The organism is Pseudoalteromonas mucoides (genome assembly GCF_049257175.1).
GTDB lineage: Bacteria > Pseudomonadota > Gammaproteobacteria > Enterobacterales > Alteromonadaceae > Pseudoalteromonas.
On record NZ_JBMMUC010000010.1, the window covers coordinates 1 to 57,671 of the forward strand.

Annotated in this window: 51 protein-coding genes and 1 pseudogene (1 of these 52 running past the window's edge); 34 read left to right on the forward strand and 18 right to left on the reverse strand. The window is 39.9% G+C overall.

The annotated features are described in order from the left end of the window. Positions 1 to 382: 382 nt before the first annotated feature. The 3 genes from AAEU30_RS12040 to AAEU30_RS12050 all read left to right on the forward strand — a co-directional run bounded on the left by AAEU30_RS12040 (position 383) and on the right by AAEU30_RS12050 (position 2,663). Positions 383 to 1,102, forward strand: coding sequence for a HipA family kinase (locus tag AAEU30_RS12040; RefSeq protein ID WP_421960705.1), 720 nt, complete (start codon positions 383 to 385; stop codon positions 1,100 to 1,102). Beyond that, complete coding sequence (locus tag AAEU30_RS12045; protein ID WP_421960706.1) at positions 1,099 to 1,989, forward strand: DUF3037 domain-containing protein; 891 nt, start codon at positions 1,099 to 1,101, stop codon at positions 1,987 to 1,989. Before AAEU30_RS12040 ends, AAEU30_RS12045 begins: the two co-directional genes overlap by 4 nt. A gap of 461 nt (positions 1,990 to 2,450) precedes the next feature. Beyond that, the gene (locus tag AAEU30_RS12050) at positions 2,451 to 2,663 is read left to right on the forward strand and encodes a hypothetical protein (protein ID WP_421960707.1); all 213 of its coding nucleotides are present in this window, start codon (positions 2,451 to 2,453) and stop codon (positions 2,661 to 2,663) included. 308 nt (positions 2,664 to 2,971) lie between these two features. Here AAEU30_RS12050 and AAEU30_RS12055 read toward each other — a convergent pair whose 3' ends face one another. Next, positions 2,972 to 3,988, reverse strand: coding sequence for a lytic murein transglycosylase (locus AAEU30_RS12055; protein ID WP_421960830.1), 1,017 nt, complete (start codon positions 3,986 to 3,988; stop codon positions 2,972 to 2,974). Between the two features lie 4 nt (positions 3,989 to 3,992). Beyond that, entirely contained in the window at positions 3,993 to 4,274 is a 282-nt protein-coding gene (locus AAEU30_RS12060; protein ID WP_421960708.1) for a YcgL domain-containing protein, read from the reverse strand. Between the two features lie 171 nt (positions 4,275 to 4,445). On the opposite strand from AAEU30_RS12060, the gene minC reads away from it, so the two are divergent. Genes minC through minE form a run of 3 tightly spaced genes read left to right on the forward strand, consistent with a single transcriptional unit; the run spans position 4,446 to position 6,230 of the window. Next, positions 4,446 to 5,150, forward strand: coding sequence for a septum site-determining protein MinC (gene minC, locus AAEU30_RS12065; protein ID WP_421960709.1), 705 nt, complete (start codon positions 4,446 to 4,448; stop codon positions 5,148 to 5,150). A 5-nt stretch (positions 5,151 to 5,155) separates the two neighbouring features. After that, on the forward strand, positions 5,156 to 5,965 hold the full coding sequence (minD, locus tag AAEU30_RS12070) for a septum site-determining protein MinD (protein ID WP_087531476.1): 810 nt from the start codon (positions 5,156 to 5,158) through the stop codon (positions 5,963 to 5,965). Between the two features lies 1 nt (position 5,966). Further along, on the forward strand, positions 5,967 to 6,230 hold the full coding sequence (minE, locus tag AAEU30_RS12075; protein ID WP_087531477.1) for a cell division topological specificity factor MinE: 264 nt from the start codon (positions 5,967 to 5,969) through the stop codon (positions 6,228 to 6,230). Positions 6,231 to 6,327: 97 nt separating this feature from the next. Here the strand turns inward: minE and AAEU30_RS12080 are convergent. Further along, positions 6,328 to 6,996: pseudogene (locus tag AAEU30_RS12080) on the reverse strand (DUF1826 domain-containing protein). Beyond that, entirely contained in the window at positions 6,993 to 8,195 is a 1,203-nt protein-coding gene (gene zigA, locus AAEU30_RS12085) for a zinc metallochaperone GTPase ZigA (protein WP_421960710.1), read from the reverse strand. Before zigA ends, AAEU30_RS12080 begins: the two are co-directional and overlap by 4 nt. A gap of 216 nt (positions 8,196 to 8,411) precedes the next feature. Here zigA and AAEU30_RS12090 point away from each other — a divergent pair, with 216 nt between their 5' ends. Further along, complete coding sequence (locus AAEU30_RS12090; RefSeq protein ID WP_421960711.1) at positions 8,412 to 9,071, forward strand: NADPH-dependent FMN reductase; 660 nt, start codon at positions 8,412 to 8,414, stop codon at positions 9,069 to 9,071. Positions 9,072 to 9,145: 74 nt separating this feature from the next. On the opposite strand, the gene AAEU30_RS12095 is transcribed toward AAEU30_RS12090, so the two are convergent. The 3 genes from AAEU30_RS12095 to AAEU30_RS12105 form a co-directional block, all read right to left on the reverse strand. After that, positions 9,146 to 10,144 carry a glycosylasparaginase gene (locus AAEU30_RS12095; protein WP_421960712.1) on the reverse strand — a complete coding sequence of 333 codons (999 nt, stop codon included), beginning with the start codon at positions 10,142 to 10,144 and terminating at the stop codon, positions 9,146 to 9,148. A 64-nt stretch (positions 10,145 to 10,208) separates the two neighbouring features. Next, positions 10,209 to 13,058: a discoidin domain-containing protein gene (locus AAEU30_RS12100; RefSeq protein ID WP_421960713.1), complete on the reverse strand. Its 2,850-nt coding sequence runs from the start codon at positions 13,056 to 13,058 to the stop codon at positions 10,209 to 10,211. Positions 13,059 to 13,180: 122 nt separating this feature from the next. Beyond that, entirely contained in the window at positions 13,181 to 16,168 is a 2,988-nt protein-coding gene (locus AAEU30_RS12105; protein WP_421960714.1) for a TonB-dependent receptor, read from the reverse strand. A gap of 387 nt (positions 16,169 to 16,555) precedes the next feature. On the opposite strand from AAEU30_RS12105, the gene AAEU30_RS12110 reads away from it, so the two are divergent. Next, a complete protein-coding gene (locus AAEU30_RS12110; RefSeq protein ID WP_421960715.1) occupies positions 16,556 to 17,299 on the forward strand; it encodes a copper homeostasis protein CutC in 744 nt (247 codons plus the stop codon). Then, the gene (locus AAEU30_RS12115; RefSeq protein ID WP_421960716.1) at positions 17,292 to 18,167 is read left to right on the forward strand and encodes a glucosamine kinase nucleotide-binding domain-containing protein; all 876 of its coding nucleotides are present in this window, start codon (positions 17,292 to 17,294) and stop codon (positions 18,165 to 18,167) included. The genes AAEU30_RS12110 and AAEU30_RS12115 overlap by 8 nt, the downstream gene beginning before the upstream one ends. Here the strand turns inward: AAEU30_RS12115 and AAEU30_RS12120 are convergent. Continuing rightward, a complete protein-coding gene (locus AAEU30_RS12120; RefSeq protein WP_421960717.1) occupies positions 18,164 to 18,889 on the reverse strand; it encodes an AraC family transcriptional regulator in 726 nt (241 codons plus the stop codon). The two genes, AAEU30_RS12115 and AAEU30_RS12120, sit on opposite strands and share 4 nt — an antisense overlap. 161 nt (positions 18,890 to 19,050) lie before the next feature. Here AAEU30_RS12120 and AAEU30_RS12125 point away from each other — a divergent pair, with 161 nt between their 5' ends. Genes AAEU30_RS12125 through AAEU30_RS12155 form a run of 7 tightly spaced genes read left to right on the forward strand, consistent with a single transcriptional unit; the run spans position 19,051 to position 26,596 of the window. Further along, on the forward strand, positions 19,051 to 20,211 hold the full coding sequence (locus AAEU30_RS12125; RefSeq protein WP_421960718.1) for a Gfo/Idh/MocA family protein: 1,161 nt from the start codon (positions 19,051 to 19,053) through the stop codon (positions 20,209 to 20,211). A gap of 6 nt (positions 20,212 to 20,217) precedes the next feature. After that, positions 20,218 to 21,273 (forward strand): sugar phosphate isomerase/epimerase family protein, encoded by a 1,056-nt coding sequence (locus AAEU30_RS12130; protein WP_421960719.1) that lies wholly within the window; start codon positions 20,218 to 20,220, stop codon positions 21,271 to 21,273. A 15-nt stretch (positions 21,274 to 21,288) separates the two neighbouring features. Further along, complete coding sequence (locus tag AAEU30_RS12135) at positions 21,289 to 22,491, forward strand: MFS transporter (protein ID WP_421960720.1); 1,203 nt, start codon at positions 21,289 to 21,291, stop codon at positions 22,489 to 22,491. Positions 22,492 to 22,543: 52 nt separating this feature from the next. Continuing rightward, complete coding sequence (locus AAEU30_RS12140; protein WP_421960721.1) at positions 22,544 to 23,236, forward strand: 3-keto-disaccharide hydrolase; 693 nt, start codon at positions 22,544 to 22,546, stop codon at positions 23,234 to 23,236. 2 nt (positions 23,237 to 23,238) lie between these two features. After that, positions 23,239 to 24,918, forward strand: a complete 1,680-nt coding sequence (locus AAEU30_RS12145; RefSeq protein WP_421960722.1) for a GMC family oxidoreductase — start codon at positions 23,239 to 23,241, stop codon at positions 24,916 to 24,918. 1 nt (position 24,919) lies between these two features. Further along, positions 24,920 to 25,669 carry a gluconate 2-dehydrogenase subunit 3 family protein gene (locus AAEU30_RS12150; RefSeq protein ID WP_421960723.1) on the forward strand — a complete coding sequence of 250 codons (750 nt, stop codon included), beginning with the start codon at positions 24,920 to 24,922 and terminating at the stop codon, positions 25,667 to 25,669. Between the two features lie 60 nt (positions 25,670 to 25,729). Further along, entirely contained in the window at positions 25,730 to 26,596 is an 867-nt protein-coding gene (locus AAEU30_RS12155; protein ID WP_421960724.1) for a sugar phosphate isomerase/epimerase family protein, read from the forward strand. Between the two features lie 60 nt (positions 26,597 to 26,656). Here the strand turns inward: AAEU30_RS12155 and rnd are convergent, their stop codons facing one another. The 3 genes from rnd to AAEU30_RS12170 form a co-directional block, all read right to left on the reverse strand. After that, positions 26,657 to 27,787: a ribonuclease D gene (rnd, locus tag AAEU30_RS12160; RefSeq protein ID WP_421960725.1), complete on the reverse strand. Its 1,131-nt coding sequence runs from the start codon at positions 27,785 to 27,787 to the stop codon at positions 26,657 to 26,659. 50 nt (positions 27,788 to 27,837) lie between these two features. Next, positions 27,838 to 29,490, reverse strand: a complete 1,653-nt coding sequence (gene fadD, locus AAEU30_RS12165) for a long-chain-fatty-acid--CoA ligase FadD (protein ID WP_421960726.1) — start codon at positions 29,488 to 29,490, stop codon at positions 27,838 to 27,840. 120 nt (positions 29,491 to 29,610) lie between these two features. Continuing rightward, positions 29,611 to 30,462 carry an alpha/beta hydrolase gene (locus tag AAEU30_RS12170; protein WP_421960727.1) on the reverse strand — a complete coding sequence of 284 codons (852 nt, stop codon included), beginning with the start codon at positions 30,460 to 30,462 and terminating at the stop codon, positions 29,611 to 29,613. A 100-nt stretch (positions 30,463 to 30,562) separates the two neighbouring features. Between AAEU30_RS12170 and AAEU30_RS12175 the strand changes: the two genes are divergently transcribed. Continuing rightward, on the forward strand, positions 30,563 to 31,849 hold the full coding sequence (locus AAEU30_RS12175; RefSeq protein WP_421960728.1) for an alkaline phosphatase: 1,287 nt from the start codon (positions 30,563 to 30,565) through the stop codon (positions 31,847 to 31,849). A 188-nt stretch (positions 31,850 to 32,037) separates the two neighbouring features. On the opposite strand, the gene AAEU30_RS12180 is transcribed toward AAEU30_RS12175, so the two are convergent. The 3 genes from AAEU30_RS12180 to yoaA all read right to left on the reverse strand — a co-directional run bounded on the left by AAEU30_RS12180 (position 32,038) and on the right by yoaA (position 35,081). After that, positions 32,038 to 32,370: a hypothetical protein gene (locus AAEU30_RS12180; protein ID WP_421960729.1), complete on the reverse strand. Its 333-nt coding sequence runs from the start codon at positions 32,368 to 32,370 to the stop codon at positions 32,038 to 32,040. Between the two features lie 72 nt (positions 32,371 to 32,442). Continuing rightward, entirely contained in the window at positions 32,443 to 33,153 is a 711-nt protein-coding gene (gene tsaB / locus AAEU30_RS12185; protein WP_421960730.1) for a tRNA (adenosine(37)-N6)-threonylcarbamoyltransferase complex dimerization subunit type 1 TsaB, read from the reverse strand. 11 nt (positions 33,154 to 33,164) lie between these two features. Then, a complete protein-coding gene (gene yoaA / locus AAEU30_RS12190; protein WP_421960731.1) occupies positions 33,165 to 35,081 on the reverse strand; it encodes a DNA repair helicase YoaA in 1,917 nt (638 codons plus the stop codon). 302 nt (positions 35,082 to 35,383) lie between these two features. On the opposite strand from yoaA, the gene AAEU30_RS12195 reads away from it, so the two are divergent. After that, positions 35,384 to 36,664 carry a cation:proton antiporter gene (locus AAEU30_RS12195; protein WP_421960732.1) on the forward strand — a complete coding sequence of 427 codons (1,281 nt, stop codon included), beginning with the start codon at positions 35,384 to 35,386 and terminating at the stop codon, positions 36,662 to 36,664. Positions 36,665 to 36,753: 89 nt separating this feature from the next. On the opposite strand, the gene AAEU30_RS12200 is transcribed toward AAEU30_RS12195, so the two are convergent. Continuing rightward, positions 36,754 to 36,987 carry a hypothetical protein gene (locus tag AAEU30_RS12200; protein WP_421960733.1) on the reverse strand — a complete coding sequence of 78 codons (234 nt, stop codon included), beginning with the start codon at positions 36,985 to 36,987 and terminating at the stop codon, positions 36,754 to 36,756. A gap of 357 nt (positions 36,988 to 37,344) precedes the next feature. Between AAEU30_RS12200 and hisG the strand changes: the two genes are divergently transcribed. From hisG to AAEU30_RS12255, 11 genes are all read left to right on the forward strand, one after another. Beyond that, positions 37,345 to 38,244 carry an ATP phosphoribosyltransferase gene (hisG, locus tag AAEU30_RS12205; protein ID WP_421960734.1) on the forward strand — a complete coding sequence of 300 codons (900 nt, stop codon included), beginning with the start codon at positions 37,345 to 37,347 and terminating at the stop codon, positions 38,242 to 38,244. Between the two features lie 4 nt (positions 38,245 to 38,248). Further along, complete coding sequence (hisD, locus tag AAEU30_RS12210) at positions 38,249 to 39,550, forward strand: histidinol dehydrogenase (protein ID WP_421960735.1); 1,302 nt, start codon at positions 38,249 to 38,251, stop codon at positions 39,548 to 39,550. Beyond that, positions 39,540 to 40,625: a histidinol-phosphate transaminase gene (gene hisC, locus AAEU30_RS12215; protein WP_421960736.1), complete on the forward strand. Its 1,086-nt coding sequence runs from the start codon at positions 39,540 to 39,542 to the stop codon at positions 40,623 to 40,625. Before hisD ends, hisC begins: the two co-directional genes overlap by 11 nt. Then, the gene (gene hisB / locus AAEU30_RS12220; RefSeq protein WP_421960737.1) at positions 40,622 to 41,683 is read left to right on the forward strand and encodes a bifunctional histidinol-phosphatase/imidazoleglycerol-phosphate dehydratase HisB; all 1,062 of its coding nucleotides are present in this window, start codon (positions 40,622 to 40,624) and stop codon (positions 41,681 to 41,683) included. Before hisC ends, hisB begins: the two co-directional genes overlap by 4 nt. Further along, a complete protein-coding gene (gene hisH, locus AAEU30_RS12225) occupies positions 41,680 to 42,270 on the forward strand; it encodes an imidazole glycerol phosphate synthase subunit HisH (protein WP_421960738.1) in 591 nt (196 codons plus the stop codon). Before hisB ends, hisH begins: the two co-directional genes overlap by 4 nt. 34 nt (positions 42,271 to 42,304) lie before the next feature. Then, positions 42,305 to 43,039: a 1-(5-phosphoribosyl)-5-[(5-phosphoribosylamino)methylideneamino] imidazole-4-carboxamide isomerase gene (locus tag AAEU30_RS12230; RefSeq protein ID WP_421960739.1), complete on the forward strand. Its 735-nt coding sequence runs from the start codon at positions 42,305 to 42,307 to the stop codon at positions 43,037 to 43,039. Next, the gene (gene hisF / locus AAEU30_RS12235) at positions 43,021 to 43,800 is read left to right on the forward strand and encodes an imidazole glycerol phosphate synthase subunit HisF (RefSeq protein ID WP_309038064.1); all 780 of its coding nucleotides are present in this window, start codon (positions 43,021 to 43,023) and stop codon (positions 43,798 to 43,800) included. The genes AAEU30_RS12230 and hisF overlap by 19 nt, the downstream gene beginning before the upstream one ends. Next, positions 43,791 to 44,405: a bifunctional phosphoribosyl-AMP cyclohydrolase/phosphoribosyl-ATP diphosphatase HisIE gene (gene hisIE / locus AAEU30_RS12240; RefSeq protein ID WP_421960740.1), complete on the forward strand. Its 615-nt coding sequence runs from the start codon at positions 43,791 to 43,793 to the stop codon at positions 44,403 to 44,405. The genes hisF and hisIE overlap by 10 nt, the downstream gene beginning before the upstream one ends. A 296-nt stretch (positions 44,406 to 44,701) precedes the next feature. Then, positions 44,702 to 45,439: a DUF4097 family beta strand repeat-containing protein gene (locus tag AAEU30_RS12245; RefSeq protein ID WP_421960741.1), complete on the forward strand. Its 738-nt coding sequence runs from the start codon at positions 44,702 to 44,704 to the stop codon at positions 45,437 to 45,439. A gap of 130 nt (positions 45,440 to 45,569) precedes the next feature. Then, positions 45,570 to 46,082, forward strand: coding sequence for a hypothetical protein (locus AAEU30_RS12250; protein ID WP_421960742.1), 513 nt, complete (start codon positions 45,570 to 45,572; stop codon positions 46,080 to 46,082). Positions 46,083 to 46,132: 50 nt separating this feature from the next. Beyond that, positions 46,133 to 46,330: a DUF1289 domain-containing protein gene (locus AAEU30_RS12255; RefSeq protein ID WP_087531510.1), complete on the forward strand. Its 198-nt coding sequence runs from the start codon at positions 46,133 to 46,135 to the stop codon at positions 46,328 to 46,330. A gap of 45 nt (positions 46,331 to 46,375) precedes the next feature. Here the strand turns inward: AAEU30_RS12255 and AAEU30_RS12260 are convergent, their stop codons facing one another. Continuing rightward, positions 46,376 to 47,647 carry an O-acetylhomoserine aminocarboxypropyltransferase/cysteine synthase family protein gene (locus AAEU30_RS12260; protein WP_421960743.1) on the reverse strand — a complete coding sequence of 424 codons (1,272 nt, stop codon included), beginning with the start codon at positions 47,645 to 47,647 and terminating at the stop codon, positions 46,376 to 46,378. 313 nt (positions 47,648 to 47,960) lie between these two features. Between AAEU30_RS12260 and AAEU30_RS12265 the strand changes: the two genes are divergently transcribed. The 3 genes from AAEU30_RS12265 (at position 47,961) to AAEU30_RS12275 (ending at position 50,920) form a co-directional block, all read left to right on the forward strand. Beyond that, positions 47,961 to 48,782: a LuxR C-terminal-related transcriptional regulator gene (locus AAEU30_RS12265; protein ID WP_421960744.1), complete on the forward strand. Its 822-nt coding sequence runs from the start codon at positions 47,961 to 47,963 to the stop codon at positions 48,780 to 48,782. Positions 48,783 to 48,860: 78 nt separating this feature from the next. Then, a complete protein-coding gene (tyrS, locus tag AAEU30_RS12270; protein ID WP_421960745.1) occupies positions 48,861 to 50,120 on the forward strand; it encodes a tyrosine--tRNA ligase in 1,260 nt (419 codons plus the stop codon). A gap of 224 nt (positions 50,121 to 50,344) precedes the next feature. Beyond that, positions 50,345 to 50,920 carry a transposase gene (locus AAEU30_RS12275; RefSeq protein WP_421960746.1) on the forward strand — a complete coding sequence of 192 codons (576 nt, stop codon included), beginning with the start codon at positions 50,345 to 50,347 and terminating at the stop codon, positions 50,918 to 50,920. A 99-nt stretch (positions 50,921 to 51,019) separates the two neighbouring features. On the opposite strand, the gene AAEU30_RS12280 is transcribed toward AAEU30_RS12275, so the two are convergent. After that, positions 51,020 to 53,179 (reverse strand): S46 family peptidase, encoded by a 2,160-nt coding sequence (locus AAEU30_RS12280; RefSeq protein WP_421960747.1) that lies wholly within the window; start codon positions 53,177 to 53,179, stop codon positions 51,020 to 51,022. Between the two features lie 213 nt (positions 53,180 to 53,392). Here AAEU30_RS12280 and AAEU30_RS12285 point away from each other — a divergent pair, with 213 nt between their 5' ends. Continuing rightward, positions 53,393 to 54,190: a glycosyltransferase family 25 protein gene (locus tag AAEU30_RS12285; protein WP_421960748.1), complete on the forward strand. Its 798-nt coding sequence runs from the start codon at positions 53,393 to 53,395 to the stop codon at positions 54,188 to 54,190. Positions 54,191 to 54,211: 21 nt separating this feature from the next. On the opposite strand, the gene AAEU30_RS12290 is transcribed toward AAEU30_RS12285, so the two are convergent. Then, on the reverse strand, positions 54,212 to 55,996 hold the full coding sequence (locus AAEU30_RS12290; protein ID WP_421960749.1) for a M61 family metallopeptidase: 1,785 nt from the start codon (positions 55,994 to 55,996) through the stop codon (positions 54,212 to 54,214). 193 nt (positions 55,997 to 56,189) lie between these two features. On the opposite strand from AAEU30_RS12290, the gene AAEU30_RS12295 reads away from it, so the two are divergent. Continuing rightward, positions 56,190 to 57,671: the 5' portion of a diguanylate cyclase gene (locus tag AAEU30_RS12295; RefSeq protein ID WP_421960750.1), read on the forward strand. Its footprint extends 69 nt past the window's final position; 1,482 of the gene's 1,551 nt are visible here — the first part of the coding sequence; its start codon is at positions 56,190 to 56,192; the stop codon falls past the right edge of the window.

Below are 57,671 nucleotides of genomic sequence, written 5' to 3' on the forward strand. Positions count from 1 at the left end.
AAACATTCTTTGCTAAATCAATAGCCAATATATTAGTATCTTTCATGTATGGACTCCTTTGGTTAATCTTTTGTCGGATTAAGACCGTACCTCCTCAGGGAGAGGGAGTCCATACATCTAGGTCAAAGTTTAAAACCAAGGAAGAAAAAATCAACCAAGTTAGCTTTGTTTAAGCCCGCTAAGTTCCTTAAGCTTGGTGTAGCTCATATCTGTTCTACTATTTTTTACTCATAAATTTAGAGTTCAATTAATAGGCTTCGATAAGCGGCCGTTGATAAAACCTTCATTTGCATGCAATATATAAGACACCACTTCGCTTAATCAGGTATATTATTATTTCCAGTGACATTAATCCTGTAAAGTTTAGCAAGGAAACCAAGTTTTGATTTGTATCGTAGAAATACTCTACCAAATGCAACAAGGTGCAACAGGTCCATACCTTTGTTCGGCTGATAATGATAAGAACTATGTTCTTAAACGTCAGCGTGCTGGATTTGAAGGTTGTATAAAGGAGTGGCTTTTTGGCAAATTAGGACACAGCATTGGTTTACCAATACCTAATTGCGAGCTAGTTTATGTTGATAGCTCTTTGCTTGAATATAATGATAACTATCAATTTGAAATTGGTGAAGGAATGGCATTCGGTTCAGAACATATTCCAGACTTGCAAGAAGTGAATTATCAACAGCTTCAAACTTTCTCTGAACAACAACTACAAGATCTTTATGTCTTTGATTATTGGATACGTAATGCTGATAGAAATTTAACTGAGTTATCAGGCAATCCTAATTTATTCTACAGACATTCGACCTTGGAAGTGATCGTATTAGATCATAATTTAGCGTGCGATAAAGAATTTCAAACTAAAGATCATCAGAGCTTGCATGTTAGTAGTCAGTTTTGGCCAACTCAAATTGACTATGTATTACAGCAAGATTATGAAGACAGAATAAGAAAGGCAATGAGTGATTGGGACGATTTAGTGGCTGCAATACCCGATGATTGGAAGGATGGAGTAACTAATTTTGATGGCCTTATAACCGAAATAAAGCTAGTATTGAACGAATATCAAAACCAACAATTTTGGGAGGGGCTTAAATGAATAACTACAAAAATTTAACATTTACAAGTAATGTTCAGTGTATGTACGCTGTTGTTCGCTTTATGCCCTTCGCCGAGACAAGAGAATTTGCAAATGTTGGTGTGGTGGTTATAGCTCCTAAACTAGGCTTGTACGAGTTCAAGTTAGCACCAAAGTCATTTAAAAGGGTAAGCCACTTTTTTGATGATTTAGATGGCGTTGTTTATAAACATGCTATTGAGGGCTTTCAGGAAGAACTAACAAGGATCAGAAATCACCTTGTGCATAACCATGTTCAAGGTAAAAATCTAGTTGATTACTTTAAAGAAGTAACTAGAACTAGAGAGTCTGTCATGCATTTTGGTGAAATGGGAACTCTGCTTACTAATAATATCCATGAAGCATTAGACAAGTTGTTTAACCGCTTTATTGGCCGTAATTTCACTGAAGGTAAAGAATATAAAGAACAGTTAATGGTTCGTACTCTAAAGAAACAATTAACTTCTAAGCTCCCTTCTGGTGTTCGTTATACAAAACGAAATCTTAAAGCGGGAATTTTTGATATATCTGTTCCACTAGTATCTGAAATTGATGATAGTTATCGGATTATCAGACCTCTGGCTTTCGAGCAAAAAAACGTTTTACTTGCTATGGAACATGGAGAAACTTGGATTAGTCGATTAAAGAAACTGATTGAGTTTGATGTTGTTCAAGCTGAAAAGGCATTGGTTGCATTTGAAAAGCCAGTTCATCGAAGACATGAGTTTTTAAAAGTGTATGAAGACGTAAGAGAAGAGATCAGGAACCTTGGTGCGCAAACAAAAGACTTTGGTGATACAGAAAGCATAATTCAGTTTGCTTCTGCTGACCTCTCACCTGATAGTGTTGAAAACGGGTTCAAACATTAATTAACTTTCAGGTTATTTTAATTAAAAGCTTAGGTATATTCCTAAGCTTTGTTATTTAAATCTAACTAAGCAAATATGATAACTGAATCTTTCAGCTCAATGCCTACTGCATACTCGCTCACACTAATTTGAAACCTTCCCACAAAACTTACAGTCGCCCTAAGAACAAACAAAGAACAAAGGGGTCAAATCTAGTCTTCAGACATCAAAATTTTAACTCTGTTCTTATGACGCAAAGCAGTCTATTTACTACCCTGTTACTTATAAATTTAATGTCTTCTCTTAAGCGCAGTGTCTCTTAATCTCTTTGTGAATAAATCACTTTAAGGGCTTTAAACACAATGCAGAATAAAAAAGTGAAGAACTAAAAGGCTTGTTAATACTAAGCCGAGGTAAAGACAGATAGTGTATTTATTCGTTGGGTTTCGTTACACTCAACCTAGCAAATAATGGGAGGAAGAATGATCAATGGCAATATTAAAACTTTTATGGGAAAGCTTGGTTTAATATTATTAGTATTAGTAACTGCATTTTATCTTACAGTTATTGTTATATCTAAAAGCCAATTTCCATTAGCTTTATTTTGGTTGTTAATCTTTTTAGGTATTATTTGTTTAGTAATGCTTGGCAAGTTTTATTTTTATAATTCAAAGCAAATAAATCACCGTGAATAAATTAAAGCCAAAAAGAGCTATGAAGGGCTTCTTTATACTGAGCCAAGAAGCAGACTGGTAGGGTATTTTTTCGTTGGGTTTCGTTGCACTCTACACAACCTACGTAGCCAACTTAAACAACAAACTGAACACTGAAAGCTTTACAGTCTTCTCTTAAGCGCAGCGTCTCATAGCCTCTTTGTGAATAATTCTCTTAAAGCTCTTTTACACTAATGTTTAACAAACAAGAGCGCGAGATATACTCGCGCTTTGTACATGCACCCTAGTGCCAGTACCTAGTTTCCTAGATCCTAGCATCTAATTATTTATTAAATCGCTGGATACCCAATACGGTCTGATAAGTAGCCTACGCTGGTGGCGAAGTAGTATGAACGATTCCAATGCATAAGTGCTTTGTAGTTGTCATACGCAAGATACATACGCCCGCCCATGTCGTCAGGCATAACTAAAGCGGCAGTTACATCAACATTAGGTAAATCGGTGCCGTCCATTTTGCGCACGCCTAATGCTTGCCAATCAGCTAATGAACGCTCTGACTTAGACCAGTACTCCAGCCATTGTTTGCGTGTTTTAGTTCCGCGCTGTAAAACGTAATTTGAATCAAATCCTTGCGGTAATTGCACTTGGCGACCCCAAGTTAAATCATCATTCCAACCAGCTTGTTTTAAATAATTTGCAATTGAGGCGAAAGCATCTGCTTGAGTGGTCCAAATGTCTTTACGGCCGTCGTTGTCATAATCAACAGCATAAGCATTAAATGAGGTAGGCATAAACTGAGTTTGCCCCATAGCGCCTGCCCATGAACCTTTAAATTTATCTAAGGTAATGTGCCCTGCTTTTAAAATGTCGAGTGCGGCCCAAAGTTGGTTTTTGTACATAGTTTCACGACGACCGTCAAAGGCAAGAGTCACCACTGATGAAATTACGTTATGGCCACCTTGAATTTTGCCAAAGTTACTTTCAAGTCCCCATAGGGCAACAATAAAGCGTGCTTGTACACCAAACTCTTTAGCAACTTGCTCTAATACGTCTTTATTTTCAGCGTATAATTTACGTGCGCGGTCTATTTTCCATTGTGGAACGCGCTTTGGTAAATAGGTTTCTAGGGTTTCGACCACTTCAGGCTGACTTTTATCTGCTGAGATGACTTTTTTCTTAAATTTTGCGGTTGCGAATGCATCTTCAATTAGTTGGCTATCGTAGCCTTTTTGCGCCGCTTCTTGTTTTCGATTAGCTACATACTCGTCAAACTTTGCTTGGGTATTGGCCAGTGCCGATGTACTAATACATGCACTGCAAATAATAGCAGCCAATTTTGTTGTTATCTTTTTAGTCACTTTCAACTCCATTTTGTTTTTTGAACTCAGCGAGTAAATTTTCCTCCGGTGGAGGTAATTGCAAGTAAAACCCATCATCTGTTAACGCTTGCTTAACTGTATTTAAATCGGCTCCACCTAAGTGCTCACGCTTTGCTAAGTTAATAATCATTACATATTGAGGTTGACCAAACATGGCCATTAAAGGTTCCGGTACCTTACTGAAATCATCTCTTTTTTCAACAAAAAGAAAGGTATCCACTTTTTTCTTACTTTTATATACCGCAGTGAGCATTATGGCCCTATAAAATCTTGCTTAACAGTGCTGCACACTATAACATGAGAGTAATAATAAGTTAGAAGAATTAGATTAGAAATTTCACCTTAATCCATATAAATTAGGGCCTTATTCAGCCTGTGTTTATTTAAATTTTGTTTCTAGTCAAAACAATACAATTGAGTGTATATGTCGGACCAAATTTTTGAGCTAAAGGGAAATCTTTTTACATTATCAGTTTTACACTTGTACAGTACTGATATAAACCTTTTAGCAGAGCAACTGTATATAAAAATATCTCAAGCCCCTCGATTTTTTGAAGGCGCGCCTATCGTTGTTAATTTAATTGAAGTTAAAAACAATGAAATAGATTTTATTCATTTAAAGTCATTAATTGAGCGCTTAAACTTCAATGCCGTAGGTGTATGCAATGGCTCAGATGAGCAGCATAAACTTGCCAAGTCGGCAGGCCTTTCTGTATTAAACTATTCACAAGACGTTAAGAGTGAACCTGTTAAACAAGAGCCCAATACATCAATTGTAGAAAAGGCCGTTCATTTACCTGCGCAAGTTATAAATGGCACAGTACGTTCTGGTCAGCAAGTTTATGCAAAAGATAGAGATCTTATTGTGCTTGGCGCAGTAAGCCACGGTGCAGAAGTTATCGCCGATGGCAACGTACATATTTATGGCACTTTGCGCGGACGTGCAATAGCCGGTGCACAAGGTTTAAAAGAAGCACATATATTTTGCCAAAAATTAGAAGCCGAACTAGTTTCAATTAATGGTAATTACTGGATCAGTGACTCATTACAGGGTGAACACTGGGGACAGGCCGCGCAAATACAACAAAAAAATGAATCATTAGAAATTTCAGCTTTGGTTAAAGGATAAATCTTATGGCAAAAGTAATTGTCGTTACATCTGGTAAAGGTGGTGTAGGTAAAACTACGTCAAGTGCTGCAATTGGCACAGGTTTAGCTCTTAAAGGCTATAAAACAGTTATTATTGATTTTGATATTGGCTTACGTAACCTTGATTTAATCATGGGCTGTGAGCGTCGTGTAGTTTATGACTTCGTAAATGTTATTAACGGCGAAGCAAACCTTAATCAAGCACTTATTAAAGATAAACGCGTTGAGAAGTTATTTTTACTACCGGCATCGCAAACTCGCGATAAGGATGCACTCACCCGTGATGGTGTAGAGCGCGTGTTAAATGAGTTGAAAAAAGATTTTGATTATATTGTCTGTGACTCACCAGCAGGTATTGAAGCAGGTGCCATGATGGCGATGTATTTCGCAGATGAAGCAATTGTGACGACTAATCCTGAAGTTTCATCTGTACGAGATTCAGACCGTATTTTAGGTATTCTGCACAGTAAATCTAAGCGTGCAGAAGAAGGCCTTGAGAACATTAAAGAGCATCTTCTCCTCACGCGCTACAACGCAGAGCGTGTAGAAAAAGGTGAGATGCTTTCTGTTGAAGATGTGAAAGATATTTTATCAATACCACTATTGGGTGTTATTCCAGAGTCTCAAGCCGTACTAAGTGCATCAAACTCAGGCCAACCGGTTATTCTTGATTCTGAATCTGATGCAGGACTTGCTTATGCTGACGCAATTGAGCGTTTGTTAGGCGAGACAGTCGATTTTCGCTTCTTAGATGTAGAGAAGAAAGGTTTATTCAAACGGATATTTGGAGGTTAATGTGTCTTTACTTGACTACTTCCGCTCAGAAAAGAAAAACACCGCATCACTGGCAAAAGAGCGATTGCAGATCATTGTTGCGCACGAGCGCTCACAACGTGGTACACCAGATTATTTACCACAGTTAAAACAAGACATCCTTGATGTTATTCGCAAGTATGTAAATGTGAATACCGATGCAGTGCAAGTTCAGTTTGACCAAAACGAAGACGATTTAGCTGTGCTAGAGCTCAACGTTACGTTACCTGACGAAGAAAAAAAGTAATTGGTAACCACCTTATATAAAGTACTATTTTTTAATGTGGTTATAATTTACTCTTAAGGGCGCTTGATGCGCTCTTTTGCTGTTTGTGCAACTTCAACTAGATAAAGTCCAACGTCAATAATACTCGCTGGCTATTTTGTGTGACAAGCGGGGAGCGGTGTACCAAGCCTGCACCTTGCGTATCTTGCCAGTTCTCTCCTTTCAATAATGCAACATCGCCTTGATTTAGGCTCTGTATATTTTTTGGATTTTTAAATAAACCTGAGTCTTCATCTGTTTTTCCGTTATTGCCTGCACCTAATTTACTGCGGTCCACATGTTCATGCGCAAGCCACTATGTTGCAACCCCCTGGTAAGTCGATACTAAACGGCAAGGTATTTTATCAACATGAAAACGTGGGCACATAGGTTTATCAAGCATCGTTAAACGCAAGCCTGCCCGCTTTAAACCAAACAAACAACAAAACATATCTACAATTAAAGCTATGTCTTCGCTCAAAATTGATGCAGCCTCTGAGCTACCTAAAATGTTAGTAAGCTCGGCAAATGTATTTTCTGGTGCAACGGCTAATTCAAGCGATTTTAATTGATTAGTATTTATTAGCTCATTTACCGCTTCAGATAATGTGTCTGCAAGCTTTCGCTGCCATATAACTATATTGACATCGGGTTGATAAATATCAGTAAATATATTCGGACTTGTGTCTATTGCGGCACGTCGCGTGAGTGATTCTTGGGTTATGCTAGGTGTGGCGAGTAAAGTCATACACCTTCCTCCCAAATTGGAAATGGGTCGTCCAAAGATGACCAGTGGTCTTTACCTTTAAGCAAAATATCATCACTGAGTAAACACGCATCAAGTGCACCTTTGATTGCATCTTGATTCAAAGATTGGCCTATAAAGACCAACTCTTGACGCATATCACCATACGGCTCTTGCCACTTATTATTAATTTCTTCTAATGACTCATCATCAGTCGGCCATTCACTTTTAGGCAAGGCTTTATAAAACATTCCTGCAAAACCATAATCGGCAATGCCACCCGCTTGGTTCCACTGCCCACAAAAATCAGGTCGTGTGGCTAGCCAAAAGTAACCTTTTGAACGAAGCATTTTTCCATACTGTTCAGTAGTGTGTAGAAATTGATAAAACTTATTAGGGTCAAAAGGACGATGAGCAACATAATTAAAGCTGCTTATTCCATACTCTTGTGTCTCTGGAATATGCTCACCTCGCATTTCTTTTAACCAGCCAGGTGCTTGCTGTGCCTTATCGAAATCAAATAAATTTGTATTTAGGATTTCATTTATTGCCACATTACCAGATGTGATAGGTATAATTTTGGCTTCAGTGTTTAGAGTATGTAAAATTGCGGTGAGCTGAGATATTTGCTCTTTAGTAACTAGATCTGTTTTGCTGATCAAAATAACATCAGCAAATTCGACTTGGTCAACCAGCAATTCAGTTATACTGCGCTCGTCATCTTCACCTAATGATTCACCAACATCGTGTAAGAATTGGGCTTGTTCGTAATCATTTAAAAAATTAACGGCATCAACAACCGTCACCATCGTATCTAACCTTGCAACATCAGATAATGAACGACTGTTTTCATCGGCAAATGTGAATGTTTCAGCAACTGGTAGAGGCTCTGAAATACCCGTAGATTCAATAACTAAATAGTCAAACTTGCCTTCTTTAGCAAGCTTTGTTACTTCTATTAAAAGGTCTTCTCGTAACGTACAACAAATACAACCGTTACTCATCTCTACAAGTTTTTCATTACTGTGGTTAAGTGACACTTCATTTTTAATAACAGCAGCGTCGATATTAATATCACTCATGTCATTTACGATGACAGCCACTTTTAAATTTTGCCGATTATTCAAAATATGACTTAAAACGGTTGTTTTACCAGCACCGAGAAAGCCAGATAAAACTGTGACGGGCAGTTTTTTATTCATTTTTGAGCTCTTTAGTTAAATAATTTAGAGATGTTATATTATATCAATGCAATTTACTAGTTCACTTATTTTTCAAAACAATAAATCAGTTTTAAATGAAAGCAGCTAAAATGTTTATCCTGTATGAGGTAATTTACCAAATAAACGTTTAGACTGATTGTTACTAAGCACTGAAAGCGCTTTAGAGTTTTAAAACAACGAATAGGAGTATAAAAGATGAAATTTCTTATTTTTTTGGGTACTGTTCGCGACAGCACTCCGCCAAGACCTGCAAGATTAGGTTTGCGTGTTGCGAAATCTATTCTTAGTTATTTGCAAAACACTTATTCAACCCATCAGTTTGAATTAATTGATCCATTAGATTATCCGTTAGATTCAATTTTCAAACCGCAATTTGCTTATGCTCAAGGTAAAGCCCCCGAGCCACTGAACATCCTTGCAGAAAAAATAGCAGCAGCAGATGGTTATGTTATGGTGAGCCCTGAATACAACCACTCTATGAGCCCTGCTCTTGCGAATCTTTTAAATCATTTTGCCAGCTCATCATTTTCGTACAAGCCAAGCGCAATTGTTACTTATTCAGCAGGACAATGGGGCGGAATGCGAGCAGCAGTTGGTATGCGTACGTTTTTAGCTGAACTTGGTTGTTTATCAGTCTCTGCAATGGTCCATATCCCTAAAGCTCAGGAAGTATTTAACGAAGATGGTTCAGTGCAAGCAACTGAAGATGAAAGTGCGTGGATGAACTACTACAGTCGAACTTTTCATCAATTAATGTGGTGGGCGTCAGCAACTAACCAGTATAAAGATGAAGTAAACCCACGTGAAGTGGTTGGTGACTTTAAAGCATCACCAGCCCAACGAAATGCCCCTTAGGTGATATATTCATACACAGTACCTGATTTAAAAAGCCGCTCTTCAGCTCACTTTTCAATACTGATTTTAGTGAGCTAAACCAAACTGCTTGCATTGATAAGCTTACTTTCATGTTCTGATTTAACTGCATAGTCAAAGCCAGGTTGAATACAATAAGAGCCATATTCACCGGCTTTATTTAGTGCTAAAAACCCGACCTGAAACTGCTTATAATCACCCAATTTACTTGCAATACGCTCAACCGCTGCCTTGCATGCGTCGGTAGGTGACATACCTTGGCGCATCATTTCAACCACAAGGTGACAGCCAACAGTCTTCATCATTAACTCCCCCATACCTGTTGCAGTTGCTGCACCAATATCGTTATCAACGTATAAACCAGCGCCAATAATAGGAGAGTCGCCTACCCGCCCAGCCATTTTAAAAGCGGCACCACTGGTGGTACACGCACCAGATAAATTACCATCATAATCTAATGCTAGCATTCCTATTGTGTCGTGATTTTCAATATTGATCACAGGTGCGTATTTTGATTCCACAAGCCAATCTTGCCAGGCTTTTTTGGCTTTTGCTGTAAGTAAATTTTCTTCTTTAAATCCATTTACTTTGGCAAATTGCTGCGCGCCTTGACCAACCAACATAACATGCGGTGTTTTATCCATTACTAATCGGGCAACTGAAATCGGGTGTTTAATCTTTTGTAAATACGCCACTGAGCCACAATTTTGGTTCTCATCCATAATGCATGCATCTAGGGTGACATTACCTTCTCTATCTGGGTAACCACCGTATCCAACCGTCATCACATTAGGATCAGCTTCAGGTATGCGCACACCTGCCTCTACAGCATCAATCGCTTTACCTTTTGCATTGAGTATTCGCCAAGCTTCTTGATTTGCTGCAACACCATGTTGCCATGTAGAAACAACAATCGGCTTAGTGCGTATTTTTGATTTACTTAATTTCGTTGAAAGTTGCTGAGGGTCTGCAATACTTTTGCTCGCTAAGGTTGAAGCACCCAGTGCAAGTAAAGTAGTTATGGATTGCTTTAAAAAAGTTCGTTTAGTATTCATTGATTAACCTAGATTGGCATTAATAAAAAAGGTCAGAAATAATTCTGACCTTGCTCTGTTAAAACTATTTATCTAGTCCAAGTAACTCAATTTCTGCTATTTGTACAAGGCCATCATTGTTTGCATTTTTACTAATATTTAAACGGTAGCTCGAATAACCAAAGCCATTAGTAAAATCAAAACTGCGGCGTTCAAAGCGTGTATCCCAGCTTTCACCGACCCATGCGGCAACTTCAATCCATGTTTCACCACCATCATTAGAGCCAAGTAGAGTGAAGTTTTCAGGGTCACGCTCTGGTGCATCATTTGCGCTCGTAATAGCAAGGCCACTAACAACTTGTTGTTCAGTAAAATCGACCTGAATCCATGCTGGGTCTTCCGCTGTAGGGGCGCCTTGCCAATCATTATGGTCAAGCCATTTTGTATTAGTATCACCATCAAATGCTTTATCAGGACTTTCGCCATCACCAATACTATAACGGGCACTATAAACGGTGCCAGGTAAACGGCTTAAATCTATAAACGCGTAATCAGGGCCTATAGTTGCGATTTCAGCTATTTGTACCAAACCATCATTATTCGCATTTTTACTGATTGAAAGACGATAGTAGCTATAAGCTAAGGTATTACTAAACGATAGGTTTTTTTGTTCAAAACGTTCTTCAAATGTTTCACCTACCCATGATGCCAAATTAACCCAATCCTCTGCATTGTGAGAACCCAGAATACTGAATGATTCAGGATCACGTTCTGGTGCATCACCAGCACTTGTTATTGACAATGTATTAACGGCTTTTGCCTCTGGTAACTCAACTTGGATCCAAGCAGGGTCATCAGCGGTTGGTGCCCCTTGCCAGTCATTATGATCAAGCCATTTGGTGTTAATGTCATTATCAAATGCCTGCGCAGCACTTTCACTATCACTTATACTAAAACGTGCACTATAACTAACTCCATCGGCTTTACTATGATCTAATCCTGGTTGCTCTGGACCAATTAAGTCTATGTTGGCGATTTGCAACAAGCCGTCATTATTCTTGTTTTTACTAATTTCTAATCGGTAGCTTGAAAAAGCTAATTGATTTTGTAATGAAAATGCTCTTGTTTGACCTCGCCCCTCAAAGGTCTCTCCTACCCAACTTGCAAGCTTTTGCCATGTTGTTCCACCATCATTTGATGCAAGTATAGAAAAGTTTTCAGGATCACGTTCAGGTGCATCATTTGCACTTGTTATAGCTAATGTGTCGACCGCAACAGCAGTGTCAAAGTCCATTTGGATCCAAGATGGTTCAGCTTCTGTCGGAGCTCCGAGCCAATCGTTATGATCGAGCCATTTTGTTGATGGGTCGTTATCAAATGCTTTATCTTGGTTTTCTGCATCACCAATACTATTTCTAGCTGTTGCTACACCGTTGACTATATTTGTATGATCAACACTGTTAAACACCGGTCCAACCATCTGAATTTCAGTTAGTTGCATTAAACCATCATTATTTTTGTTTTTTGTAATATTAATACGATAACTTTTATATTTTTGACCGTTACTAAAGCTAAACTCTTGGCGCATAAGCCGTTCGTCAAATGATACACCGACAAAGCTTGCAAGGCTTGCCCATGTTTCTCCGCCATCATTTGAGCCTAAGATTGTGAAGTTTTCCGGATCTCGCTCAGGTGCATCATTAGCACTGGTAATAAAAAGACTATTCACTGCATGAGCATTAGTAAAATCAACCTGTATCCATGAAGGCGACTCTTCTGAAGGTGCCCCCAACCAATCATTATGGTCTAGCCACTTTGTTTCTATGTTAGAATCAAATGCTTTTGCGGCATCCTCTGCATCACTTATAGCATTTCTTGCTGTATATACAGCACCAACTAGATTTTCCTGTGTTGTTACTTCTTGTAATGGGCCTGTCGATACAGGTGCATCAAATAAAGGGAGCGTTAAGTCGACAATAGTATCAGCACTCAACCCTAGCTCTTCAGTTAAAGGGTGCATGGTGATTGCATCAAATGTTACTTGGCGTACAACTTCCAGAGCAACGGTGTCTTCTAAAAGTGACGCGGTAATGTTCTGCTGCGCATCTTCCATCACCGATTGAAGGGTTTGAGTTTCACTAAACTGGGCAAATGCTGCGTTCAATAATGATAATTTAATTGTCATTTCATCAACATACTGGGTTGAACAAACTTGCTCACCTGACTCATCCTCTTCGCAGGTCTCACCTTGGATAAAGTTTTCAAGCTTATCAGCACCAACCACAGGTGTTGTAAATACATTGCTATTCGTTATCTGCATACCGAGTACCCGAAGTAGTAAATCAGATACTTGGCTTTGTGCTAACTCCATTAACTCTGTGGTTGATACATTTTTCCCTTCTATAATTTGTTGCTCTAATAATTGCGTTGCCAATGTTGTCAGTGCATTTGCTTGAAAAGTACCATCTTCAACGCCATTGTTAGCATTGCCATAATCAACAGCTAATTGGCCCAAAGTGGTAAATGTATTACCTGCTAAAGCACCTGCCTGCGTTAACTGGGCAAAGTCTGTATCACCACATTGCAAAGCATCGCAAAGCATTGTTGAATCATCGTTTGTAACAACATTTATTTTTAGCGTTGTATTTATACCAAATCCGGGGTCAGAAGCTAATTCAATAAAAAATTTACCTTCATTATCCGTAAACTGAGCACCACTAATCGTAAGATCAGTGCCATTTAATGTGCTCACCGATATGTCGGCATTTGCTATAGCACCTTTTATTACTGAGCCGGCGATTTCAGCATAAGTAATGTCTGGTGTTACCGGTACATTCTCTTTTTGAGGATCATTACTGCCTCCTCCACAACCACTTAATAGTCCTACAGTAAGCATCCCAGTGCCTACAAACTTTAAAGATTTTAATTTATTCATGATAGTGCCTTAAATGTTCAGGTGTCGATTACACACTAGCCCGCCCAGTCATTATTTTATTTATCAGGCGTAAGTTATTTACTTTAAATTAGTGTGTTAAAACGTACTTATTAATATGGATATTAAAAACGATAAGTCATGCCAGCGTAGTATCTTCGTCCGCTATAACTACTACTTCGAAGGCGATTTTCACTATCGTCACCATAATATGTCCGTGACTCTTCTTTTGTTAAGTTAATAACTGAAACAGAAAGAACAAGGTTTTCCATAAGGTTATATGACGCATTTAAATCAACTTGTTGGTAAGGTTCTTGTGAGACAGTTAAGCCATCAGCTAGCCCTAACGCCATCTTTCCTCGTCGATTATAAGAAGCTCTAATACTGTAATCATGATTTTCAAAGTAGGCAGAGAAATTAAATTGATCATCAGCACTTCCAACTAAAGCAGACTCACCTACTTTTTCACCGTCGACACTTACATCAGCTTGATTTGTATCATTTAACGTGTAATTCGCATTGATCCCGAATCCATTTTCAAATGAATGTTGTGCGAAGATTTCAACGCCCTGAGAAGTCGCATTAGTGCCATTAGCCGTAGTCGTAAACGGAGTTACTGTAATATTGCCAGCAGGAACAATTTCTTCATCGGTAAATGGGTTTGTAAAACCTTCGAATGGTCGTTCTGAGGTAATTATTAACGGCACTATAAAGTTATCGACATCCTTTTTAAATAAGGCAACCCCAACCGCTGAGCCTATACCATAGTAATACTCAGCCGATAAATCTAATTGCACAGACTCAAATGGCTCAAGTGCTTTGTTACCACCCGACCCACTCCAACCTTGATCAACAGGGTTGCCCCTAAACTCAAGACGATCATCAGCCCACTCTTGTGAAATGAAAGTCAGTTGCTCTGGTGCACCTAAATCATTAAAAGGAGCACGTGACATTGTTTTAGCAGCCGCGGCCCTAACTACCAATGAGTCGTTTGCTTCCCAAACTAAGTTTAAACTCGGTAAGAATCGGTCATCTTTTACTGTACGTAAGGTCGTTGTTTCAACATCAACCAAACGTTCATCACCTAAAATATCTTCACCAGTAACATCATCAATGTCATCTAAAAAGTAATTTATTTTATCTGATGACATGATTTGGGTTTCAGTCTCAACGTATCTCACACCAAAATTACCGCGGAAGTCGCCAAAAGAAAAATCGGCTTGTAGGTATGCTGCAGTGATTTCTTCTTCTATATCGAATACAAAATCAGGCTCACGTCGTGTGTATTTGACATATTCGTTAGTAACAATGTCGCGATATTGCTGCCAGTTAATGCTAGGCATGGTATTAACTTCAAAACCTCCGGCAATATTTTTTTCTGACTCCTGATTTAATACATCTTCTAAATTTGGCATACCGCCTATCCATTGATAGGCCACTTCATCAATTGCACCTTGACTAAATGGGTCTAAATCACCACTGGCTATACGGTCAGCTCCATCTTGTGTAATGAAAAATGTATTATTTGTTTCACGATGAAGTGTGGCTTTGCGATGCTTAACACCCACTCGAATTGTATCGAGAATGCCATACGCAATATGGTAGTCTAAATCTAATTGACCATAATCTTCTTTTAAGTCACTGACAATAAAGCTTGAACCTGTAGAGCCTGGATCTGGGTCACCGGCAATACCTGCTTGTAAATTACTTAATAAAGCAGGATCTGCATATAATGAAACACGATCCCCTAATCGCCAACCTGCAAACGAGGCTGCATTTTCATTTACCCCTGAGTCACTTCTACTTGCTGGCTGACCACTTTTATAAGCTGCGCTAAACGACTCAGACGGCCCACCACTGGCCTCTGTACGACCAAATTTACCACTTAAGTCGAAAACGTCTCCTGCATATTCAAAAGCAAAATCATACGTATCTGACGTATCTTTCTCTTTAGTATAACTACCGATAATCCAAGGGAATTCTAAGTTGCCTTCGCTACCACTTGCACCACTGGTAAAATCCATCCCCGTGACAATAGTGCCAGTTTCATCAAGTATTACGTCTGTTAAATAATCAGGGCTATATTTCCACTCAGGTATCATTAATTGTGAAGTCGTTCTGTCTTGCCCTAATTCAAAGTGGAAATGATTAAAAGTAAGCTCTAAATTATCTGTAGGACGCCATTGTATCGTTGCTTGAACTCCAACACGTTCACGTTTTTCTTCTGTGATCCCAACTCCTGCGACTTGTGGAGCCCATACACCATCATAGCTATTTCCGTTAGCATCTTCTAATGCACTAAAGCGTCTTGTACTATCAGTAATTTCATTACCATTAGTATCAGTAGCAGGCAAGTCACTACTCGTAGCCCAACGCCAGCCACCACCTGTTGACATATCACCACTTAACGTTCTATTTGTTCGATCTTGATTTGTATAACCCAAAAGAAAACCAAAGTCTTCATCGTCATTCTTCCAAGAATAAACACCACTAAAATTAGGTTCGTATTCTTTTGTCACATCTGCGTAGGTATACTCTACATTGAATGCGCCTGAATTTGCCTCCATGTCTAACGGGGTTCTACTATGAAGGATAACAGTACCACCCACTCCACCTTCATCTAGACGCGCTTCTGAAGATTTAAAAACTTCAACGGATTTAACCATTGTTGATGGCAGTAAAGAATAGCTAAACGAACGTGAAGGTGAACCAGGTGACGATGCTATAAAATTACCATTAAGCTGAGTGAGGGTTAAATCTGATGAAAGTCCACGAATACTAACATTTTCACCTTCTCCACCACTACGGGATATCACAACACCAGGCACTCGTTGTAATGAGTCAGCAACATTTTTATCTGGAAACTTACCGATATCCTCAGCTGTTATGGCATCGACAATAGAGTTTGATAACCGCTTAATCGCTAAGTTTTCGGCCATAGATGAACGAATACCGCGTACTTCTATCACTTCAAATTCATCACTTTGTTCTTTTTCTTGTTGTTCTTGTGCGATAGCAATATTAGAGCTTGCAAGTATAGCTAGTAGCAAAGTTGATTTTTTAAATCGCCGTGAGAGACTCGTTAACTGCTGAGTTTCAGTATTATTGCTCATGTCTATCTCCAGTAAATTGTGTGTTCTTATGTTGTGTGAGTTGTCATGTAATTAACTTTTAAACAAAGCTGTGTGGTTAGGATGTGCCTTAAGTTAATTTGTTGTTAAACAACATATCCAGAATAGGGTTCTACAAAAAAAAGTGCTAATAAAAATTCGGTCACCAATAGGACAAAATCGGCGTTCGGTTTATAAAAGGGTCCAATTAAATAAATATTAGTTTATAGTTTTGAGGCTAAGAAATAACTTTTAACAGTACTAAATAATAAAAAAATCGATATTCATTCATTTGAAAATACTTTAAATACATATCGTTAAGTATATATTATTAAATAAGTGATTGTTCGCAATATTTTATTTTTAAATTAACTATAGGTTTCTCAATAAATGGCTATGGGTAAAAAACTAGAAATTTGTTTAAACTCTGATAATGAAACTCATTTGACTGATAATGTAAAAAATGCATTTATTGCAGGAGCAAGTAGGATCGAATTATGTAGCTCGATGCATCAAGATGGACTAACACCGTCAGTCTACGCAATTAGCAACTGCGCAAAAATAATTCCGAGCAATGGTGAGTTATTAATAATGATAAGACCAATCGCAAATGATTTTAGTGTTGATGCGCCCTTACTCAAGAAAATGCTGAACCAAATAGAAAAAGCAGCTGAATTTGGCGCTAACGGAGTGGTGTTTGGTGTCATAAAAGAGGCTAAGATCGATGTTGCAGCAACGAGAATCCTTGCCTCAACGGCACAAAAAAATAATTTAAAAACTACATTCCATCGTGCATTTGACTGTATAGCTGAGCCACTGAATTCGCTTTCAACACTAATTGATTTGGGTGTAGACCGTGTTTTAACAAATGGTACCCATTACACTGATAAGCAAAACATTTTACATGGTATTGAGTCATTACGACATATTATAAAACGTGCTAATAATCAAATTGAGGTGGTTATTGGCGGTGGTGTTAATCCTCAAAATGCAGCAGAGTTATGGCCTATTTGTGAAGGAAAGTTAAGCTCACTTCACGCTTACTCTGCTGTTTTAAATGACCAAGGTAGAGTTATGCCACAGTACATAAGCCAACTTTTAAACCCATCTTGTGAGCAACGTTCATATGACTAAACCTATCTCTTCACTGTATTTAGGTATCGACGGCGGTGGAACAAAGTGTCGAGTGCGCCTTGAAGATGCCCAAGGAAAACTATTAGCAGAGGCTGTTAGTGGAGCCGCAAATATTGCCACGTCGGTAAATGTGGCGCAGCAATCAATTATTGATGCAGCCCAACAAGCATTAGCAGCTGCAAATTTACCACCTAGTTTGATGGCACATATACATGCCTATGCAGGGCTCGCGGGTGCAGGGATTGAAAGTTCAACAAACGAAATGTCATTGTGGCAACACCCTTTTGCTTCATTTAATTTCTCTACTGATTTACACATAGCGTGCCACGGCGCACATGATGGTAACAATGGCGCTATTATTATTTTAGGCACCGGGTTTTGTGCTGGTGCAATTGACAATACTTCTGTTATTGAGTTGGGCGGCCATGGTTTAATGTTAAGTGACGGAGCAAGTGGTAGTTGGATGGGTCTCACACTTTTTCGCTATGCTCTAGAGGTTTTAGATGGGCTGTCTCCACCCACTGAACTAATAACTATGCTCTTAAACGAATTAAATTGTGAAACCAGCAGCCAGTTAACTCAACTTGCGATTAATAAAAAGCCTGCTTTTTTCGCACGATTTGCACCATTAATATTCCAGATGCAGTCTGATCCACTCGCAATCTCTATTTTAGATCAGGCCACGTCCTTCACCTATCGATATATCAAGCATCTAGTGAGTTTAGGTTTTGATAATATAAGTTTAATGGGCGGGATAGCAGATAAAATTAGTGCAAGGCTCCCTCATGACACCGGGCAATATCTGCGCTCTGCGAAATATCCCCCTGAGCAGGCAGCGGTTGAACTTGCTAAACGATACACGAGTTAGTTATCAATGTTGTCGCGCATATGTGAAGGTATTTCACCAAATAAACGCCTAAACTGTTTACTAAAATAACTCGGCTCAGCAAAGCCACATTGATAGGCTATTTGTGAAATAGGTAAGCTTGTTTCGACTAATAACCTACGTGCGTTTTCTAATCGAATTTCGTTTATAAACTGGTTAGGTGTTTTAGCTAAATGCTTCTTAAAGCGGCGCTCTAAAGCACTCACTGATAAATGTGCCAATTCAGCCAGCTCTTCGATGCTGATGTTTCGGTGGTAATGCTCCCTTATGAAATTAACTGGCTCTTCAATGGCTCTTACATTAGATAAAGCTTTCGATGTTTTTTGTAAATGCCGTGTAACGCCATACGTCCCCAGTATTTCTCCCTCATCTGAAAAAATCGCTTTTTTCGAGGTAGAAAACCAGGCTAATTCACCATTTGATGTTTTATTAAGCTCTAATCTGTCTGTAACAACATAGCCATTCATAACACGTTTATCGTCATTTACATACTGAAAAGCTAAGTGTTTTGGCGAGAAATCAAAATCAGTTTTAAGGGCTATTTGGTCAAATGACTTATACCCTTTATGTTCAATAAAATGTTGATTTGCGTATAAAATACGACTTTCATTATCTTTAACCCAAAACAGAATATCATGTAACAAGTCAAATGCTGAGATTAATTGATCTACACCTGCTTTATCTATAATTTGATGTATATTCACAATAATATATTCCAAAAAACACACTAATATAAAATACATAAAACGCCGAATTTGTTGCATTGTCAACCGAATTTTTATTACCCCTACTGGTATTCATTGATTATTATCAATAACAAGATATTAACCAAATTCAATAGACGACTATTGAGATGGAGCGTGTGATGAATAACACAAAAGTCCGTATGGGAATGGTCGGTGGTGCTGAGGGTGCATTTATTGGTGCAATTCACCGAATTGCTGCACGTTTAGATGGCCTTATTGATTTAGTTGCAGGTTCATTCAGTTCAGACCCTCTTCGCAGCAGAGCGACTGCAGATATGTTGGGAATTAACCCTTCAAGAAACTACGAAAGTTACCAACAAATGTTTATTGAAGAGGCAAAACTTCCTGAAGATAAACGTATCGATTTTGTTGTTATAGTTACACCAAATCATTTGCATTTTTCTATCGCGAAACTCGCTATAGAGTCTGGTTTCCACGTCCTTTCAGACAAACCTGCAACACTAAATTTGCAAGAAGCACTGATTTTAGAGCAAACATTAAACCAAACTGAGTGTTTATATGGCTTGACTCACACCTATACCGGCTACCCTATGATAAAGGAAGCTCGGCACAGAATTGCCCAAGGCGAACTTGGCAACATTCGTAAAGTAGTTGTTGAATACAGTCAAGGTTGGCTTGCCAGCAATGAAGATGAACAAGGAAAACAGGCAAAGTGGCGTTTAGATCCTGAGAAAGCGGGTATCAGCTGCTGTATAGCAGATATTGGTGTGCATGCTGCAAACTTAGCAGAATACGTAAGTGGCTTAGAAATAACCGCATTATGTGCTGATTTAAATCATGTCGTGTCAGGCAGAACTCTCGATGATGATGGCACCGTGTTACTACGATTTGATAACCAAGCTAAAGGTGTATTACTTGCCAGCCAAATAGCACTTGGCGAAGAGAATAATTTAAACCTTCGCATTTATGGTGATAAAGCTAGCATTGAATGGAATCAAATGGAGCCCAATAGCTTATGGCTTAAAAGCCACAATGCACCAAGCGTATTACTACGTTCTGGTATAGCACTAAAAAGCACAGCGGCACAAAATGCGCTTAGGGCCCCAGCAGGTCACCCCGAAGGCTATCTTGAAGCTTTTGCCAATATATATGTTAATTTTGCAAAACAGATTAAAGCAAAAAAACTAGCCGAAATAGCGACTAATGAGCAATTTGATGTACCTGGAATTAAACAAGCGATTAGAGGCATGGCATTTATCGAAAATGCGGTAGAAGCATCAACAAAAGACAGTAAATGGCACACATTTAAAATTGGATAATCATCGATGAAACAAATAAAAGGCCCAGCAATATTTTTAGCGCAATTCATAAATGATGAAGCGCCGTTTAACAATTTGGTAGACATTTGCCAATGGGCGTCAAACTTAGGCTACAAGGCAATTCAAATGCCTACGTCTAACCCTGAGATATTCGACTTAGAAAAAGCAGCCCAAAGCCAAGATTACTGCGATGAAGTAACTAGCATTATTGCACAAGCTGGGCTTACAATTTCAGAGCTTTCTACACACTTACAAGGTCAGCTCGTTGCCGTACACCCAGCTTATGATGAAATGTTTGATAACTTTGCGCCAGAGCACCTTCGCGGCGATCCAACTAACCGCACACAGTGGGCTAATGATCAATTAATGCTCGCTGCTAAAGCAAGTCGTAACCTTGGCCTTAAAACACACGTTACATTTTCAGGTGCGTTGTTATGGCACACCTTTTATCCTTGGCCGCAACGTCCTCAAGGCTTAGTTGAACAGGGTTTTGCCGAGCTTGCAGCTCGTTGGCTGCCTATTCTCGATTATTTTGATGAGATGGGGGTTGATGTATGCTACGAGCTTCATCCCGGTGAAGATTTACATGACGGCGTTACTTTTGAGCGGTTTTTAGCTGCCACAAATAACCACCCGCGAGTAAATATTCTCTACGATCCAAGTCACTTTGTGTTACAGCAACTTGATTACCTTGCGTTTATTGACATTTATCATTCTCGCATTAAAGCATTCCACGTTAAAGATGCTGAATTCAACGCAAACGGTAAAAGCGGTATTTATGGAGGCTATCAAAGCTGGCAGGACCGCCCTGGCCGCTTTCGTTCATTAGGTGATGGCCAAGTCGATTTCAACGGTATATTTAGTAAATTAACTCAGTATGGCTTTGATGGTTGGGCAGTATTGGAATGGGAGTGTTGTATCAAAGATTCTGAGCAAGGTGCTAAAGAAGGCGCGCCATTTATACAACAACACTTAATAACCCCGACAGCTAAAGCATTTGATGATTTTAGTGCAATGGCGACCGATACCCAGCGAAATAAGCGGATATTAGGTATTAACTAAACAGGATCACACACAATGAATAACAATAATAATCACAGCCTCATTTTTCGTTTATGTTGTATCGCGTTAATAGTCACATCAATGACATTTGCGATTCGTGCCGGTATTTTAGGCCAACTTGGCGCACAATTTGGCTTAACTAGTACACAGCTTGGCTGGGTCAACGCGATGGCATTTTTAGGCTTTCCGATTGCGACTATGCTAGGGGGCATCATTTATAATGCCATCGGCGCAAAAAAATTAGTGGCTCTGGCATTTTTCTGTCATCTAGCAGGGCTTTTATTAACTATCTCTGCTGAAGGTTTTTGGGCTTTACTTATATCTACATTTTTAATTGGGTTTGCTAATGGCTCTGTTGAAGCTGGGTGTAATCCTTTAATTGCACAAATGTACCCAAAAAACACCACCACCATGTTAAATCGTTTCCATGTATGGTTTCCTGGCGGTATTGTTATTGGCGCTTTAGCTTCAAATGCGATGACATCAGCCAGCTTTAATTGGCAATGGCAAGTGGCGTTAATTTTAATACCTACGGCTATCTATGGCGCAATGATGCTAACAGCTCAATTTCCTAAGTTTGATGCGCAGCAAAACTCCACCAGCAGTAACTTGAAAAACCTTCTGTCACCTTTGTATTTATTCTTGATCATTTGCATGACTTTAACAGCCGTAACAGAATTTGGCACTCAGCAATGGATTGAGCAAATTTTAGGTTCATCAGGTGCATCACCTATGGTTATTTTAGCGCTTATTACTGGCCTGATGGCGCTGGGCCGTTTCTTTGCAGGACCAATAGTTCATCGCTTTAGTCCTTCCGGTGTATTGCTTGGGTCAGCAATATTTTCAACGATTGGAATATACATGATGAGCCAAGCACAAGGCAGCGCTATTTACTTTGCAGCAGCAATGTTTGCAATTGGAGTTACCTATTTTTGGCCAACCATGATCGGATGTGTTGCAGAATACACACCTAAAACGGGTGCCTTAGGTATGTCATTAATCGGTGGTGCGGGCATGTTTGCCATGAGTTTATGGAATCCGGTAATTGGTAATTGGATTGATAGCGCTAAAACACAAGCTCAAACGCAAAACATTACCCCAGAGCAAGTAGAAGTTGTTGCTGGGCAAGCTGTTTTACAAAACCTATTACTCTTCCCGGTTGTACTTATCGTCGTATTTATCGGTCTTCATTTATTTATAAGAAAAATAAAAGCGTAGAACAGTACGTTTAATGCAACTAACACGTAGCACACAAAATAAGGGGTATTTTATGCTTAAAACAATTTCGGTTTTATCAATTGCACTGGCCTTTACCGGTACTGCATTTGCTAAAAGCATTGATAATCAACTTTCTCAAGCAGAAAAAAAAGCCGGATGGCAGTTACTATTTAACGGTCAAGATATGTCGCAATGGCGTAACTTTAAAAGTGATTCAATCAGCTCAAAATGGGTTATCGATGATGGGGCAATGCTACTAACAAAAGGTGGTGGTGATATTTTAACTAAAAAATCATACCAAAATTTTGATTTAAAAATTGATTGGAAGATTAGTGAAGTCGGCAATAGTGGTATTTTTGTGCTTGCTGATGAATTAGGGAGCATGATTTATTCCCATGCACCTGAAATACAGATCATTGATAACGAACGCCACTCAGATACTGAAATTGACTCACATTTATCAGGCTCAATTTATGATTTATTAACTGCACCGAGTGCCGCACATAAACCTGCGATGCAATGGAATACTGTACGTATCAAAATGCTGAATAATCATTTACAGGTTTGGCAAAATGGCGTCAGTACCGTCAGCATGGTTGTGGGTAGCAGTTCGTGGAATACCCTAGTTAAAAACAGCAAATTTGCAACCTGGTCTAACTTTGCAACCTCTGAGCAAGGCCATATTGGCTTGCAAGATCATGGTGACAAAGTCTGGTTCAAAAATATAAAAATTAAGGAGCTATAACTATGTCTACTTTTGATCATAAAGTACTTGTTGTTGGGTCAGGTGCTGGCGGAGCAATGGCTGCATATACCTTAACTAAATTAGGGCACAAAGTACTACTGCTTGAAGCAGGCCGCGATTACGACCCTAAAAAAGAAAGCCCGATGTTTCGCCGTAACAGTGAAGCCCCATTAATGGGAGCCGGCAATAAAGATAAAAACTTTGGCTTTTACGATGCAACCGTTGATGGCGGTTGGCAAGTTCCCGATGAACCTTATACTAATGCTAAAGGAACCGATTTTTATTGGTGGCGAGCTCGTATGCTTGGTGGACGTACTAATCATTGGGGTCGTTACTCACTTAGGTTTAGTGAACATGATTTTAAAGGTAAAAGCCAAGACGGAAACGGAGCAGATTGGCCATTCGTCTATGAGGATATTGCACCATGGTACGATATAACTGAAGAGTTAGTGGGTATTTGCGGCACAAATACTGGGCTTGATGACATGCCGCCTTCAGCACCAGGTGTGTTGCAACCACCTCCAACGCCCAGAGTGCCTGAATTACTTATTGCTGCAAGTGCTAAAAAGCTTGGTATTTCAGCCGTGCCAATGCACAGAGCCGTTTTAACACGTAATAAAGATGACAGAATGGCATGCTTTTATGCAACGCCATGTGGCCATGGTTGTTCTATTGGTGCTGCGTTTCAAACAACCACCTCACTATTACCAATGGCAAAAGCAACAGGTAACCTAGAAATAATAACCGATGCAATGGTTAAATCTGTTGCCGTTGACGACAATGGTAAAGTTACTGGTGTGACGTATGTTGATAAAAAGACAGTCTCTGAACAGTCATTGTCAGCTGATATTGTTATCCTTGCAGCAAGTGCTTGCGAGTCAGCGCGTATTCTTCTTAACTCTAAGCATAAGAAACACCCTAAGGGATTAGCTAATTCAAGTGGCCAGGTAGGTCGTAACCTTATGGACTCGACCGGTGCATGGCTTGGTGCTCAAATACCTGCATTAAAAGGTCGACCTCGCTATAACGAAGATGGCCACACCGGTAATCACCTATTTATCCCTTGGTGGGGACATAAAGCCCATGCTAAAGGTGAGCTGGACTTCCCACGTGGCTATCACTTTGAAATAAGCAGTGGCTTTAATCAACCAGGCTCCGGTGTATCTGGTGATAAAAAAGGCTACGGGGCTGAGTTAAAACAACAAGTACGCGATGCCTATGGCTCCTATGTAGGCTTTGCTCTGCGTGGTGAGATGCTGCCAAATGATGACACTTATATGGAAATTGATGAAAATACAAAAGATAAATGGGGTATTCCAGTTTCTAAGTTTCATTTTAAATGGTCCGATCGAGAACTTAAACAAATTGAACACGGTTTAAAAACAGCGAAGCAAATTTTAGAAAACATGGGTGCTAAGGTAGGTAAATTACCACCAGCAGAAAAAGCGATTTCCAAAGGTGGTGAGATCATTCACGAAGTTGGTACAACGCGAATGGGTAGTTCACCTGCTGATTCAGTCACCAACCAATGGGGACAAACCTGGGATTGCAATAATTTATTTGTAATGGATGCGGGAGTATTCGCCTCTAACCCTCATAAAAACTGCACGCTCACTATAATGACTTTAGCAATGCGCAACTCAACCTGGATTTCAGAACAAATTGAACAAGGAGTGCTTTAACATGCATAACGAAGATCGTGTTGATTCATATAAATACATTTCTGGGATGACTCGACGAGAGTCACTTAAATGGCTCGGTTTACTTGCTGCAGGTTCAGCGGTGTCACTTTCTGCAGGTTGCAGCAAAGCACTAGAAGAAAAAATAAGTGATAAAGGCCATTGGCCCGAGTTAGATCTAAAGCCAATTACAGCCAAGGGCTATGGCACTGATCCAAATATGGTTATGCCACCAGAATCTCCATGGCCGCTCACCTTAACTCAGCATCAATTAAACCTAGTTGCTGTTTTAGCAGATTACATTGTGCCAAAAGAAGGTAATAACCCTAGCGCTACTGATGTCAATGTGCCCAGCGTCATTGATGAATGGGTAAGCTCTCCTTATAACGGACAACAAAAGGATCGAGTCACGATTCTCCATGGCCTTGCCTGGATTGATGACGAGTCTAATTTGCGTTTCAAAAAGCAATTTATCGCATTAAACAAGGATCAACAAACGGCTATTTTAAATGATATTGCCTATTTTGATGATACTACACCGGCTCAATTCCAACGAATTGGTAATGCCTTTTTAAGATTTAAAAACTTAGTATTGGGTGCTTATTTTTGTACTCCCCAAGGCTGTAAAGATATTGGTTATTTAGGCAATGTGCCAATTGCCGGCGATTACCCAGGCCCTACCAGTGAAGCAAAAGCGCATCTTGATAGCGTGTTAGCTGAACTTGGATTAACTGAGTATGCATACCAAGATTAATTTTTAGTTAGCCCAGACCAAAGCAGGGAGAAATCCCTGCTTCTTTATAGGTGTTTTATAATGATTAATAACAAGATTTCGTTTTTTTATTACTGCAAAGCTTTATTGATTATAACCCTTTTACTTTCGATGCCGTTGCAGGCTAAAAAGTCATCGCTTCCCATCAGCGTTCAACTTTGGTCAGTTAAAAATGAATTAAAACAAGATTTTGATGGTACTTTAAACGCACTTGCAAATATGGGGTTTAACGGCGTTGAGTTTGCTGGTGAATTTGGTAATTACAAGGAAAACCCAAGTGCACTTAGAACTCGATTAAGCAATTTAGGGCTTGTTGCAAGTAGCGCACACATTGGATTTGATTCACTAACAAAAGATAAGTTAGAAAGTACACTATTGTTCTATAAAACACTTGGTGTGAGCCTTCTTTTTGTTCCTTGGGATGAACGAGCATGGGACCCAGAAGGTATTAAATCGTTAAATAAACAATTAAGTGAAGTGAATGAATTAGCCCAGAAATATGATATGTCAATTGGCTTTCATAACCATAACAGGGAATTTGAGCAATTTAAAAATGCGACATATTGGGACAACATAGCCACCAATACCCCTAAAACAATGCCCTTACAGCTTGATATTGGCTGGGTACATTTCGCTAATAAAGACCCTATTTATTACATAAAAAAATACCCAGGCAGAACCTTAGCTACACATTTGAAAGTACGGACTCACAAAGGAGATAATTTAAGCCCAATATTTGGTGAAAATGATTATCCTTGGCAAAAAATAATCAAGTCTTTGCTGATTGATGGAGGGGTTGAGTGGCTCGTGATTGAACAAGAAGAGTATCCTCAAGGACTTACACCTTTGCAAAGTGTTGCAAAATCAAAAGCTAATTTAGATAATATTCTTGCTACTATGAATCAATAAAAAGCTAAGAACTCGCTTTAAACAAGCGAGTTCAAACTAATTAACCTGAACTCTGGTTAATCACACATCCCACTCTTGCAATACTTCTTTTACGTAGTCATACCGCCAAGAATTAAGTAAATCAGGCTTTATGTGCGTTGTGCGTTGTTCAGGTGTCAATTTCCAATTCCAGCTAATGAGTTGATTTATTTGTTTTTTAGATGCAAGAACATCTTCAGGGATCCCCTGTTCTTTAGCCACTTTAGTAATTTTTTGTTTGATTTCTTTAGCTACTTTTTTATAAGCAGGGAAGTCAATTAATCGCTTAAGTTGCTCAGGGTACTGAGACACCTCTATTACTTTTGCTTGTTCTATACACTTCAATATTTCTACACCAGAGCGATTCACTTCAATATTTTCAACGTCTGGAATATTACGTAATGCATTTAAGCTTGTTGGTTTACGCTTTGCTATCTCAACAAGGTTATGCTCTTTTACTACAAAATTAAGCGCTAAATTTTTACGTATTGCTTTATTTCTTCGCCAAGCAGCGAGTTCTTTTAAAATCACTAATTCTGATGGCTTTAATTGCCATGCATTTTTTATATCTTTATATAATAAATCATCTGGCACTTGATAAGCGCGCTTTTGCGCTACTAAATTAGTCTCATTGATAACTAGCTGAAAATAATCAGCTTCATTAATTTGCTCAATAATGATCTTAAAGCAAGGTAGTAAGTGATATACATCCGCTGCAGCATAATCGAGCTGCTTCTGGGTGAGTGGTCGCTGTAACCAATTGGTTCTGGACTCACTTTTATCGATATCAATGTCAAGTAAAGCTTTAACCATGTGCGCAAAACCCATGCAATTGCCACGGCCAAGTAACTGTAAAGCAAACTGGGTATCAAATAACGGTGTAGGAACAAATCCTGCGTACTTTTGAAATACCTCAATATCTTCTGACGGAGAATGCAGCACTTTTAATACATTTTCATCGCGTAATATCTCCCAAAACTCAAAAAATGATAGTTCAGCTAAGGGGTCTATCAGCGCCAAATGCTCTCCATCATATACCTGAATTAACGCAACTTCCGGGTAAAGTGTTCTTCGACGCATGAACTCAGTATCAATTGCCAATAAAGGTTTATGACGAATTTGTTCTACAAACTTATTTAATTGCGCTTGGGTCTGAATCAATTGGTATTGCACTTTTGCTCCTACAATAAAAAAACCGGCAGTTGCCGGTTTTTTTATAGTTGCTAATCTTTCAAAGCTCTTCTGAGTATTTTACCAACATTGGTTTTTGGTAACTCATCCCTAAACTCAACGAGTTTAGGCACTTTGTAATTAGTTAAATTATCACGACAGTGCTTTATTATATCTTTTTCAGTTAAAGATGGGTCTTTTTTAACAATAAAAACTTTAACTTGTTCACCACTTACATCGTGAGGAATACCGATAGCAGCACATTCAAGTACACCATCATGCATTGCAACCACTTCTTCAATCTCATTTGGGAACACATTAAAGCCAGATACAATGATCATGTCTTTTTTACGATCCACAATATAAAAGAAGCCTTCATCATCGTACGTGGCAATATCACCAGTAGCAAACCAGCCTTCTTTTAAACATTCAGCAGTTGCATCAGGTCGGTTATAATAGCCAAGCATTACTTGAGGTCCCTTAACCCACAATTCACCTGGCTCACCCTTTGCGGCCTCTTCGCCATTATCAAGCATAAGCTTAAGTTCTGTACTTGGAGCAGGTAGACCAATTGAACCGTTATACGCTTCTAAATCATACGGGCTAATGGTAACAAGTGGTGCACACTCAGTTAAGCCGTAGCCTTCCATTAATTTAGTGTTAGTTACTGACTGCCATTTTTCAGCAACAGGGCGCTGTACAGCCATACCGCCACCTAATGACATTTTAAGATGGCTAAAATCAAGCTCAGCAAACCCAGGGGTATTTAATAACCCATTGAACAGCGTGTTTACCCCAGTAATAGCAGTAAATTTATGCTGGCCTAGCTCTTTTACAAACCCAGGCATATCACGCGGATTAGTGATTAATAGGTTAAGTCCACCGTACTTCATAAATGCAAGGCAGTTAGCCGTTAAAGCAAATATATGATAAAGCGGTAATGCGGTAACAACAACTTCTTTACCGCGTTCAAGCACTTTATCTAAACAACCTGATACTTGCTCAAGATTACCAACCATATTGCCATGGCTTAACATTGCGCCTTTTGATACGCCGGTTGTGCCACCCGTGTATTGTAAAAAAGCAAGGTCGTTTAAAGTGATCTCTGGCTTTACGTATCGACTTTCATCACCGCCAAGCGCCTGGGAAAACTTAATTGGGTTTGGTAAATTGTATGTAGGCACCATTTTTTTAATGTGCTTTACGACAAAATTTACGATGTGTTTTTTAACCCCACCCACCATATCGCCAACTTGTGTCACAACAATATGTTTTACACTCGTTTTAGCCAATGCTTTTTCTAACGTGTCGGCAAAGTTAGCCAAGATAAAGATAGCTTCTGACTCAGAATCATTAAGTTGGTGCTCGAGCTCACGCACTGTATAAAGTGGGTTTACATTAACCACAACACAACCAGCACGTAGAATACCTAAAATAGTCACTGGTGTTTGCAATAGGTTTGGCATCATGACCGCAACCTTTGCACCCTTTTTTAGTCCTAAGTCATTTTGGATATAAGACGCAACACGTTTAGTTGCACTGTCCATCTCATCATAACTTAAGGTTTTGCCCATATTAGTAAAGGCTGGTAAATCTTTGTAATCAGCGAAGCTCTTCTCAAACACTTCTAATAACGAATTATAGTGTTCAGGGTCGATAGTTTCAGGCATACCTTCTGGGTAGCGCTTAAGCCAGATCTTTTCCACTCTTAGCTCCTGTTCTGTTTATAATTTATTTTTATTAAACCTTAAACTATGTAAGGCACTTTCACAATCGAGCAAATACTCTAATCGACAAATAATCCCACATTTGGGGCAATTATACAATTAACATGCACCAGTTTGCAGCATAAATGCATGAACTTGCAATAGGCATTGCTCATTACTTTGCATATGACAATGGTGCCCGCCAGCCACTTCAACTACATTTAAATATTTGAAATAACAACTATATTTAGCTAAATTGTCAGTCACAAACGGATACCCTTTAGAACCTAATATCAGCTGACAAGGCACATTTATTTCATTTATAATTGCTATACATTGTGGTTCATCAAATCTAAATCCTGAATGATTTTTGAGCTTAGGGTCTGTTGTTAATTGTATTCCTTGCTCTGTCGACACTAAATTTCTGTCCATTAATAGAGCAATTAATTCCAGCGGTAAATCGGTGGATAGCGCCCGCGCCTTGTAAACTTGCTCTTTCGAATCATAGTATCGCGTTTTTCTATTACGTAACTGATGACGTTTTGATATCGCTAAACGTAACTGTTTTACCACTTCATCACTGGGTGTTGTCATCACACCAAAACCTTCAATCATAGTGACAGAGTGAACCTTCTGGGGAAAACAACTGGCAAAAAGTCCTGCAGCCATTGCGCCCATAGAGTGACCAACAAGATGTACTTTGTCTGTCCCTAGTTCAAGTATTAAGTTATAGATATCGTCAACATAATCTATAAAGTAATATTGTGCATCAGCGCTTCGCCAATCTGACTTACCATGTCCTGGAAAGTCAATACAGTACCAAGTCGCATTAAGTTGAGCACCATCAAGCATCGGAATAAAACTATGACAATTATCTAACCAACCATGTAACGCAATCACGACTTCTCTGCCTGAGCCAAAGGTTAGGCCATGAAGTGTTAATTCGCCACTTTGAATTGAAAATGATTGCACCTAGTTACTCCTCTATATTTTAGGGCGGTTCAACGAAAAATACATTTATTTATAATACATTGCATATACAATAGCACCATACAATACACAGGGTAAAAAAATGAAAAAACAATTAAGCCTATTGGCATTGCTATGCACAAGTGGTGTTTATGCGGAGCAAGCACCAAAAAACATTATTTACATGATTGGGGATGGTATGGGCCCTGCGTATACCACTGCTTATCGTTATTATAAAGATGACGCTACAACTAAACAGATAGAAAATACGGTATTCGATACCATTTTAACTGGCATGGCACATACTTACCCTGACGATCATACTTATGTAACTGATAGTGCAGCCAGTGCAACTGCATTGAGCTCTGGTCATAAAAGCTATAATGGTGCAATTGCTGTTGATACTGATAAAAAGCCAGTTAAAACCATGCTAGAAATTGCAAAAGAAAAAGGCATGATCACGGCTTTAGTTGCTACATCGCAAATCAATCATGCAACGCCTGCAAGTTTTGCTTCCCATAATGAATCTCGTCGTAACTATGACGAAATTGCCAATGATTATATAGATAACAAAATTGCCGGGAAACTGCCTGTAGACCTTATGTTAGGCGGTGGCACTAAGTATTTTATTCGCGAAGATCGTAACCTCGTTGAAGAATTTAAAACCGCGGGTTACCAATACAGCGATGACTTTAGTGCGTTAAGCGATATAAAACAGTTGCCAGCACTCGGACTTTATGCGCCTGTGGGTATGCCATATGCGTTAGATGAAAATCCAACACGGTTAGCTAAAATGACGAATAAAGCCCTAACCCTACTAGATAAAAACAAAAAAGATGGCTTTTTTGTCATGATTGAAGGCAGCCAAATTGATTGGTGTGGTCATGCTAATGACATTGCATGTGCCATGGCTGAGATGGACGACTTTGCAAAATCAATAGAGCTTGCCAAAGCCTATATAGATAAAAATCCAGATACACTGCTAGTCGTTACAGCCGATCACTCAACTGGGGGATTATCTATTGGCGCCCATGGCCAGTATAAATGGGACACTGATGTTATTAAAAGTGTTAAAGCCACCGCTTCAACCCTTACTGAACTGTTACTTGAGAGCAATGATATCAAAGCAGTTTGGCAAGCAAATACAAAGATTGAATTTAGCCCGCAAAATAAAGTGAAATTAGAGCAGGCTAAAAAGTTGGGTGAAAAAGCTCTAAACTTAGCTATTAAAGATATTATCAACAAGGCGAGTTTTACAGGTTGGACTACAGGCGGCCACACTGCAATAGACGTACAAGTTTTTGCCTACGGTACTGGTGCGTCTGAATTTACAGGTTCGATAGATAATGTTGAAATTGCAGATAAATTAATAAACTTTATAAATAATTAAGCTGTATTTTTTAACAGGTTCAACGCCACGTTAAACACTAATGCTTTATTATATAAAAAGCCCTGTGCTGAATGTATTTGGGCTTTTTTACTACTGATTCATGCAATTCATTTTCAACCCCTTCAGCAACATTTGCGCTAAATTTACCAGCTAATGTAATTAGTGCTAGCGTCATTGTGAGGATTAATTTAAGCGTAAATATCCACACCAATTAAATTTTGTACTTCAGCCCGACGCTCAAGGTTGGCAAATTCAGTATAAGTGGAAATGGCTTTGCTCACTTTGGGTGAAGGTTGATCATAGATAGTTTGTTGATATTGGGTATTTGTTTTATTGCTGTTTAATTGAAGCTTCTGAGCAAGATCAAAGCCTTCTTGACTCGATTTAACATATTCTTGCTTTTGCTCATGGCCATTAGATTGCTCTAATAAACGTTGCGGTTTATTAGTTACATTCTGTTTAGAGGTAATCTTACCGGGAATATCCCCCGTGTAAAAACCTGAGCCAATGGGTAAAGTCACATGCATTTCTCATCAAAAAGGTCACTTGAATTATGTGCTATAATCAGTGACCTTGCAAGTTTGTGGTTTATTCTATTCGCGACCAGGCAGCTTTTTCCAGGTTACGGTGTCACGTACATATTTAGGCTGTGCTTGAGCCGCTTCTACAGTTTGGTTATGGGTAAAGCCTTTAATAACTGATGCAGACATATACAAAGCATTTGGCAGCGTAATGTCATTATTAAGCGTTATACCAGCAATACCTTGTAATGTTTCTGGGTAAGTTTGCCAGCCAGTGCCAACAGCCACCCCCTGCTTATCATTTAAATCAAGATTATCTGGCTTAAGTACTTGTTCTTCGACCACTAATTCCATGGTGCTATCTGCTGCAAGCGTATATTGAGCGTAATAAATTTCCCCCATACGCGCATCAATGGCACTAAATACCTCTGTTGCACCGGTTTCCTGATATGCTTGCTGCGCCATCATTTGTAGTGTGGATACACCAACTAACGGTAAGTTACAGGCATAAGCAAGGCCCTGGGCTATGGCAACACTAATTCTCACACCAGTAAAACTGCCCGGACCTTGTCCAAAGCCAATGACGTCTAAATCTTGCAAACGGCAATTTGCTTTTTCTAAAAAAGCATCAACTAAAGGAAGAATTTTTTGACTATGTTGCTGAGGGCACTCTTCAAAATGCGAATACGTCTGACCATTTATAGTTAACACCAAAGAAAGTGCTTCTGTTGATGCATCAAGTGCTAAAAAATTTACGGCATGATTAGTTGCTGTATTACTCATGTTTGATTTCTCTAATTTATCTGTTCTAAAAACTCACTCGCCACTTCAATGCTTCTGGTACGGCGCATTGGCGGTAAACTTTTCAAAAAAACTTGGCCATATTGGCGGGTAACTAAGCGATTGTCACAAATGACTAATACACCTTTATCTTTATTATCACGAATTAATCGCCCCACCCCTTGTTTTAGTGCGATAACCGCTTGAGGCAATTGAATATAAGCAAAAGGGTCGTGCCCTTGCATTTGTGCATCCTGCATTTTTGCTTGTAATAACGGGTCATCGGGGGCTGCAAATGGTAACTTATCTATGATAACACAACTTAACGTACTACCTCTGACATCAACCCCTTCCCAGAACGAAGCTGTGCCTAATAATACAGCATTACCATGGCGGGTAAACTTTTCTAGTATGATGCGTTTAGACATTTGGCCTTGCATATAAATAGGGTAGTCTATTTGTGTACTCAACCCTTCGGCAACTAAATGCATCATTCGATAACTAGTAAATAAGACAAAACAGCGTCCCTTTGCAGACTTTATCAATGCCAAAGTATGCTTAATAATCGCATGTGGCATATTAGCGGCATGCGTCTCTGGTAGGTAACGTGGGAGGCATAACAATGCTTGCTCATAATAATCAAACGGACTATCTACCATCATGCTTTGTGCAGGTTTAAGACCCAGGCTTGCATTAAAATGTTCAAGGCCATTATCAACCGATAAAGTAGCCGAGGTAAATACAAAACCGGCGCCAGTCTCTTGCATCATTTGTGCAAACTTAACGGACACATTCAATGGTGTAACATGCACGGTTAAGTAGCGCCGTGTCGTTTCATACCAGTAACTGTAACCCGTTTGGCTAATGTCAAATACACGTTCTAATTGCCCTTTGAATGCAAGGGTTCGCTCAAAAGGGTGCTCTATTTTGTCACTTCGATCTAAACAATGCTTCAACACTTGATATAGAAAATCTAGATCACTGATCACTCGATGCAAGGCTGCACATACTTCCTTATTGGCAAGTTTTTCTCGCCAGTCCCCACGGTTACTGTCTAAGCCAAACTGTAAACGTAAATCAGCTACACTGGTCTCTAACTTATTAAGCGTTTTACCTAATTGCAGCATATCTGGAATTTCAGCACGATAAATAGCACGTAAATCATTAATCAAATCGACTAACTTTTTAGTACTGACACTTTCACCAAAATAATCACTGGCAATTTCACTGAGCTGATGTGCTTCATCAAAAATATAGGCGTCTGCAGTGGGGATTAGTTCAGCAAAACCTGTATCCTTCACTGCCATATCGGCAAAAAATAAATGATGATTTACAACCACAACGTCGGCTTCCATAGCTGTTAACCGTGCTTTTCGGATATAACATTCTTGAAAATCAGGACACTCTTTACCTAAACAATTATCAGCCGTGGAGCTAACATAAGGGAGCACTTTGGCATCTTCTTCGATACCAATACAATCGGCTAAATCACCGGTATGAGTTTCACTAGCAAATTTAGCCACCATAGCGAGTTGATGCATGACATCAGAGTCATCTGTTGGCACATGAGCAACATGTTGATTCAGCCGGTAGGTACATAAGTAGTTGCTGCGCCCTTTTAATAAGGCCGTTTTTTTACTAGCGCCTAAAGCTTTAACCAATTGAGGTAAATCACGATGATAAAGTTGCTCTTGCAGCGCCTTTGTCCCCGTTGAAATAATGGTTTTGCCTTTAGACTTTAATGCAGGCGCTAAATAAGCGTAGGTTTTCCCCGTCCCTGTACCCGCTTCAACTACAAGTTGAGAACGGTTTTTCAGTGCTTCGCTTACCGCAACAGCCATATCAATTTGTGGTTGCCTAGGTGTGTATCCATCAAGGGAAAGCGCTAATGGGCCTGTTGCACTGAATAGCTGTTTGATAATAACGATCACTTTACTAAATATAATAGCAGGATTTTACGTAAGGTATCCCCCTAGAGCAAGTGAATGCAACATTCTAAAACTTATTGGAGGTTAAGTTTCAAAAGTATATAAGAATGAATAGAATCGTATTATAAAAAATATGTATTCATTGTGGCTTATGAAAAGACAGGAGTACCATAGAGTTATGGTGAATCTCACCCACTATAGTCAAAGCCGAATAACATCGCTTAAAACTGACAAATACATTACAACACATAACTATTTTAATGGATTATGTGTAAATACCGGTTCACATTATTGAAGGCTAATCTATGAATGCTTGGTATCTGATCTGTTTTTTATCTGCAATTGCAATTTTTATCGCTTTTGCCAACCAATATATACTGAAAATGCAAACCACCATTGCCATAACGACAGGCTCAGTTGTGATTTCATTATTGTTAATTTTAGCAGTAAAACTACAAGGCGATTCTACTGCACTTGAAATCACCCAAGTTGTTTCAAGTATTAATTTTAACCAATTATTACTCAAAGGGATGCTAGGGTTTCTGCTGTTTGCTGGTGCGCTAGAAATCAACCTCGCGGCGTTGAAAATGCAACGCTGGGAAATCACTGCTTTAGTGTTATTTTCAACCTTGGCTTCAACATTCATCATTGGTTATTTAAGCTTTTACGCATTTGAGCTACTCGGGTGGTCTGTGCCCTTTATTTACTGTTTATTGTTTGGTGCACTGATCAGCCCAACCGACCCTATCGCTGTACTTGCTATTATCAAACAAATGCGTGCTCCAGAAGGAATATCTGTACAGGTTGAAGGCGAGTCACTGTTTAACGATGGTATTGGTTTAGTGATCTTCACCACCATTTTTGCAGTGGCGTTTTATGGCACTGAAGCAACGGTAGTTGATGTAGGCGAGTTATTCTTAGTTGATGCTATTGGTGGTATTGCGTTTGGTTTAGTTATTGCGCTAGTGGGTCATTTTTTAATAATTAACAGCCGCGATGTCAACATTCGTTTATTACTTACTTTAACTATCCCAACAGCAGGATTTGCCGCTGCCAATATTTGGGAAATATCAGGTGCATTGGCCATGGTCACCAGCGGAATATTGCTTGGTAATATCACCCGTAGCAAGGCCACTGAGCGCACAGGGCCTGAAGATACTCGATACGTAAAAGATTTTTGGCACGCCACTGATAGTTTTCTAAATGCATTATTGTTTTTGATTATTGGTATGCTAATTGTCACTATGCCCATCAGCTTAGCTGAAATTGGCTTGGGTTTACTTATGGTACCCATGGTGCTTTTTGCCCGTTTTATCAGTGTTGGCGCACCGTTTATCTTCTTTAAGAAATTTCGACACTATGACAAACACACAGTGAAAATTTTAACTTGGGGGGGCTTGCGTGGTGGTTTGGCACTGGCAATGGCCGCGGCAATCCCACGTGATGAGGTGTTTATTGGGCAATCGGATTTACACAATCTTATTGTTATAATTACTTATGTGGTCGTGATATTCTCTATTATTGTACAAGGTCTAACTATTTCCCCTCTCATTGAAAGTAGTATCAGTGCCAACAAAGAAAAGTAAAATTGAATAACTCTCGCCGCGATAAGCTTATCGCGGTTAAGTTAAAACTAATTAATTATGCTCTTGGGATGAATAAACTATCACACCTTTTACGCCCACGTATCTAAGTGCTTGTCATCATCGCTGTTGTTTTCTTGCTGTTTTTTTCTGTCTTGCACAGCTTTTTCTGCCATTTTAGTTTGCCGTTCTAACTCTCTTTTTTGCCGTTTTTCCCGTTCAATTCGCTGCGCGTTCGAGTCTTTTAGCCCCGCAATATGAAAAGCACCTTTAGACTCAACCTGTAATCGAGTTATTTGCCCTATGTAAGGGATCATAATATCCATATGTTCCTCCTTTGGTCACTCTTATCATCGGCCGTTATAGCTTATTCTTTAATTTATGCAAAAAAAACTTGCCAGCTATAACAAAAATATGTTTTTCTATATGTGAAATTTACTTAAACAGATTAAAAACTTTTGTTTCGACACTGTAATACAAAACAAAAGTCATTTAGGAAATATTATAATGCGCTTAAACCTGACAACAGTACATCATCACCACCATTCACCGGAATAACCTGTCAGGTCTTTCGCTGAGAGGTTATTCCTAAAAGGAACCTCTGGCGAATCAACATAAAAGATTCATTTTCGCCCTGAGGTTCCCTCGGGGTTTTTAGTTTTTAAATTAAAGGAAAATGAATAATGAGTAACAGCAACCGTCTACGTATCGCCATCCAAAAAGGTGGCCGCCTTTCTAAAGATTGCCAAGACTTACTAAAACAATTAGGTGTTAAGCTTAATTTACGTGAACAACGTTTAATTGCACACTCAACTAATATGCCAATTGACGTACTTCGTGTGCGCGATGACGATATCCCTGGCCTTGTCATGGACGGTGTGTGTGACCTAGGTATTGTAGGCGAAAATGTGCTTGTTGAAGTGCAAGCTGAGCGTGAACGCCAAGGCGTGCCAAGCGAAGTAAATAAACTTGCTAAACTTGATTTTGGGTATTGCCGCCTTGCACTTGCGTGGCCATCTGAACTTGGGCCACAAGATAAAAGCTGGTTTGAAGGCAAACGTATTGCAACCACTTACCCAGAAATTCTAACGCAATACTTAAAACGTGAAGGCATTAACGCAAGCACTGTTATGCTAACAGGCTCAGTGGAAGTAGCGCCTCGTGCAGGTCTTGCCGATGCAATTTGTGATTTAGTATCTACCGGTGCAACACTTGAAGCGAATGGCTTGATGCAAGGTGACACTATCTTAGAGTCAAACGCGTGTTTAATTCAAAATAAAGACTTACAAGACTCTGACAAGCTCGCCCTTATTAATAAGCTTATGCCGCGTTTACGTGGTGTTAAACAAGCTAAAGAAAGCAAATACATCATGCTTCACGCACCAAAAAATAAGCTTGATGAGATTTGTGACCTACTGCCTGGCACTGGCCAACCTACACTTCTTGCTTTAGCTGGTTCTGATGAATATGTTGCACTGCACATGGTGAGCAGCGAAACACTATTTTGGGAAACGATGGAGCAATTAAAAGCGTTAGGCGCAAACTCTATCTTAGTTATGCCAATTGAAAAAATGATGGAGTAATTCAATGCTGCGCTGGAATGAGGTATCCGCAGAGGCACAAGCAGCGGCGCTAATGCGCCCTGCAATAAGTGCAAGTGCAAAGGTAGAAGACATTTGCCAAACTATTATGGCAAATGTAAAAGAGCAAGGTGATGATGCTTTGCTCGACATGGCGAAAGAATTTGATAATCGTCCAACGCCACGATTATTAGTGCCAATTGAAGAAATTAATAATGCGGCACAGCAATTAAGTCCAGAACTTAAATATGCTATTGATACAGCGTATGCAAATGTTAAACGTTTTCACCAAGCACAATTGCCAAAAGATATTCAGTTAACCACACAACCTGGTGTGTTGTGTGAGCTGAAATATCAAGCCATTGAAGCCGTTGGTATATATGTCCCTGGTGGTAGTGCGCCACTACCTTCTTCGGTTATTATGCAAGGCGTACTTGCCCAATTAAGTGGTGCTAAAACAGTTGTTTTAACCACACCAGTGCAAGGCGATGCGCAAATCAATCCAGCAATTTTATATGCGGCTAAATTATGCGGAATCACAACAATCGTAGAAAGTGGCGGCGCAGGTGCAATCGCCGCCATGGCCTATGGCACTGGCTCTGTACCAAAAGTGAATAAAATTTTTGGCCCAGGCAATAGTTTTGTCACTATGGCTAAGCAATTAGTCGCTCAAACAATACCCGGAATGGCAATTGACATGCCAGCAGGTCCTTCAGAAGTTTTAGTTATCGCGGACGAACGCGCAAACCCTGAATTTATTGCCGCTGACTTATTGTCACAAGCTGAACACGGTGCCGACTCTCAAGTAATCCTGCTAAGTAATAGTGAATTAACCATTGAGCGCACACAGCAAGCAATCGAGCGTCAGCTTGCTAAGCTATCGCGACAAGATATCGCCGCAAAAGCACTGGCTAACTCGTCGCTAATTTTGGTTGATTCAATTGAGCAAGCATTTGATGTTTCTGCTCAATATGGTCCTGAACACCTAATTTTACAACTAGCCGATGCTAACCCACATTTAGCTAAAGTTAAAAATGCAGGCTCTGTATTTGTGGGTGATTATACCCCTGAATCAGCGGGTGATTATGCCTCCGGTACGAACCACGTATTACCAACTTATGGTTATAGCGCAACGTATTCGAGCTTAAATTTACTCGATTTTTTCCGCACATATACGGTGCAAACCATTACCCAAAATGGTTTAAAAAACTTATCAAAAGCAATTTTACCACTGGCTGATGCTGAAGGACTCGATGCCCACGCAAATGCAGTAAAGGTTCGTTTAGAGGCAATGAATTATGAGCAATAATGCGTTACTACCTGCCAACATTGATGCATTAGCAGCGTACAGCTCAGCTAAGAGTGAAAAATTAACAGGCACCACCTGGCTTAATGCTAACGAAAGTCCGTATGTGAAAAGTATTGATATCAACATTGACGATTTAAATCGCTACCCAGATCCACAACCTGCGAGCGTCATCAACCGATATGCACAATATGCAGGGCTTAGCACTGAGCAAGTATTAATGACCCGTGGTGCAGATGAAGGTATTGAGCTACTTGTACGCACATACTGTGAGCCAGCTAAAGACAGCATTGCGTTATTTTTACCAACTTACGGTATGTATAAGGTTACCGCTGATACTCATAATGTTGCTATTAATGGCTTAAGCCAAGCTTTACTTTTAGAGGGTTCAGTCGATGACATTATCAGCGCTGTTGGCGACTCTAAATTAGTCTTTATTTGTAACCCAAATAACCCAACAGGCAGCTTAACGCCGCTTGATAAAATCAAAGCAATTGCAATTGCCCTTGAAGGTAAAGCGCTGGTTATTGTTGATGAAGCCTACATTGAATTTTGCCCAGAGCAAAGCGCCAGTAAACTCATCAGCGATTACGCGAATGTTGTTGTGCTTCGCACACTTTCTAAAGCATTTGCGTTGGCAGGTTTGCGCACTGGCTTTACGCTGGCACAAGAGCAGGTGTTACTACCGATCCGTAAAGTCATAGCGCCGTACCCGGTATCAACAGTGGTGGCAAGTATTGCAGCTAGTGCCCTAAGCCCTGATGCCATTACTTCAATGCGCCGTCAAGTTAGCATTTTAAATGCTTTAAAAGAAAAACTAAAACAGTGGCTTAAAGCCTCACCCGCAGTATTAAATGTACTAAGCGGTGAAGGTAACTTTGTTACTCTAAAGCTTGCCAATAAAAACAGCTTTAATATTGCCCTACAACAAGGCTTAGTAATGCGAGCATTTACCTTGTATGGTGAAAACGATTGGCTGCGTATTTCTATCGGCAGTGAGCAAGAATTAGAACAAGTAAAAATCTGGTTAGATGGCCTGAGCCAATCAACCGCGCAAAAAGAGCAGGAAGTATCATGAGTAACCCCTATTTATTTATCGACCGAGATGGCACTATCATTTCAGAGCCGGTGACAGACAAACAAGTCGATAGCCTTGAAAAACTTGAGTTTTTACCTAATGTGATCCCTGCCCTGTTGCAACTGCAAGGCGCGGGTTATCGCTTAGTCATGGTATCAAACCAAGATGGCTTAGGAACAGACAGCTTCCCAACAGCTGATTTTGATATCGCTCAAAATAAAATGATGGATATTTTATCAAGCCAAGGGATTAAGTTTGACGACGTACTAATTTGCCCTCACTTTGATGAGCAAAACTGCGATTGCCGCAAACCTAAAACTGGCTTACTCACCGAACTCATGCGATCAGGTAAAGTCGATTTAGGCCGTTCATTCGTGATTGGCGACCGCCAAACAGATATTGGCTTGGCACAAAACTTATGCTGTGAAGGTATTTTGTATGACGGTGATTGGAACGCGATTGTTACCAAGCTTACCACTGCCGACCGCCAAGGTCGTGTTACCCGCAACACCAAAGAAACGCAAATTGATGTAAAACTCAATTTAGACCAAAGTAAAAATGGTGAGATAAGCACTGGCCTTGGTTTTTTTGATCACATGCTTGATCAAATTCGTACTCACGCAAACATCGGCCTCGATATTCAAGCTAAAGGTGACTTACACATTGATGAGCATCACTTAGTTGAAGACATTGGTATCGCACTTGGCCTTGCTTTAAAAGAAGCTTTGGGTACTAAATCTCAAATTGCCCGCTATGGGTTTGCGCTGCCAATGGATGAATGCAAAGCAGAGGCACAAATTGACTTATCAGGACGTGCATCATTTGTATTAAATGCTAACTTTAGCCGTGAAAAAGCCGGTGATTTAGACGTTCAAATGGTTGAGCATTTCTTTAAAAGTTTGAGTGATAACGCGGCTGTGAGTTTAATCTTATCGGTTAGCGACGGTAACTGCCATCACCAAGTTGAAGGCTTATTTAAAGCATTCTCACGTGCATTACGTATGGCTATAGCCGCTGATGCAAGCCAACAAACAGCCAGCTCTAAGGGGTGTTTATGATTGCCATCATCAATACAGGTTGTGCCAATATAAATTCAGTGCGTTTTGCCTTTGAGCGCCTTGGCGAAACGCCAGAAGTGATCACCTCACCTGAGCAGTTGAAAAACTTTGAACGCGCTATTTTACCCGGTGTTGGCCATGCATCTGTTGCTATGAAGCGCTTAGTTGAAGGTGGTTGGCAACAAGCAATAAATGAATACCAACGCCCGCTTATGGGTATTTGTTTAGGCATGCAACTTTTATGCGACAGCACTGAAGAAGGTAACGTGCAGTGTTTAGGTAAAATACCTGGTCAAGTAAAAGCGCTCGATGTCGGTAATTTAACATCACCGCACATGGGCTGGAACAACCTTACCCTTAAAGGCGAACATGCATTAACCAAAGGCCTTGATGTAAACGACCAAGTGTATTTTGTACACAGTTTTGCCCACACCGTTAACGATGCAACATTGGTTAGCGGCGAATATGGGCAAACGTTCTCAGCGATTGTAGCCAACGACAACTATGCAGGTATGCAATTTCACCCTGAGCGTAGCGCAAAAGTCGGTACTCGGTTATTACAAAACTTTTTAGACTGGCAGCTATAAGCTGCTGGCAAACAAAATTAAAAGAGAATTTAACGTGATTATTCCAGCATTAGATGTATTACAAAATCAAATCGTGCGTTTATATCAAGGTAAATACGATACCGCACAATTTTACCCGTTTGAGTTAGGCGCACGATTACAAGAATATGCACAAAGCGGCGCAGGTAAATTACACCTTGTTGATTTAGAAGGCGCACGGGATCCAAGTAAAAAGCAGTGGCAGCATATTCAAGCTGCAACCAAAGCACTAAACGTACCGTATCAAGTGGGCGGCGGTATTCGTACTGAGCAAGACGTCAATGATTGGCTAAACGCCGGTGCAAATCAGGTTGTCATTGGTTCAATGGCCGTTGAAAAACGCGATGAAGTGAAAAGCTGGATTGAAAAATTTGGTGCTAAACATTTTGTGATTGCCCTTGATGTCAATAAAACTGACAGCGGCTGGGCACCTGCGACTCACGGCTGGTTAAGTGAATCAGAATTTGGTTTATTTGAACTCATCGATTTTTATGTGGCATTGGGTGTGATTGACTTCCTATGCACGGACATCAGTAAAGACGGCACCATGACCGGCCCTTCATTTGCTCTGTACCAAGATTTAGCAAACCACAATAGCGATATAAAAGTACAAGCATCGGGCGGAGTCAGCTCACTTGATGATATTAAAAAACTCAAAGAGCTGGGTGTTGGCGGTGTTATTTTAGGTAAGTCACTTCTTGATGGTGCATTTAATGTTGAGGAGGCGTTGGCATGTTATCAAAACGCATAATTCCGTGTTTAGATGTTAAAGACGGCCAAGTCGTTAAAGGTGTTAAGTTTAAAGGTCACGAAATTGTCGGCGATATTCTAACTCTTGCCCAAGCTTACAGTGAAGCAGGCGCAGACGAACTGGTCTTTTATGAAATTAGCGCCAGTGTTGAAAAGCGCTTACTCGATGTAAATTGGGTTGAAAGCATTGCCCGTCATATCGACATTCCATTTTGTGTAGCTGGTGGTATTAAATCAGTCGCTGATGCCGCACGCGTACTTGAACGTGGCGCCGATAAAATCAGTATTAACAGCCCCGCTATTGCCCGCCCTGAGCTTATCAAAGAACTACACGATGAATTTGGTAAACAGTGCGTGGTGGTCGGTATTGATAGTTTTTATGATGAAGTCACCGGTGAGTACTTAGTGTATCAACTCACGGGCGATCCTAATGCATCTAGCCGCACACGTTACAAAACCGAAGAGTGGGTTAAACGTGTACAAGATTTAGGTGCAGGTGAAATTGTACTAAATTGCATGAACCAAGACGGTGTACGTAACGGCTACGATAACCAACAGCTATCTAAAATGCGCGCTTTATGTGACATACCACTGATTGCTTCAGGCGGTGCGGGCACCATGCAAGATTTTGTTGATGTATTTCAACAAAGCCAAGTTGATGGCGCATTAGCAGCGAGTGTATTTCATAAGAATGTGATCAACATCGGCGAATTAAAACAATATTTAACAGATAACCAAGTGGCGGCGCGACTATGCAACTAACTAAAGAAAACCTAACTCAAGTCGATTTTGCTAAAAGCGAATTGATCCCCGCCATTGTGCAAGATGCCCGTACTGGGGTTATTTTGATGCAAGGCTTTATGAATCAAGAATCCCTTGAAGTCACCTTCGATAAGCAAAAAGTGACGTTCTATTCGCGCTCAAAAAATCGTTTATGGACCAAAGGCGAAACCTCTGAGAATTACTTAGAAGTAGTGTCGGTGCATACAGATTGCGATTACGATTCAATTCTTGTACTTGCCAATCCACTTGGCCCAACGTGTCACTTAGGCACGCAAAGCTGCTTTGGTGATGATGCAAAGCCAGGTCTCAGCTTTTTAGCCCAGCTGGAACAAGTAATTGTTGATCGTAAAAACGATGACCCAGAAAAAAGCTACACCGCATCATTATTTGCCAAAGACTTAAGCCGTAGCTGCCAAAAGGTCGGCGAAGAAGGCGTTGAAGTAGCCCTTGCCGCGATGAAGCACGATAACGACGAGCTAACTAACGAATCTGCCGATTTGTTGTATCACTTAATCGTGTTACTACAGCGCCAAGGCCTTGAGCTGAAAGATGTGGTTGCATGCCTACAGGGTCGCCATAAGTAATTATCTACACGCGCTGGGCTTTGCTCAGCGCCTTGTTTGAAAAATCCTTAACTATATTAGAATTCACAAATAGACTAAGAGACGCTACTTTTCGATTACACTTTTGCTTTACCCTCATTTATTCCTCATTCTCCTCTCTTTGTGCAAAGGATATTTAAGTCAATTACTTACAAATAGGCTAAGCGCTTTAGATGCGCACACATAAGAGGCAATTAAAAAATAGCCCTCTCCTTTAAACCTTTTTATTGCTTTGTGCGACTAAACTAAAAACACGACATAAATGAAAGGGAATAATAATGACTAACACATTCAAACGCCTCACACTGCTAAGTGCAATTTTGCTATCAACTCAAGCGTTAGCGTGGAATAACGAATTAACATTACAAGAAACCAAACAACTTACGCTAGATGGCCAATCACTTTCAACATTAACTGTTGAAGCGGGCTCTGGCTTTTTGAACATAGTGGGCAGTAATACAAATTCTGTAACAGTAAAGGCTGAGATATACCAAGAACAACCACATAACAATTATTGCTTATCACTAAAACAACGCGCTAAAAGCGCCGAACTAATAGCTAATAGCTGTAATAACCATGATGAAGACCCTACACGCATTGACCTTACTGTGTCTATTCCTGCCAAATTTAAGTTAAACATTAACGATGGCTCTGGTTCACTGTCAATTGACAATGCAGGGGCAACAACTATTCATGACGGCTCAGGTAAAATTATCATTAACAATATTACTGGTACTCTTAATATTGATGATGGGTCTGGCTCAATTAATGCTCGCGACATTGAGGGGAAAGTAGTGATCAACGACGGCTCTGGCAGCATTAAACTTACCAACAGTCTAAGTGATGTAAAAATTCACGATGGATCAGGGACTATTAATGTTCAAAATACATCGGGGGCAGTTACAGTCAGCGATGGTTCTGGTGGTATTTATATCGATACAGCTCAAAGCTTTACTCTACTCACTGATGGCTCAGGAAGTGTAAAAATAGAAAATGTAGAGAACGTTAAACAATAGTCTTACACATCTCCAATGACTTAAGGGCGTTTGCTATTTTATTTTTGTCGCTTTAATAGCATTTTTTCAAGCCCTTAGGTATCCTTTAAGTAATTATCAAGGAACTGCTATTACAAAAGGATAGCGCACTATGAAAAAGTCTTTAACCATATTGCTTGGCGGCCTAATTTTATCTGGCTGTACAAGCCTAACACCTGAGCAAAAAGCTACGATTGATAATCTTACACCATGCGAAAAAATCAACGGTTTATTAGCTGCCTACGACACGCGTTTTGAAAAACTAAAAGGCACTCGCGTAACAACAAAATACGCCGAAAATTGGACTGCAAAATATGATCTTGTTGGTGATAAATGTCAAATTAGTGCCTTGGATGCTGATACTGTGACATACCAGTGTCAAGAGAGTTACCAAGACCAAAATCAGGCGGTGGCCATGCATCAAAAAGCCGTTGACTTCACTCGAGCTTGCTTAGTCCAAAATAACTGGCATCAAGAGCAAAAAGAGTCGGCTGAATCATTGCGCACTACCTTTGTACTTGACGAGTCTACACCAGTTATTTCAATTCATACAGGTAAGACAATGTCTCGTTCAAAACCATGGTCGACTTCCTTAGAAATCGGTAAACCCATTGCCTCTAAATAACTCAATATTTAGCCTTAAGCCAATAAATCTGATTTTAGAGCTATAAGATTATGAAGCCATCTAAAAGTAACAGTGCAATAGCATATAAAACAGACTGTATTGGGCAGTGCCACCGTTTGAAAGGCTATTGCACTGGATGTGGCCGTACCAGCGAAGAGATTTTCGATTGGATTATATTATCTGAAGCTGAAAAGCAGGCAATACTTCATACTCCTAGGCATGACTCAAACATACAAGCAGATAAATAATTTAAAGACTGGGCACAATTTATTTGCGCCCAGCTCTTAATGATTTTAGGCTTTATCTAATGCTTGGCTTACATCGGCAATAATATCGTCGATGCTCTCGATACCAACAGAAAGACGAATCAAATCACGGCTTACACCTGCTTTTTCAAGCTCTTGATCATTTAATTGACGGTGCGTTGTTGATGCAGGGTGACACGCTAGCGATTTAGCATCACCTATATTAACTAATCGCAGCACCATATTCAGTGCATCAATAAAACGAGTTCCGGCCTCTAAACCACCAGCAATGCCAAAGCTTAAAATACCTGATGCTTTACCACCCGTTATTTTTTTGCTCATAGCATTATAAGGGCTAGATTCAAGCCCTGCATAATTAACCCAAAGCACCTTAGGGTGATTTACAAGATACTCAGCAAGCTGTTGCGCGTTTTCACAATGGCGCTCCATACGTAGGCCTAGTGTTTCAAGCCCAATCATAATATCCGCAGCATTCTTAGGAGCAAGGGCAGCCCCTGTATTTCTCAGCGGCACAACGCGACAACGACCGATAAATGCCGCTTCTGCAAACGCCTCTGTATAAACCACGTTATGGTATGACGGATCAGGTTCATTCATCATTGCAAACCGAGTTGCATTAGCTTTCCAATCGAATTTGCCTGAATCGACTATCATCCCGCCAATTGCAGTACCATGACCATTAATGTATTTAGTTAATGAATGCACTACGATATCTGCCCCCAACTCAAACGGTCGGCACAGATAAGGCGTTGCTACTGTGTTATCTACAATCAGCGGGACACCTTTACTGTGAGCAATTTTCGCTAACTGTTCAATATCAACAATGTTCCCAGCAGGGTTACCTATTGACTCACAAAATACTGCGCGGGTATTTTCATCAATGGCCTGTTCAAATGCCGCGAAGTCATCAGCTTTAATCATGCGTGCTTCAATGCCTTGGCGCGGCAAACTATGGGCAAATAAGTTGTAGGTTCCACCATATAACTGACTGGTACTAACGATATTAGTACCTACTTCGCATAAACATTGAATCGCATAAGTAATCGCTGCCATACCTGATGACACAGCTAACGCACCAATCCCCCCTTCCATTGCAGCAATACGTTGCTCAAGAACCGCGTTAGTCGGGTTCATGATACGGGTATAAATGTTACCCGGTACTTTTAAATCAAATAAATCAGCACCGTGCTGTGTATTATCAAACGTATACGATGAGGTATTATAAATCGGCACCGCAGCTGATTTAGTGGTAGGCTCTGATTCATACCCGTGGTGCAATGCTAAGGATTCAAGTTTCATAATTTATCCCTTCAATTAATTTGCTACTAAACTAGCATTTATTGGCTACAAAGTGCACTTGAAATATATTAAAGGATGTTGAAATAATTAGATTTAAGTTAACGTCAGCGAAGAGCGATAAACAGACGGTCGCTCAACCCTATTTTTGGACAATTTTGGGTTATGTACATTCTAAATTAACATTTAACAGATTGTTTTAGATATTAGAAAGCTTTTAACCGACAGACCAAACTCTGTCATACACAACATATAACTTTGGGATAGCAGCTTGTTGCGTTATTCTTATCCCAACCTTTATCGACTCTCGAATCACATGCATAATGACGAATTAAACATACATCTTGCAGATACGATTTCTGCTCTTAACTCACCAAACTTTACACCCAAACTCATGCATGTGATCAGCGTATTATTGAATTTTGATTGTGCTGTGATCTTAGGTTATCGAGAAGGTAAACGCCCTATCTATCTGTATGATTCGATTGAAAATGAACGCGATCTCCTGTTCCAACGTTATCTCACCACATCTTTCCAAAGTGACCCGTTTTATCAAAAGCTTAACGCTAACAAAGAACAAGGTATCTTTACGCTTAAAGATATTGTGGACAAAGACGTCGCACGTAACGACCTCGATTACCAAGCCTACTGTGAGCACTTCTACCATCAAACCGGCTGGAAAGATGAACTCAGCATGCTGATTGAAATCGAACCGACGCGTTGGGTTATACTGTACTTCGGTTTTATGGAAAACGACAAACGCTTCACCATGCCTCAATTAGCTAAGCTAAAATCTTACTTCACCATTATCCAGTCTTTGTGCCAGCAGCATTGGAAACAGACAGAGTTTACACTCGCCGAGGCAGTTTTCAGCCCTGCAGCCTATTCGGGGCAACTACGTGCAGCGATTGAATCTGCACTGGCGTCCTTTGGGCAATCAGTCCTTACCAAGCGAGAGCAAGAAATAGCAGCACTGATCGCGCAAGGTAATGGCAGCAAAGAGATTTCAAAGCAGTTAGGTGTTGCCGAAGGCACAATAAAGAACCACCGTAAGCGTATCTATGCACAGTTGAATGTTGCGTCGCTAAGTGAATTATTTCAGTTATTTCTCAATCATTTGATCACTCAATCAAGATAACAAAATGTCCCTTTAGGGATATACCTCGATCCCATCTGGTCTTTTAATCTGAGTATAACCAAACCAGATAAAGAGAAGATGATGACACTAATTAAAGATTTACAAGCTCGCGGCTTGATTGCCCAAGCTAGCGATTTAGATCAAGTTAAACAACTACTATCTGAGCCACAAACCTTGTACTGTGGTTTTGATCCAACGGCAGGTAGTTTGCACATTGGTCACCTAGTACCTTTGATTATGCTCAAGCGTTTTCAAGATGCAGATCACCGAGCCATTGCTCTGATCGGTGGTGCTACGGGTATGATTGGCGATCCGAGTTTTAAAGCGACAGAGCGAAGCTTAAACTCAGAAGAAACCGTAACGGGTTGGATACAAGAACTATCGAACCAGATCCAACAACTGATGAATAAGCAAGTCAGTAATCCAATGATTATGGTCAATAATGCTGATTGGGTTAAGCAAATTAACGTAATCGATTTCTTCCGTGACGTGGGTAAACACTTCTCTGTAAACACCATGATTAGTCGCGAATCGGTAAAGCAACGCTTACAACGCCCAGATCAAGGTATCTCGTTTACCGAATTCAGTTATGCGCTGCTGCAATCTTACGACTTCGCCGAGCTAAACCGTCAGTACGGCTGTCGTCTGCAAATCGGTGGTAATGATCAATGGGGTAACATTGTAGGTGGGATTGATCTTACTCGTCGTCAAAATGGTGAGCAAGTATTTGGCTTAACCTTACCGTTGATCACCAAATCCGATGGTACTAAATTTGGCAAAACTGAAGGTGGTGCTGTGTGGCTGGATCCAAGTAAAACTTCACCCTACACCTTCTACCAATTCTGGTTATCGGTGGAAGATACAGATGTTTACGACTTCCTACGTTACTACACCTTCTTGAGCTGCGATGAAATCGCAGCGATTGAAACTCAAGACAAAGATAGTAAAGGCAAACCGCAAGCACAGCGTATTTTAGCGGAGCAAATGACACGCTTTGTCCACGGTGAAGAAGGTTTAGCAAGCGCAGAGCGAATCACTCAAGCGTTATTTAGCAACAACGTGCAGCAATTGAGCTTGAGCGAGATGAAACAGTTGGAACTCGATGGCTTACCCAGCATGCAAAGTGCTGAGCAAGACTTAGTAGAGCTTCTGGTTGAATCAGGCTTAGCCAAATCAAAGCGCATTGCCCGAGAGCTAATTGATAGCCAAGCCATCAGAGTGAACGGCGAGAAAGTTGATGTAGAAAATTCTAGCTTGAACTTCCCGCTGTTCGACCGGTACTGGTTGCTTCAACGCGGTAAAAAGAATTTCTACTTGGTGAAACGTATAGTGGGTTAATTCATACCTTATCTAGGGTCAAACCCTACCTCAAGGCATGATTTGCTATTAATCATTGCTGGGCACAAAAAGTAACGCCGATAATTTAGCGGTATTGACAGGTCCCAGCTTGTATCGCTTCACCTCAATAAAAAGTGGTGTTTGATTTCAACAAGCATCAATATTACTTCATTTTGGAAAAAAGTAATAACTGATATTGGCTTTGATAGCAAAGCTAACAACGAATGGCGCGGAGACTTGAAGCACTTGAGCAAGACTTACGTCGCGAAGAAAATCGTTATGAAGCTGTTGGTTTCTCTGGTGCATCTACTCGAGTTACTCAGTCAATTGAAGATATGATAACTGTACTAAAAACTGAGATAGTCGAGCTAAAAAATGACATTGATGAGCATATTGACAGACACCCGAAATTAAAAAAGAACCGCCAACTGCTTCAAAGTATCAAAGGTGTTGGAGAGGTGATATCACGTATAATGGTGTCCTTGCTGGCATGTAAACACTTTAAAAATGCCAAGCAGTTAGCGTGTTACTTAGGCTTAATACCTAAGCTTAATGAGTCAGGTAAACGGACTGGAAAAACAACCTTAAGCAAAGAAGGCCCTGGGTATATAAGGGCTAAATTGTATATGGCTGCTGTAGTCGCTGTACAACATAATCCGGATATAAAAGCCCAAAATAAGCGATTAGTGGGGCAAGGTAAAACAAAAATGCAGGCTATTGGTGCTGCAATGAGAAAGCTGACACATATCTGCTTTGGTGTTGTAAAGAATCAAACTGAATATCAGTCTCAAGCTACTTAAAGAAAGCTTGAGGCTGATTAGAAGAGATGGTATCTACGTAAGAACCAAAAAAGGCGCTTCCAGTTAAGGTAAGCGCCCTCTGATTATTTTTTCTATTACTTATTTTACGATTTTCATTTCGTCTAATAAGTTTTGTGCGTTATCAACTTTGTCCATGACCCATAGCATATAGCGAGAATCAACGTGGATTGAACGGTTAAGTGCAGGATTGTAATCCCAATCACCAATGATACTCTCGTATACACCGTCAAACAGTAAACCTACCAGCTCTGCGTTGCCATTAAGCGTTGGCGAGCCTGAGTTACCACCGGTAGTATCAACATTTGATAAAAAGTTAACCGGCACTGTATTCATGCCACCAGTGTAGTCACCATATAATTTAGCTTTGATCTGCTTTTGCAAATCCTCAGGCGCATTAAAAGGTTCAACATTGGTGTTTTTAGCAAGTAAGCCTTCAAGTGAAGTAAATGGAGTTGCTACTAATCCATCCTGTGGAGAGTAACCTCCTACCGTACCATACGTTACACGAAGCGTGCTGTTTGCATCTGCGTACACAGGCTTATTTTGTGCTTTATTATAAGCAATAATGGCGGCCATCAATTGTGGACGTGCAGCTTGTAGTTTACCAGCGAGTGCTTTGTCTTTATCTTCTTGTGCTTTCATTACATTGAAGATTGCATCAGCATATTGAATAAACGGATCATTACTTGTCTTAATTTGCGAAAATGATTGCTCAGCCAATTTTAAACGTGTGTCTTCATCATTAAGTGATGATTGAGCATACATGTTATCCAGTAATGCAGCGTGCTTTGCTTTATCAAAACCATTTTCTAATTTAAACGCTTTATCAACCTGAGCGAAGCGCTCTTGCTTAGGTAGTGCGGCATAAAGCTCTAAAAAGTGCAGTAAGATTGCTTTATCAACACTCTCGTCAAAGCGACGCGTCATGCGTTTTAAGCCAGCTTCAAGCCTTGGCATATCACGCTCTTGAAAACCCGACTCACGCTCACTATTTGGTTTTTGCTTTTCATACGCTAAACGGTATAAACGACGAGCCGTACTGATCATTTGTGAGCGATGTACATAGCCTAACATGCGATCGCGTTCGTTATGCTCTTGTGACTGCTCAACTAATGACGAAAGTTCAACCAATACGCTGCCGTATTGCTTCTTCAGTTTACGATCGTTATTGATCCAGTTTGTTAAGTCTTGTTCAAACTGCTTTTTACGCTCATACATAGTGCCTTTATTAAAGCTTTCGATCATTGAGCCGTAGTTTTTAATGTAATTGTTATAGCCTGCAATAGTGCTTTCATAAGCAATGCGGGCTTTACTGCCATCTTCAGAGTTTTCTTCAATTAACGATACATATTTACTATTGTGAGTACGCGCTTTTGGGTAACTAGTATTAAATACGTAATCAACCTCTGCGGCAATGCGATAACGGTTTGTACGTCCTGGGTAACCCGTAACCATGACAAAGTCGCCTTCTTGAACACCTTTAGCACTCACACTCAAATAAGAGTCTGGTACGTAAGGTACGTTATCTTCGCTGTACTCAGCCGGTTTACCATCTTTACCAACATAAGCACGATAAAAGGCAAAATCCCCAGTGTGGCGTGGCCACATCCAGTTATCTATATCACCACCGTATTTACCTACGCCCATCGCTGGTGTATAGGCTAAACGAACATCTTTAATTTCGAGTGATTTTATTAAGTAAAACTCTAAACCACCATGAAATGAATACACATTACAACGGTAGTTGTCATCTGCTTCACACTCAGCAACAAGTTGTTTTTCATTTTTTTCAAGAGCGTCGTAACGTGCTTTAGCGCTAAGCTTTTCAGTGCCTTTAATCACTTTGTCAGTCACGTTTGTTACGGTTTCTGTTACATAAACACGAGAGCCTGGGGCTGCGGGTAAATCATCTGAGGCTTTTTTAGCTAAAAAGCCCTTTTCTAGAATATTATTCTCTGGTGTTGAATTGTATTGAATCGAACCATAAGCACAGTGATGGTTAGTTACCACTAAGCCTTTAGGTGATACAAACGATGCAGTACAGCCACCAAGGCTGATCACCGCATTCATTGGGAACTCAGTTAATTTTGAGATTGATTTTGCATCAATCTCGAGACCTTTCGCTTTTAATACAGATTCAAGCTCTGGTAATTGATGTGGCTGCCACATGCCCTCATCAGCAAATGAAGTACCTGTAAATGCCAAAGCACACAGTGCAATAAAAGGTTTTAAACGCATGAAATTTCATCCTTTTTGTTATTTATAAATTAGGTTACGCGTGAATAGTTAGGAGGGTCAATATTTCTGCGACCAAAGAAGGCGTTATAGTGTAACAAAATGTATAAACACTTTGCACATGCTGAACTTTTAACTTAACAGCAAATGCTGCAATCAAATTGTCATCATTAATAGCTAAAATTTGAATAATTATTAAGAAAAAAGCAGCCAACGATGCCTACTATTTTTGTGATCAACCTTGAACGTTCACCTGAGCGATTAGCAAACAGCCAGCGACAATTAGCCGCACATGGGCTAAGTTTTGAGTGTATAGATGCAATTGATGGGGCAACGCTTACGCCAGCACAAAGAGAAATTAATTACAGTCCTAGCCTCAATAAGAAAAAATATCACTACCCGCTCAGTGCTGGGCAAATCGGCTGTTATTTAAGTCATCGTAAAGCGTGGCAAACTATTGTTGATAGGCAGCTTGATTACGCTATTGTGCTTGAAGATGATTTTATCTTAAAAAATGATCTCACCCATACAATCAAAAATATTGAACAAGCAACAATAGATTGGCAGTTGATAAAATTATCTGCTTATCAAAACAGAAGCCGCTCTATTGCCTACCAAGTTCCTTTACAGCATCACCAACACTTAGTGATCCATAAAAAGTTGATGACTGGCTGTTGCGCTACTGCAATAAGTTTTGGCGGAGCCAAACAATTACTAGCAGCGACTGAAAAATTTGGCCGCCCTGTTGATTGTGACTTACAATATATATGGGAAACTAAAGTAGCGGGCTATTCGTTAATGCCTTATCCGTTTGCTCAAAACTGTGAACAAGTTAGTGATATTAAAGCACGTAGTGCGGCCGGTGTTAAAAAATCATTTTTCGCACGCAAAAATCAGCAATTAACCAGTGCTATAAACAATCACTTTGCTACGGCTGCATTTATTAAAAAGACGAAACGCACTTTTCACACCCCTAAAAGTAAAAAAGGAGCCGTAGCTCCTTTTTACTCATAACCTAGAGTCACTAAATAGTATTTATTTTTTAGCGAGCTTTGGGTGTTCAACACCCATCCATGCTTTAAATAATGCCATTTGCTGCTCATTGGCATTTTTAAGCGCCACTACCTTTTTAGCTTTATCAAAGTCTTCACTGAGCACTAATGTCGTACTGTGTAGTTCATCACGACGAATGTAATCAATCGTTACTTTGTCACCGGCTTTGAATGTCTCTAACGATGCTTTTAAGTCTTTTCCAACATGCTTTTTATTGATAGCAACGATTTTATCATCGGTAGTCAAACCAGCCTGCCATGCTGCGCCACCACGAAGAACATGAGTAAGGGTAAGTAGCTCACCAGTATTTTTAGCAAAGCTGTCAAAACTTGCCACAGACTTTGCACCTTCAGGACGAGCAAGCTCTAACCCTACTTTTGCTAACAGCGCATCAAAATCTATCGCTGCAGGGCTATCCACATTCGTTGCCCACCAATCGCTATAGTCCCGCCCAGTTAAGTCTTTTAAGATAGCTTTAACATTCGCTGCGGTGAAACCATGTGGCATTTTATAATCTTTATACAGGGCACGATGAACATCTCGGTAACTTTGTTGACCGTTGCTTTGATCGAGTAAATCTATATCAAGCGCCATAGAAATTAACGCGCCTTCTAAATAAATATTGGTGCTGTAATTACGCGCATGGTCACCACCTTGATTGATCCACTTATCAAAACTCGTTTCAGTGGCACTTTGTACTTCTCGTCCTGGTGTTTGTAAATGACGGTTAACGGTTTTGGTTAAGGTTTTAAAAAACTCATCGGTGGTTGAAATACCCGCACGAACCATTAAATGATCTTCAAAATAACTGGTAGAGCCTTCTGCAATCCAGAGTAATTTATCAAAGTTCATATTCGTGTAATCATAAGGTACCAACCCTTCTGGTCGATAGGCTTTAACATTCCAGGTATGAATAAACTCATGAGCTGCTGTTGAAATAAATGCAAGGTAATCTTCGCGTGAGCCAAAACGATTACGCGGGCGCTGAATAATTGTCGAGTTTAAGTGCTCAGTTGCACCACCAGCACCCGATGTAGCATGTACCATAAATACATAACGCTCATACGGGTAGTCATCCCAAATTACGTTGCCTGTAGTAACGAGCTTTTTTAAGTCTTTAAGCATAAGGTCAACATCATAATTACCCTCGCCCCAAATAACTAACTCGTAATCTCGGCCATCTACCTCAAATTTATGAAATTGGTTAATACCTGTTTCGATTGGCGAATCGACTAGAACATCGTAATCAGCGGCTTTAAAACTATGCTTTGAACCATTGTTTTCCATACCTGACACCGAGCGCCAATCATCAGGCACTGCAACCTTTACGCTAACAGGCTCTTGGCGAAATGATTCGCTGAACATAAAAAAGCCTGACGCATCAATGAATGCATGGCTATCATCAATATGGCGAGCGCGCTTACCTAACTCATTAGCATAGACTTGGTAATCGATATTCACGCTTGTTGGATCGTTTAAATGGACACGCCATGTGCTGGCATTAATTTTTTCCCAGTTAAGTGCTTTGCCATCATCATCTTTCGCTGAAAAATAACGCACGCCATTCGCTAGATTTAAAATTTCATAACGTCCAGTTCGCCATGCTGGTAGCTTTACGTCTAAATGGGCTTGAGCAGTTTGTGGGAATTCAACACTGACATTACCTAGATGGTGCTCGGGCTCAGTAATCGCTAATGAATAATTTACATCAGCAATGGCTGAATGTGACAAGACTGCAGCTACTGACAAAGCTAAAAACTTTTTCATAAAAACTCTTAATATTTATAATTTATTACTGCTGAGATTAACAACGATAGAAAAAAATGTGAATTAAAAGCGACAAAACTCAGGTCTTGTAAGGTCGATGAATAAAAATCAACATCAAATGCTAAGTTTTTGACTTGATAACTACATTTGTGCCAATTTTGTTGTAAACTTAATGATATAGACGATTTAATCAATGGCGGTAACTTTAGTGTCAGAAAAGCTCGATGTTTTAAATAAAAAACTAAAACAAGCCATTGATACACGTATGGTACTTGAAAACGCGCGAAAGCATCAGGTGGATACGTTATCAAACTTAACAGCTAAGCTTTCTCTAAGCTGTAAAGGGATGGATATTGAACTTGATAACCGCTTAGCTAAATTTAGAAGTGCACTTTCAAAAGGTGTCGACTTTGAAAATTTCGCCCCCCTAATTGATGAAATTTTAGCTCTATTAAAAACCCAAGAAGTGCAACAAACAACGCAACAGCGAGAGTTACATAACAGCGTATTAGATGCAGGGAAACTATTACAAAAAACTAAGGGTTTACCTGACGCTACCCGAAGAACTTTGCGCCACCTGCTAGATCATGAATTAAATAATGTTCAAGCAACCAACGACTTTATCCCTATTTTAAATCAACTTGTTGCAATTTATCATCAAGCACTCAATGTAAAGCTCACTTTATGTAAGGATCAGCTTGGCACAAGCCAACCAGGCTTAGCAAAAGAGTTATTAACCCTTGCTAATGACTTAGTGTTTGAAGATGAAGCCGCAGATCAAGTAAAAGCCATTAAAAACAGAATCTCAGTAACAGACTCAATTGATGACTTACTTAATGCAGCCATTGAGATTATTCGCATTATTGCTAGCAATATCAGTAAAGAGCGTCAGTCAGCTCAAAGCTTTTTGGTTTCATTAAATCAAACCCTTGAAGAATTACATCATTCCATTGTTGCAACGAGTAAGCACTCTGAATCCATGGGGGCAGAATTTGATGCGCTTAATAAACGCATTGAGAATAAAATTAATAACCTGACGACGCAAACACAAGATGCAACATCAATTTCCTCCTTAAAAGCGTTAGTTGATAATGAATTAAAATCACTTAGCAAAGATTTAATTGAAAAAGAGCGCTTAGAGCAAGAAGACAGACAAGCGTTAATAAAAAGCTTTAACGATATAAATCAACGCGTAGGTAATTTAGAAGGCAAACTATCAAAATACAAAAAACGCCTACACGAACAACGTTTCAAAAGCCTGCTCGATGGCTTAACAAAGCTGCCTAATCGAGCTGCATTTGATGAACGATTTAACCACGAGTTTCATTTATTTGCGGTGCAAGAATTTGATGTGACTTTGGTTGTGATTGATGTTGATCACTTTAAATCAATAAATGATCGATATGGCCATAGCGCCGGAGATAAAACACTGCAAGTCATCGCCAAAGCATTACAGATGTCGATACGCAAATCAGATTTTATTGCGCGATACGGCGGTGAGGAATTTGTATTACTTATGCCAGGAATGTCACTTGAGCACGCGAGTGCGCCGCTTGAGAAACTGCGTAAAGCGGTAAAAGGTATCCCCTTTAAATTTAAAAGTAAAAATGTTGAAATAACTATTTCAATCGGTGCGACCCAATTTAAAAAAGGCGACACTCCTTTAGGGGCTTTT

What these genes read in the sequence shown, in the direction of transcription:
- AAEU30_RS12045 (WP_421960706.1), top strand. Translation starts at nt 1,099, where the DNA reads ATGAATAACTACAAAAATTTAACATTTACAAGTAATGTTCAGTGTATG.
- AAEU30_RS12050 (WP_421960707.1), top strand. Translation starts at nt 2,451, where the DNA reads ATGATCAATGGCAATATTAAAACTTTTATGGGAAAGCTTGGTTTAATA.
- AAEU30_RS12060 (WP_421960708.1), bottom strand. Translation starts at nt 4,274, where the DNA reads ATGCTCACTGCGGTATATAAAAGTAAGAAAAAAGTGGATACCTTTCTT.
- minC (WP_421960709.1), top strand. Translation starts at nt 4,446, where the DNA reads ATGTCGGACCAAATTTTTGAGCTAAAGGGAAATCTTTTTACATTATCA.
- minD (WP_087531476.1), top strand. Translation starts at nt 5,156, where the DNA reads ATGGCAAAAGTAATTGTCGTTACATCTGGTAAAGGTGGTGTAGGTAAA.
- zigA (WP_421960710.1), bottom strand. Translation starts at nt 8,195, where the DNA reads ATGAATAAAAAACTGCCCGTCACAGTTTTATCTGGCTTTCTCGGTGCT.
- AAEU30_RS12090 (WP_421960711.1), top strand. Translation starts at nt 8,412, where the DNA reads ATGAAATTTCTTATTTTTTTGGGTACTGTTCGCGACAGCACTCCGCCA.
- AAEU30_RS12095 (WP_421960712.1), bottom strand. Translation starts at nt 10,144, where the DNA reads ATGAATACTAAACGAACTTTTTTAAAGCAATCCATAACTACTTTACTT.
- AAEU30_RS12100 (WP_421960713.1), bottom strand. Translation starts at nt 13,058, where the DNA reads ATGAATAAATTAAAATCTTTAAAGTTTGTAGGCACTGGGATGCTTACT.
- AAEU30_RS12105 (WP_421960714.1), bottom strand. Translation starts at nt 16,168, where the DNA reads ATGAGCAATAATACTGAAACTCAGCAGTTAACGAGTCTCTCACGGCGA.
- AAEU30_RS12110 (WP_421960715.1), top strand. Translation starts at nt 16,556, where the DNA reads ATGGCTATGGGTAAAAAACTAGAAATTTGTTTAAACTCTGATAATGAA.
- AAEU30_RS12115 (WP_421960716.1), top strand. Translation starts at nt 17,292, where the DNA reads ATGACTAAACCTATCTCTTCACTGTATTTAGGTATCGACGGCGGTGGA.
- AAEU30_RS12125 (WP_421960718.1), top strand. Translation starts at nt 19,051, where the DNA reads ATGAATAACACAAAAGTCCGTATGGGAATGGTCGGTGGTGCTGAGGGT.
- AAEU30_RS12130 (WP_421960719.1), top strand. Translation starts at nt 20,218, where the DNA reads ATGAAACAAATAAAAGGCCCAGCAATATTTTTAGCGCAATTCATAAAT.
- AAEU30_RS12135 (WP_421960720.1), top strand. Translation starts at nt 21,289, where the DNA reads ATGAATAACAATAATAATCACAGCCTCATTTTTCGTTTATGTTGTATC.
- AAEU30_RS12140 (WP_421960721.1), top strand. Translation starts at nt 22,544, where the DNA reads ATGCTTAAAACAATTTCGGTTTTATCAATTGCACTGGCCTTTACCGGT.
- AAEU30_RS12145 (WP_421960722.1), top strand. Translation starts at nt 23,239, where the DNA reads ATGTCTACTTTTGATCATAAAGTACTTGTTGTTGGGTCAGGTGCTGGC.
- AAEU30_RS12150 (WP_421960723.1), top strand. Translation starts at nt 24,920, where the DNA reads ATGCATAACGAAGATCGTGTTGATTCATATAAATACATTTCTGGGATG.
- AAEU30_RS12155 (WP_421960724.1), top strand. Translation starts at nt 25,730, where the DNA reads ATGATTAATAACAAGATTTCGTTTTTTTATTACTGCAAAGCTTTATTG.
- AAEU30_RS12175 (WP_421960728.1), top strand. Translation starts at nt 30,563, where the DNA reads ATGAAAAAACAATTAAGCCTATTGGCATTGCTATGCACAAGTGGTGTT.
- tsaB (WP_421960730.1), bottom strand. Translation starts at nt 33,153, where the DNA reads ATGAGTAATACAGCAACTAATCATGCCGTAAATTTTTTAGCACTTGAT.
- AAEU30_RS12195 (WP_421960732.1), top strand. Translation starts at nt 35,384, where the DNA reads ATGAATGCTTGGTATCTGATCTGTTTTTTATCTGCAATTGCAATTTTT.
- AAEU30_RS12200 (WP_421960733.1), bottom strand. Translation starts at nt 36,987, where the DNA reads ATGGATATTATGATCCCTTACATAGGGCAAATAACTCGATTACAGGTT.
- hisG (WP_421960734.1), top strand. Translation starts at nt 37,345, where the DNA reads ATGAGTAACAGCAACCGTCTACGTATCGCCATCCAAAAAGGTGGCCGC.
- hisD (WP_421960735.1), top strand. Translation starts at nt 38,249, where the DNA reads ATGCTGCGCTGGAATGAGGTATCCGCAGAGGCACAAGCAGCGGCGCTA.
- hisC (WP_421960736.1), top strand. Translation starts at nt 39,540, where the DNA reads ATGAGCAATAATGCGTTACTACCTGCCAACATTGATGCATTAGCAGCG.
- hisB (WP_421960737.1), top strand. Translation starts at nt 40,622, where the DNA reads ATGAGTAACCCCTATTTATTTATCGACCGAGATGGCACTATCATTTCA.
- hisH (WP_421960738.1), top strand. Translation starts at nt 41,680, where the DNA reads ATGATTGCCATCATCAATACAGGTTGTGCCAATATAAATTCAGTGCGT.
- hisF (WP_309038064.1), top strand. Translation starts at nt 43,021, where the DNA reads ATGTTATCAAAACGCATAATTCCGTGTTTAGATGTTAAAGACGGCCAA.
- hisIE (WP_421960740.1), top strand. Translation starts at nt 43,791, where the DNA reads ATGCAACTAACTAAAGAAAACCTAACTCAAGTCGATTTTGCTAAAAGC.
- AAEU30_RS12245 (WP_421960741.1), top strand. Translation starts at nt 44,702, where the DNA reads ATGACTAACACATTCAAACGCCTCACACTGCTAAGTGCAATTTTGCTA.
- AAEU30_RS12250 (WP_421960742.1), top strand. Translation starts at nt 45,570, where the DNA reads ATGAAAAAGTCTTTAACCATATTGCTTGGCGGCCTAATTTTATCTGGC.
- AAEU30_RS12255 (WP_087531510.1), top strand. Translation starts at nt 46,133, where the DNA reads ATGAAGCCATCTAAAAGTAACAGTGCAATAGCATATAAAACAGACTGT.
- AAEU30_RS12260 (WP_421960743.1), bottom strand. Translation starts at nt 47,647, where the DNA reads ATGAAACTTGAATCCTTAGCATTGCACCACGGGTATGAATCAGAGCCT.
- AAEU30_RS12265 (WP_421960744.1), top strand. Translation starts at nt 47,961, where the DNA reads ATGCATAATGACGAATTAAACATACATCTTGCAGATACGATTTCTGCT.
- tyrS (WP_421960745.1), top strand. Translation starts at nt 48,861, where the DNA reads ATGATGACACTAATTAAAGATTTACAAGCTCGCGGCTTGATTGCCCAA.
- AAEU30_RS12275 (WP_421960746.1), top strand. Translation starts at nt 50,345, where the DNA reads ATGGCGCGGAGACTTGAAGCACTTGAGCAAGACTTACGTCGCGAAGAA.
- AAEU30_RS12280 (WP_421960747.1), bottom strand. Translation starts at nt 53,179, where the DNA reads ATGCGTTTAAAACCTTTTATTGCACTGTGTGCTTTGGCATTTACAGGT.
- AAEU30_RS12285 (WP_421960748.1), top strand. Translation starts at nt 53,393, where the DNA reads ATGCCTACTATTTTTGTGATCAACCTTGAACGTTCACCTGAGCGATTA.
- AAEU30_RS12290 (WP_421960749.1), bottom strand. Translation starts at nt 55,996, where the DNA reads ATGAAAAAGTTTTTAGCTTTGTCAGTAGCTGCAGTCTTGTCACATTCA.